This window comes from Streptomyces sp. NRRL F-5123, assembly GCF_000721495.1.
Classification (GTDB): Bacteria; Actinomycetota; Actinomycetes; order Streptomycetales; family Streptomycetaceae; genus Actinacidiphila.
Map to the genome: position 1 here is coordinate 1 of NZ_JOHY01000040.1, position 57,671 is coordinate 57,671.

The 57,671-nt window shown below is 71.2% G+C and carries 40 protein-coding genes and 1 pseudogene (1 of these 41 running past the window's edge); 24 read left to right on the forward strand and 17 right to left on the reverse strand.

Going from position 1 to position 57,671, the window contains the following annotated elements; all coding sequences use genetic code 11:
* The first annotated feature begins 471 nt into the window (after nt 1–471).
* From dpdE to dpdD, 8 genes are read left to right on the forward strand one after another with little or no spacing between them, the layout of a single operon-like run.
* Entirely contained in the window at nt 472–3,783 is a 3,312-nt protein-coding gene (dpdE, locus tag IH54_RS0126725; protein WP_031521499.1) for a protein DpdE, read from the forward strand.
* Nucleotides 3,776–6,370, forward strand: a complete 2,595-nt coding sequence (gene dpdF, locus IH54_RS0126730) for a protein DpdF (RefSeq protein WP_031521501.1) — start codon at nt 3,776–3,778, stop codon at nt 6,368–6,370. Before dpdE ends, dpdF begins: the two co-directional genes overlap by 8 nt.
* A complete protein-coding gene (gene dpdG / locus IH54_RS0126735) occupies nt 6,370–7,260 on the forward strand; it encodes a protein DpdG (protein ID WP_031521502.1) in 891 nt (296 codons plus the stop codon). Before dpdF ends, dpdG begins: the two co-directional genes overlap by 1 nt.
* Entirely contained in the window at nt 7,253–10,261 is a 3,009-nt protein-coding gene (gene dpdH, locus IH54_RS0126740) for a protein DpdH (protein WP_031521504.1), read from the forward strand. Before dpdG ends, dpdH begins: the two co-directional genes overlap by 8 nt.
* Nucleotides 10,261–10,947 (forward strand): hypothetical protein, encoded by a 687-nt coding sequence (locus IH54_RS0126745; protein WP_031521506.1) that lies wholly within the window; start codon nt 10,261–10,263, stop codon nt 10,945–10,947. The genes dpdH and IH54_RS0126745 overlap by 1 nt, the downstream gene beginning before the upstream one ends.
* Nucleotides 10,944–15,455, forward strand: a complete 4,512-nt coding sequence (dpdJ, locus tag IH54_RS0126750) for a protein DpdJ (protein ID WP_052397905.1) — start codon at nt 10,944–10,946, stop codon at nt 15,453–15,455. Before IH54_RS0126745 ends, dpdJ begins: the two co-directional genes overlap by 4 nt.
* Nucleotides 15,452–15,973, forward strand: a complete 522-nt coding sequence (gene dpdK, locus IH54_RS0126755; protein WP_031521510.1) for a phospholipase D-like domain-containing protein DpdK — start codon at nt 15,452–15,454, stop codon at nt 15,971–15,973. The genes dpdJ and dpdK overlap by 4 nt, the downstream gene beginning before the upstream one ends.
* Nucleotides 15,974–16,014: 41 nt before the next feature.
* Nucleotides 16,015–18,057, forward strand: a complete 2,043-nt coding sequence (gene dpdD, locus IH54_RS0126760) for a protein DpdD (protein WP_234343891.1) — start codon at nt 16,015–16,017, stop codon at nt 18,055–18,057.
* 372 nt (nt 18,058–18,429) lie between these two features.
* On the opposite strand, the gene IH54_RS0126765 is transcribed toward dpdD, so the two are convergent.
* Complete coding sequence (locus IH54_RS0126765; RefSeq protein WP_324607820.1) at nt 18,430–18,867, reverse strand: protein phosphatase; 438 nt, start codon at nt 18,865–18,867, stop codon at nt 18,430–18,432.
* 842 nt (nt 18,868–19,709) lie between these two features.
* On the opposite strand from IH54_RS0126765, the gene IH54_RS0126770 reads away from it, so the two are divergent.
* Nucleotides 19,710–20,366, forward strand: coding sequence for a maltokinase N-terminal cap-like domain-containing protein (locus IH54_RS0126770; RefSeq protein ID WP_031521518.1), 657 nt, complete (start codon nt 19,710–19,712; stop codon nt 20,364–20,366).
* A gap of 227 nt (nt 20,367–20,593) precedes the next feature.
* A complete protein-coding gene (locus tag IH54_RS41915; RefSeq protein ID WP_031521519.1) occupies nt 20,594–21,430 on the forward strand; it encodes a hypothetical protein in 837 nt (278 codons plus the stop codon).
* Nucleotides 21,431–21,557: 127 nt separating this feature from the next.
* Here the strand turns inward: IH54_RS41915 and IH54_RS0126780 are convergent, their stop codons facing one another.
* Both IH54_RS0126780 and IH54_RS0126785 read right to left on the reverse strand, forming a co-directional pair.
* A complete protein-coding gene (locus IH54_RS0126780; RefSeq protein WP_031521521.1) occupies nt 21,558–21,938 on the reverse strand; it encodes a nuclear transport factor 2 family protein in 381 nt (126 codons plus the stop codon).
* Nucleotides 21,939–22,053: 115 nt separating this feature from the next.
* Entirely contained in the window at nt 22,054–22,803 is a 750-nt protein-coding gene (locus IH54_RS0126785) for an SDR family NAD(P)-dependent oxidoreductase (RefSeq protein ID WP_031521523.1), read from the reverse strand.
* Nucleotides 22,804–22,944: 141 nt separating this feature from the next.
* Here IH54_RS0126785 and IH54_RS0126790 point away from each other — a divergent pair, with 141 nt between their 5' ends.
* The gene (locus IH54_RS0126790; RefSeq protein WP_031521525.1) at nt 22,945–23,559 is read left to right on the forward strand and encodes a TetR/AcrR family transcriptional regulator; all 615 of its coding nucleotides are present in this window, start codon (nt 22,945–22,947) and stop codon (nt 23,557–23,559) included.
* Nucleotides 23,560–24,028: 469 nt separating this feature from the next.
* Here the strand turns inward: IH54_RS0126790 and IH54_RS0126800 are convergent, their stop codons facing one another.
* Together IH54_RS0126800 and IH54_RS0126805 are read right to left on the reverse strand one after the other, a co-directional pair.
* Nucleotides 24,029–25,489: an SWIM zinc finger family protein gene (locus tag IH54_RS0126800; protein WP_043182355.1), complete on the reverse strand. Its 1,461-nt coding sequence runs from the start codon at nt 25,487–25,489 to the stop codon at nt 24,029–24,031.
* Entirely contained in the window at nt 25,486–28,560 is a 3,075-nt protein-coding gene (locus IH54_RS0126805) for a DEAD/DEAH box helicase (RefSeq protein WP_420711802.1), read from the reverse strand. Before IH54_RS0126805 ends, IH54_RS0126800 begins: the two co-directional genes overlap by 4 nt.
* A gap of 378 nt (nt 28,561–28,938) precedes the next feature.
* On the opposite strand from IH54_RS0126805, the gene IH54_RS42530 reads away from it, so the two are divergent.
* From IH54_RS42530 to IH54_RS0126835, 7 genes and pseudogenes are all read left to right on the forward strand, one after another.
* Complete coding sequence (locus tag IH54_RS42530) at nt 28,939–29,511, forward strand: hypothetical protein (RefSeq protein WP_031521534.1); 573 nt, start codon at nt 28,939–28,941, stop codon at nt 29,509–29,511.
* A gap of 156 nt (nt 29,512–29,667) precedes the next feature.
* Entirely contained in the window at nt 29,668–30,387 is a 720-nt protein-coding gene (locus IH54_RS0126815; RefSeq protein ID WP_052397908.1) for a GNAT family N-acetyltransferase, read from the forward strand.
* A gap of 202 nt (nt 30,388–30,589) precedes the next feature.
* Nucleotides 30,590–30,814, forward strand: a pseudogene (locus IH54_RS47110) (NmrA family transcriptional regulator); the annotation flags it as partial.
* 144 nt (nt 30,815–30,958) lie between these two features.
* On the forward strand, nt 30,959–31,537 hold the full coding sequence (locus IH54_RS0126820; RefSeq protein ID WP_031521538.1) for a hypothetical protein: 579 nt from the start codon (nt 30,959–30,961) through the stop codon (nt 31,535–31,537).
* Nucleotides 31,538–31,869: 332 nt separating this feature from the next.
* On the forward strand, nt 31,870–32,262 hold the full coding sequence (locus IH54_RS40235) for an effector-associated constant component EACC1 (protein ID WP_052397909.1): 393 nt from the start codon (nt 31,870–31,872) through the stop codon (nt 32,260–32,262).
* The gene (locus IH54_RS41930) at nt 32,259–34,913 is read left to right on the forward strand and encodes an ATP-binding protein (RefSeq protein WP_052397910.1); all 2,655 of its coding nucleotides are present in this window, start codon (nt 32,259–32,261) and stop codon (nt 34,911–34,913) included. Before IH54_RS40235 ends, IH54_RS41930 begins: the two co-directional genes overlap by 4 nt.
* Before the next feature lie 160 nt (nt 34,914–35,073).
* Nucleotides 35,074–35,904, forward strand: coding sequence for an RNA methyltransferase (locus IH54_RS0126835; RefSeq protein WP_043182357.1), 831 nt, complete (start codon nt 35,074–35,076; stop codon nt 35,902–35,904).
* A gap of 58 nt (nt 35,905–35,962) precedes the next feature.
* Here IH54_RS0126835 and IH54_RS0126840 read toward each other — a convergent pair whose 3' ends face one another.
* Nucleotides 35,963–36,814 carry a LysR family transcriptional regulator gene (locus tag IH54_RS0126840; RefSeq protein ID WP_234343895.1) on the reverse strand — a complete coding sequence of 284 codons (852 nt, stop codon included), beginning with the start codon at nt 36,812–36,814 and terminating at the stop codon, nt 35,963–35,965.
* 110 nt (nt 36,815–36,924) lie between these two features.
* Between IH54_RS0126840 and IH54_RS0126845 the strand changes: the two genes are divergently transcribed.
* Nucleotides 36,925–37,284: a DoxX family protein gene (locus IH54_RS0126845; RefSeq protein WP_031521547.1), complete on the forward strand. Its 360-nt coding sequence runs from the start codon at nt 36,925–36,927 to the stop codon at nt 37,282–37,284.
* Between the two features lie 21 nt (nt 37,285–37,305).
* On the opposite strand, the gene IH54_RS0126850 is transcribed toward IH54_RS0126845, so the two are convergent.
* Nucleotides 37,306–38,568: a hypothetical protein gene (locus IH54_RS0126850; RefSeq protein ID WP_031521550.1), complete on the reverse strand. Its 1,263-nt coding sequence runs from the start codon at nt 38,566–38,568 to the stop codon at nt 37,306–37,308.
* Between the two features lie 74 nt (nt 38,569–38,642).
* Nucleotides 38,643–39,467 (reverse strand): helix-turn-helix domain-containing protein, encoded by an 825-nt coding sequence (locus IH54_RS0126855; protein WP_031521552.1) that lies wholly within the window; start codon nt 39,465–39,467, stop codon nt 38,643–38,645.
* 226 nt (nt 39,468–39,693) lie between these two features.
* Here IH54_RS0126855 and IH54_RS0126860 point away from each other — a divergent pair, with 226 nt between their 5' ends.
* Nucleotides 39,694–40,056, forward strand: a complete 363-nt coding sequence (locus tag IH54_RS0126860; protein WP_031521554.1) for a VOC family protein — start codon at nt 39,694–39,696, stop codon at nt 40,054–40,056.
* 60 nt (nt 40,057–40,116) lie between these two features.
* Here the strand turns inward: IH54_RS0126860 and IH54_RS0126865 are convergent, their stop codons facing one another.
* A complete protein-coding gene (locus IH54_RS0126865; RefSeq protein ID WP_031521556.1) occupies nt 40,117–40,665 on the reverse strand; it encodes an EF-hand domain-containing protein in 549 nt (182 codons plus the stop codon).
* Nucleotides 40,666–40,929: 264 nt separating this feature from the next.
* On the opposite strand from IH54_RS0126865, the gene IH54_RS0126870 reads away from it, so the two are divergent.
* Entirely contained in the window at nt 40,930–42,108 is a 1,179-nt protein-coding gene (locus tag IH54_RS0126870) for a damage-control phosphatase ARMT1 family protein (protein ID WP_031521558.1), read from the forward strand.
* Between the two features lie 408 nt (nt 42,109–42,516).
* Entirely contained in the window at nt 42,517–43,479 is a 963-nt protein-coding gene (locus IH54_RS0126875) for a hypothetical protein (protein ID WP_052397915.1), read from the forward strand.
* On the opposite strand, the gene IH54_RS0126880 is transcribed toward IH54_RS0126875, so the two are convergent.
* The 5 genes from IH54_RS0126880 to IH54_RS0126900 all read right to left on the reverse strand — a co-directional run bounded on the left by IH54_RS0126880 (nt 43,461) and on the right by IH54_RS0126900 (nt 49,672).
* Nucleotides 43,461–44,480, reverse strand: a complete 1,020-nt coding sequence (locus IH54_RS0126880) for a hypothetical protein (protein WP_031521562.1) — start codon at nt 44,478–44,480, stop codon at nt 43,461–43,463. The two genes, IH54_RS0126875 and IH54_RS0126880, sit on opposite strands and share 19 nt — an antisense overlap.
* Nucleotides 44,481–44,488: 8 nt before the next feature.
* On the reverse strand, nt 44,489–44,929 hold the full coding sequence (locus tag IH54_RS0126885; protein ID WP_063762378.1) for a peptidase inhibitor family I36 protein: 441 nt from the start codon (nt 44,927–44,929) through the stop codon (nt 44,489–44,491).
* Between the two features lie 139 nt (nt 44,930–45,068).
* Complete coding sequence (locus IH54_RS0126890; protein WP_234343897.1) at nt 45,069–46,388, reverse strand: low temperature requirement protein A; 1,320 nt, start codon at nt 46,386–46,388, stop codon at nt 45,069–45,071.
* 237 nt (nt 46,389–46,625) lie between these two features.
* Nucleotides 46,626–48,557, reverse strand: a complete 1,932-nt coding sequence (gene htpG, locus IH54_RS0126895; RefSeq protein ID WP_031521569.1) for a molecular chaperone HtpG — start codon at nt 48,555–48,557, stop codon at nt 46,626–46,628.
* 173 nt (nt 48,558–48,730) lie between these two features.
* Nucleotides 48,731–49,672, reverse strand: a complete 942-nt coding sequence (locus IH54_RS0126900) for a DUF5996 family protein (RefSeq protein ID WP_031521571.1) — start codon at nt 49,670–49,672, stop codon at nt 48,731–48,733.
* A gap of 289 nt (nt 49,673–49,961) precedes the next feature.
* Between IH54_RS0126900 and IH54_RS0126905 the strand changes: the two genes are divergently transcribed.
* Complete coding sequence (locus IH54_RS0126905; RefSeq protein ID WP_031521573.1) at nt 49,962–51,602, forward strand: TROVE domain-containing protein; 1,641 nt, start codon at nt 49,962–49,964, stop codon at nt 51,600–51,602.
* Nucleotides 51,603–51,710: 108 nt separating this feature from the next.
* Here the strand turns inward: IH54_RS0126905 and IH54_RS43640 are convergent, their stop codons facing one another.
* Nucleotides 51,711–53,564, reverse strand: coding sequence for a discoidin domain-containing protein (locus IH54_RS43640; RefSeq protein ID WP_199923469.1), 1,854 nt, complete (start codon nt 53,562–53,564; stop codon nt 51,711–51,713).
* Nucleotides 53,565–54,151: 587 nt separating this feature from the next.
* On the opposite strand from IH54_RS43640, the gene IH54_RS0126920 reads away from it, so the two are divergent.
* Nucleotides 54,152–55,351, forward strand: coding sequence for a L,D-transpeptidase (locus IH54_RS0126920; protein ID WP_234343901.1), 1,200 nt, complete (start codon nt 54,152–54,154; stop codon nt 55,349–55,351).
* A gap of 155 nt (nt 55,352–55,506) precedes the next feature.
* Here the strand turns inward: IH54_RS0126920 and IH54_RS0126925 are convergent, their stop codons facing one another.
* Together IH54_RS0126925 and IH54_RS0126930 are read right to left on the reverse strand one after the other, a co-directional pair.
* Nucleotides 55,507–56,118, reverse strand: a complete 612-nt coding sequence (locus tag IH54_RS0126925; protein WP_052397911.1) for a hypothetical protein — start codon at nt 56,116–56,118, stop codon at nt 55,507–55,509.
* An 80-nt stretch (nt 56,119–56,198) separates the two neighbouring features.
* Nucleotides 56,199–57,671, reverse strand: the 3' portion of a protein-coding gene (locus tag IH54_RS0126930; protein ID WP_031521582.1) for an FtsX-like permease family protein. Its footprint extends 942 nt past the window's final position; the window shows 1,473 of its 2,415 coding nt (coding positions 943–2,415); its start codon lies off the right edge, out of view; it ends in the stop codon at nt 56,199–56,201.

Here is a 57,671-nt window from a genome sequence, read left to right on the forward strand (position 1 = left end):
ACCCCTGAACGCCTTCCAGATCGCCTTCGAAGGCCGGCTCACCCCGGCCAACAACTGAACCCCAACAACCAAGATCAGCCGTTAACTGGACACACCCCCTCGACTCGGCGAGGACTCCAATAGGAGTGCTGGTGGCAGCAGGGCAAGTAGCAGGATCAAGATCCCCGAGAGAGTCGCTTCGTGAGGACTGCAGGGTGTCCGGATCGAGGGTTCGGGTTACGAAACGATGTGATCGTCTTTATCGTGATCTCACCTGCTCTATCCAGATGATGGAGTGGAGCGAAGCGTGATCGGATGCGGTCGGCCGGCGGCCGGACCATGTTGGGGGGGCGACTCGTGAGCGGCGGGATGCAGGGAACTGGGGAGCCACGGTCCGCGACTACCCAAGATCGTTTGTCTCGTGGGGGCACCGTCAGTCGTGAGGTTTACGCTTCGACCAGCCAGATGTGAGCAGCGTGTGAAGGAAGTGCGATGTCGGGGCTGCGGGTGGGGGATTTCGTCTACTTCTCCGGTTCACCGGGGGTCGGGCGTGTAGGGGCAGATGAAGGAGACAACGTTCGGGTCGATTTCTTCGAGTCGATTGCGGAACCGGTTGCGCTGCAGCAACGCATCGCTGCGCGGTCATGCACGCCGGTGTCCTTGCCTGAAGAGACGCGGGTCTACCGGCGGGATCCCAGCACAGGCGTATGGATCGTGGGACGGGTGCGGGGAAGCGCCCCGGGCATGTACTATGTGCAGTTTCCCAATCACCCAGACGTGCATCTGCCGGTCAAAGCTGCAGAATTGCACGTGCGTTGGGACAAACCGGTACGCAATCCGGTGGCAACGCTGGGGGCAGGAGGAAACGAATCCGGCTACTTCCACGACGCCCGCCTGCCGATGCTGCACAGCCTGATCGCCCAGCGCAGTGCGAGCGGCAGCATCCCGGCGTTGCTGTCCGCTGCTGTGGAGATCTACCCCCACCAGGTGCAAGCCGCTTTGACGGTCCTATCCGACCCGGTGCAGCGCTACTTGCTGTCCGATGAGGTCGGGCTCGGAAAAACCGTCCAGGCCGGCTACGTCATTCGCCAGACGTTGATCGACGACCCTCGCGCGAGCGTCGTCATTGTCACGCCCCAACCCCTGGTGAGGCAGTGGCGTAGCGAGCTGCTGGAGAAGTTCTTCATCGACGACTTCCCTGATGCGCGCATCACTTTTACTAGCCACGAGACCCCCCTCGAGTGGGAGACCTACCGGGACGTCGATCTCCTCGTCGTGGACGAGGCGCATCTCCTCGTCCACGACATCGTCGAGCCGACGCAATCCCCGTACCGGGAACTGTGCGGCATCGCCCACTCGGCCGTGCGACTGCTGCTACTGTCGGCCACTCCGGTCACCTCTCACTACGTCACCCACCTCGGCCTGTTGCATCTACTGGACAAGGACCTGTATCGGTGGGACGACCGTGCCGCATTCGAGGAGCGCTACCGGCGGCGCAAAGACCTGGCCGATGGCGTGTTCCAACTGGATTCCTACTTTCCCGCGCTACTGCCGATGACCATCAAGAGCCTGCGAGAACTCCTGCCGTTCGACGCACGCTTTGAGGACTTGGCTGCCGACGTACTGGCCCTCCTTACCGATGACGATGAGTTGACGGATGAGGATCAGGCCCCTGAACTGGGCCTGCGTGTTGAGCGCCTGAGGGCTCACCTCGGCGAGACCTACCGCCTGCACCGGCGAGTCATCCGTCACCGTCGCGCCTCCGTGCTGCAGGATGATGAAGGATCGGACCTGGTGCCCTACGAGGTGAGAGGACGCACCCGGCCGCGTCTGCTCGCGGTGGATTTCGAAGAACACCACTTGAGCCAGGCGCTGCTGCTCGAGTGGCGCATGCTCGTCACCGACGACTTGATGGACGCTGGGGGCAGCAACACCCAGTACGCAGCCTTCGCCATGGCATTGGCGGTGCTGGCCTCCCGGGCCGGCGGTCTGGCGGAGGACCTGCTGCGCGCTCTGCGCTGGCGTATCCATCACGACCGATCCGCCGCTGACAGTGCTGGACTCACCGAACAGGAGCGACAACTGCTCGCCGCGCCGCGGACGCTGCCGGCCGAAAGCACCCTGCTGGAGACCTACACCCAGCAGTGCGCCAACTTGCCCGCTGCCACCGCGCGCTCGGCCCTCGCCCAACTGTTGGCGCCAGTGATCCGTCGCGGGACCAAGGTGGTGATCTTTTGTGGTGCAGGTTCTCTCGCCACTCAGGTGGCGACTGCGCTCGGTGACGCCCATGCCTCAACCACGGTGGTGGGCTTGCACACGACGGCAACTAGTGCGGATGCCTGCGAACGTGTGGTGCAGGCATGGCGTGCCCCGCAGGCCGCGGGACTGTGTCAGGTCCTTGTCGCTGACACATCGGCCGAGGACGGACTGAACCTTCAGGTCGCCGACACGGTGGTGCACATGCGGCTGCCTTGGTCCCCCAACCGCCTGGAGCAGCGGATCGGCAGGGTGGATCGCTACCGGGGCGTGGAGTCGTTGCGGCAGAATCGGCCCGCGCAGCAGTTCCGCGTCGGTGACCGCGAAGGTAACGAGATGTTTTCCGGGGCCTGGGCCGCCCTCCTCCACGAGGGGTACGGCCTATTCACCGCATCAGTTTCGACCCTGCAGGACATCATCGCAGAAGGGCTGACCGTGGTGTGGCGAAAGGCGCTGGCCGACGGTCCCGCCGGACTCACTACTCTGGCACCTGACCTGCGCGAGAACCTCCGCGAGGCCAAGCGGGACATCGACAGAATGGACATGTTGGAGTCCATCCATGAGACGTCGGAACAGGCCCGTCAGACCACGAGCGCACTCGATCGCCTCGAACAGGAATGGCGAACGTTGCGGGAAGACTTGGTGCACTACGCTGATGACAGCAGTGGTGGGCTGCGCTTCCGCCACGACATCCGTACTGTTGCCGGTCACCAACGTGACCGGTTCGATGTTGCCTCCTCGCGCCCCCTGATCGACCCCCGACGCCACAAAGCGGCCACCGACAGCATTCACCCTCACATGTCCCAGGGCGTGTTCAACCGGTCAGCCGCCCTGCGTGCGCCGGGGACCCGGCTCTTCCGCGCGGGCAACCCCTTTGTCGATATGCTCGCCAGCATCGTCTTCGCCGACGAACGCGGACAGGCCACGGCCTTCCGACGCTTTGATCCGGCCTGCCGAGGCGCTGACGAGGCATACTTCGGATTGGAATACCTCGTGGAGGCCGACATCGACTCCGCCCTGGAGCGTGTCGATGACGTGCCAGAGGCCAGGCGAGCGCTGCGGCGCCAGGCCGACCGCTTGCTAGCACCGTTCACCCGCAAGATTTGGGTGCCGGCTGGACAGCGCGGGGTCCTCACCAATGCCAAGGCGTGTGCCTGGCTGGAAGCCCCTTATGGCAAACCGGGCGACCAAAACTATAATTTCACAAACCATCAGCAACTGGTCGCCGTGTTCGGAGGCGGGCCGGAGTACAGGCGGGCGGCCGAAGCGGCTCAGGACGTTGCTCACGCCCACCTCGTCCGGGCGACCGATCTGGTGAGCAAGTGCCTCCATGCTCAGGAGCAGGCGCGACAACAACTTGCCGTGGCGGCCGCGCAGGCGCAGGCGCGGCAGGCGGCCGGCCATCTACTAGGCGATACCGAGAGCTACCTGCTGGATGTTGCCGTGGCAGAGGAGTTGACAGAGGGACTGAGCCATCCTTCGGTGCGTGTGGTTGCCGCCACCTGCATCGTGCGCGGTGGGTACCGGGCGGTTAACCACCGTGGCTGATTTGTGGGCGCACGCCCAGGAGTTGTTTTCGGCCTGGCCCGAGGTGCCCGCGACGACGGCGACGGGGACGCTGCGGCGGCTCAGGGACGCTCTGGCCGACCGGGCGGCCGACCGCACGAATGCGGTCGACTGGCGCGACATCGCCGCCCTGACTCGCCAAGTCTTGCTGGAGGCGGCGGTCAGGGGCAACCATGCCGGCCTAGAAGTGCCGTTGGATGCGGCTCTGCCTAACCGCGAGCAGTGGGGCCAGATGGCGTGCAGGACACTACCCGCGGGACGCGGACTGCGTGTCTTCGCGCGGGAGTGGCACCCGCGCGCTCTGACACCCCAAGCGCTGGAGAGCGCACGGGAGGACCTGAAGCAGATCCACCTCGGAGAGGACTCACCGCACCGGCGTCACCTCGTCTTCCAGCCGGCCGACCCCTATTGGACCGAGGCCCTCGGCTACCAGGAATACGTCTCCGTCGGACAGCAGCAAGCCGCACGGGCCATCGCGCTGGCGCCCGCGGGCAGCACAACTATCGTGTGCCTGCCGACCGGCCACGGCAAAACCGCAGTCGCCCAAGCCGCAACGCTGCTGGCAGGCGCCCGCGCGGGAGTGTCCATCGTGGTCGTCCCCACAGTCATTCTCGCCTTGGACATGGAGGCTAGGACGCAGGCCGCCCTTGCGCGCCACGGCAGGCAGAGCCCAACCGGCCGCTATGCCTACACCGGCGGCATGCCGCAGGAGGTCAAACGACAGATCTGCGACGACGTCCGAACCGGTCGCCAACGCGTGCTGTTTACTTCCCCCGAAGCGGTAGTGACGGCGCTGAAGAAGCCCCTGGAGGACGCAGCCGAAGCCGGACTGCTGCAGTACTTCGTCATCGACGAGGCGCACCTGGTAGAACAGTGGGGCACCGGCTTTCGGCCCGAGTTCCAAACTATGGCCAGCCACCGGCGTACCTGGCTGCGCAAGGCCCCCAACGGCCACGCGCCAGTGACCGTGGCGATGAGTGCCACGCTCACCCACCAGCAGGTCGGCCTTCTGGAGCAGTTGTTCGCCGAGGAAGGGCAGACCCAAGTCGTATGGGCCTCCCAACTCCGGCACGAGCCCAGCTACTACGTCGACACCTGCCCAGACGGCCAGAGTCGAGACCAAGCCGTCATCGAGGCAGTCGCCATGCTGCCGCGACCCCTGGTTCTGTACACCACCCGCGTCAAGGACGCCGTCGATTGGGTTGAACGGCTCCGCCAGGCCGGCTTCCGCCGCGTCACCCAGGTCACCGGAAAGTCCACTGACGACCAGCGGCGGCAGGCTCTCGAAGGCTGGGCGGGAGCGACCCCGGCCGGGCCTGAGGCTACTCGCTTCGACGTGGTGGTGGGCACCTCGGCCTTCGGTCTGGGCGTCGACCTCGCCGACGTGCGAACCGTGGTCCACGCCTGCCTCCCGGAAACCACAGACCGCTATTACCAGGAGGTCGGCCGCGCCGGGCGTGACGGGAATCCCTGCGTCGCCTACATGGCCACCGCCCCCGAGGACGAGGAACTGGCCGAGAGCATCAACCGCAGCCCGCAATTGACCGCCCAGCGCGCCTGGGCCCGGTGGCGGGCCATGTGGCTGGGGCGCACTGCCACCGAAAGCGGTGCCCACCGGCTCAGCCTCGAAGCCCTGCCTGCCGACATGCCCGAAGGTTTCGGCCGGCACCGCAGTTGGAATGAGCGCATCCTCAACTTCATGGTGAGAGCCGGCCTCATCAAGGTGACCATTCCCGAACCCCCACATCGCGGCGTGCAGGAAACTGACGCGGCTTGGCAAGGACGTCTCGACGTGTTCTACACGTCCCTGGGAAAAGAATTCGACATCTCCCTCGTGGACGGGCAAACCAACGACCGTGCCTACTTCCTGCAGCGTTTCGACGGCGTTCGCCAACTGATCATCAATGATCAGCGTGACGCCGCTGGCAGACTGCGAAGAATCCTGCGCAGCGACCGCTGCTGGGGCGAGGCACTGGCCGATCACTACCGCGTGCCCTACCGCCAAGGTGTCCTGACCACAGGAGTCACCTGCCGCGGATGCCCGCCCTGCAGAAAGCAGGGCCCACCGCGGACCGCCCCCGAGGGCTACTACCGGCTCGCGGTCGAGCCCTGGCCCGCGGTGCCGTCGTGGCCGAACCGACCCGAGGACCCCCTGAAACAGTTTCGGGGTGACCTGCCTTGCCTTTCCATCTACTGGGAAACTGATGAGGAGTTCACCGACCTGATTCCCGAACTGCTTGAGCACCTGGCCGTGCGGGGGATGTCGGTGGTCGGCGGCCCGGGGGTTGCCCGCCTCGCCACCCGACGAATTCAACGCGACGTGCGCCCCCACCCCGTCATCGTCGACAGGGACGAGGACCTCCTGGGGCGCTACACAAACCCGATGGTCTGGCTGCTGGATACTTCCAACTCCCACATGGGAGAGGATCTGGCGATGCGCTTCGATTCCCAGGATGTAACGTACCTGGTGCACCCGCGGTCTTTGGCGCACCCAGATCGCCCCGACATCCCACTTGTTGCAATCCACCGCGCCCACTTGTGGGTGCGTACTGCCTTGGAGTCATTCTAGTGGCCCTGCTGCTCGCGGAATCTTCGATACCGCCCTTTATGTGGGCCGTCGTTCGTCTCCTTGCCACAGAGCGAAAGCCGCTGCCGACCGATCGCGCGCGGGTGCTTTTGGCTCCCCCCTCCCTTACCGAGGGCAAGGAGAACAAGACCTTCGACCAAGCCTTGCGCAGCCTTCGCGAGTTGCAGTTGATCACCGACGACGAAGCCCGGCTCTCGCTCGCTGGACACGCCTGCGACCTCGACGGCACGGACTTCCCATCCTTCAGCAGCGCTCTGCGCCAGGCCGTCCTGGCCGAGGAGCTCAATGCCGGACTGGCCGACGACGCAGGACAGACCGGTTCGCGCGACCTCACCCGCATCCTCGTTTGGTTTCTGTCCCGCGACCCTCTCGATGAGCCGACCACCTGGGAGATCGTCCAACGCGAGCAGTCCATCGACCTGAATTCTGATGCAGGCACTGCGTTGCAAAACGACACGCGATGGAATCGCTTCGTACACTGGGCGCCGGCCCTGGGCCTGGCTGCGGCCCCTTTGCTGTCCAGCAGCGGAAAGGGCCCCCTGCTGCCGGACTGCACAGAAGCCGTCAAGCAGACGGTACAAGGGCTGTGGCCTGTCGGGGAAAAAGTCAACGCTGTGGACGCAGCACGAGCCCTGCGCACTGCCCTGCCGGTCCTGCCCGGCGGTGACTACGCCAACGCCATGGGCATCTCCGACCCGGGCGCCCAGTCAGCCGGGCCCACCTTGTCCTACGCCCTGCTGCGCGGCGAAGACGAAGGCTGGCTCATTCTGCAGCAGGACGCCGACGCCCAGCGCGTCTTGACCCTTCATGACCCCGACCGCCCGTCGCACTACGTGTCCGACATCGTCATTTCGGAGGACCAGCATGGCTGACTTCCGCGGCTTCCTCTGCTGGACGCCCGAAACAGCGGCCGCGACGATCAACACCGAGGCGGTCAGCCCCTCTCGTGCGGTCTTCCTGGCCACGCATGCGCCGCTGCGCATTCGCAGGGCCGGCCTGGACGGACGTGCCATCGTCTCCGACGGCCCCCTCATTGACGAGAACACCGTCCTGAAGGACTTTCTGTCGCTCCAGTCTGACACCGGCGCGCTGCTGTTGCCGATCGTCGGTGACTCCGGGACAGGAAAGTCACACCTGGTGCGCTGGGTGCGCGAGAACCTGCCCCCCTCGGACAAGTACGAGATCATTTACTTGGAGAAGGCCAAGACCAGCCTGCGCGCTGTGATCGACGCCCTCCTCGCCGATGCGGACAGCGGGGCGCTGACTCAATTGCGGGCCGACATAGACCGGTTCACTGACAGCGTGGACGCGGCCACGTTGAGCAGGCGACTGGTCAACGCTCTGAGCGAGGCCCTGGCCGCCACGACAGCCCGGGACGTACCTCAGCACGCCCGGCCGCTTGCCGGCCCCCGCGGCCTGACGGTCGTCCTGCAAGACCCCCACGTGAGCGCCTTCATGCTCGAAGAGGGCAAGTTCATTCCGCGACTGGCGAAACAATTGCTGCAGGACCGCGCAGAGGGCGAAATGGACCGCCCCATGGCGTTCACCATGGATGACCTCCCCACCGACCTGCTGGATCTCCATCGCGCCGCCCAGATCACGATCAAGCTGATCAATGTGATCTCGGGCAGCACACAACTGCAGCAGGCCGCCGTCGACCTGCTGAACCAGCATCTGGAAGCGGCCGTCAAACGGGTGGCGAGCCTAGGAGCGGGCCGCCTGCAGGACGCCATGTTGCAGGTGCGGCAAGAGTTCGCCCGCAAGGGCAAAGAGATCATCCTGCTCATCGAGGATTTCGCGCTGATCCAAGGCGTACAGAGAGACCTCCTCGATGCAGTCATCGAGGCCGCCAACCGCTACGGCAGCACCACTCTGGCGCCGATCCGCACCCTTATGGCTGTCACCACGGGCTACTTCAGCGACCTTCCGGAGACCGCACTTACCCGTGTGCGGGCCACCGCCGGCTACGTCTACAACCTCAATGTCCCCTTCACCAGGGACGACCGGGGCGAATCCGAGATCACCTCGTTCGTCGGACGGTATCTCAACGCCGCCCGAGTCGGACGGGACGCCCTGGAAAGGGAGGGTGAGCGGCAGGTCCTCAATCCCTGTGAGACCTGCGACCTGGTCTCCCGGTGCCATGAGCAGTTCGGGGTCACCTCCGAGGGCTTCGGCCTGTATCCGTTCAATCCATCCGCGCTGGTCCGCACCATCCACTCGACGGCGCCGCGCAACGACCCCTACGCGTTCGTGCCGCGCACCGTGCTCGGCAGCGTGATCCGTCCCGTGTTGGTCGACCATGCCGGCGCACTCGCAGAAGGCATCTTCCCCGACGCCCGATTCCGCACGCAGTTCCCCACTGCGGACATCGACGAACCGCTCTCCACCGACGTGCAGGAAGTCGTAGAGGCAGAGGACCATCTCGACGCCGACCGCCGGAAGATCGTCCTTGAGTTCTGGGGCGGAGCCCCCGACCACGCCGGCGCGCTGCCGTCCGCAGTCGCAGAAGCCTTTGCCCTGGAAGCTCGTACCTTCTCCGGGGCAAGCGCCACTCATCGGAAGCCGCGCGGGGTCCCAACAACGGAACCCCCCACCACAGACGAACTCCCGCCATCCCTGCAGGCCAAGGTCAGGGCAGTGGACGACTGGCTCACGCGAGAACACGTCCTGCAGCAGGCCGTGGCCCTCGATATCCGCACCGTCATTGCAACCGCCGTGGCGCAGCGTCACCGCTGGGTCAATCCGCTGATGCGGGAACAGACACAGACGACGATCCGCGCAGCCTGGCCCTCCAATGCCCGTGTGGTCTCGATCGAAGGCGCATCGGAGAACATCCAAGGTGCTGGCACAGCCCCGATCAAGTTCAAAAGAACGGCACGCAACAGCCGTTACCTGCGCAGCGTGCTGCTGCTGAAGAACGGCCACCCCGCCCAGCGGGCGGAGCACGTACGCCGGCTAAGCACAGACGCCGACCACTACACCGCGTCGCTCACCGCCGCCCTGCAGAGAAACCTGCAGATCACCGATGACGACTTGGTCCTCGGGCTGCGGGCAGCCCTGATCGGCGCCGCTCTGGCCGGGCTGGCATGGCCCGGTATTGACGAGGCCGAACTACTGACGGTCGCATTCGCCGACGGACGCTCCTGGGCGCGCCAGGACGCCGCGGACCGCGAAGGTGCATGGAGTCGGACCTTGGAAGCCCACCTCCATTACCGACTCCCCCTCGTCGAACGGCTCCGCGACGCCCTCGGCGTGGCCCAGGGCGACGGAAAGCCGCGGCTGATCGACGCAGCCAGGGCGCTGCCGCTATTGCGCCGAGCAGCAGCACTGTGGGACTGGCAGGTGACGGCATCGGAAGTACCAGAGTGGGTGAAGCCAGCCGTCACGAACTTCGCAAACTGGACGAGCTTGGTGCATGCACAGAATGCATCCTTGCGCCGGAAGTTGGACGACGTACGCCGACATCATCCGCGGGGCACGACCGGGGCGCAGGTCCTGGCCGCCGTACGCGAAGCGCTCCTGGCGGCAGAAAACGCCAGCATTCCAGTTCCGTTGGCCACGCGGACGGATATCACTGAACGTCTGGCGCGAGCGCAGAATGTCGACTGGAAGGTCCTCACCCAACTCGAGGACGAACTCCTGCGGGCGGAGGAACCCGAGGCCTCTAACGCGGCCCGCATCATATCGGCCGTGCGTGACCGAGGGGTCACCACTCAGGTGGTTAGCGGCCTGCTGCAGGCCAGCGATGCATGGTTGACCAGCGCTTTGGCGCACGCCGCATCCCGCACCAACTCTCATGGCGATGAGGCGGCCCGTGGCGTCCAGGAGCTTTTGACCGAATGGCGGTCGCTGAGCACACCGAAGGAGGACTGATGAGCGCGCCCTTGTCCGTGCTGCAGAAGGCAGAGCGGCTGCAGGCTGAGGCACGCCGACTCAACGAGGGAGAGAAAGGTGAGGAGGAGGCAAGGCGCATCAGCGAACGCATCAGCGTCCTGCGCAACGAGTTGATGGCCCTGCAGCGAGGCCTGCGCATCGCCCGCTCCCTGATGGCTCAGCCGGGGGCGGGAGACGTTGACCTCTCCGGGCTCGACACGGGTCTAGCAGCGTTCACCCGCCAGTGCGAAGGCGGACTGCCTCCCAACCCTGCCTTCACCAGAGCTTCGACAGCGGTACGAAAGGTCTCCGATCGCATTTCCCACGACACTCTGGAGTCGTGGCGGCAGTGGACGCAAGCCCAATTGGCGGCCTTGCAGATGGCGCGGCAGGCAATGCTCTCCCTGCAAGATCAGACGCGGGCCAAAGCACTGCTCCAGGACCTCACCAAAACTGCTCGCGCCGATGTCGAGGCAGCCGGGATCACCCTGTTCGCGAACGCTCACGCTGAACTTGCTGAGTTGCTCGACAGCGCGCCACCGCCGCCGGAAGGACTGCAGACGCTCCTTGACCGTCTGGCCTCCGGCACTTTTTTGCTGCTCTGCGACATCACAGACGAGGAGATCGCGCTGCTGCGTCGTGTCGATCTCGATGCCGATCTGGAAGTCCGCAGGAGGCGCACGTGATCACACCGGCACATGCCCGTTTCTACAACCACGTCCTCAACGCGCTCGAGGACCGTGAGTTGCCCCTTGTCTCCTGGGGGATCACCGACGGCGCGCTGACCGAGAGCGAAGTCCTTGAGGTCATCGATCTCTGCCTGCCCGACGCTCCGCAGGAGGCGGGAGACATATCGGGCGAAGACCTACTGTATGAATTCCGCGATCGTGCGTGGCTGTTCAAGGTGCCTGACACTTCGCCCCCGCAATATCGCACGCGACTCGCCGAGACCGTTCGTCTCGCAGCACAGTTGCGGCAACTATTCCCCTGGCAGGTCCGCGACGATTCCACTCCGTGGTGGCAGACGGGCAAACGGCTTGTCGCCGACTACCGCCTGCACACCGCACCACGCCGCTACCCTCAGCGCAACATCCCTGCGGCGACCGCGCTGAAGGAACTCGCCTGCCTGCCAGGCTGGGACCGCCTGCAGCACCTCGTGGCACAAGCGCAGATCGGCTCCCGTGACCTCGCCCGGTTCCAGATCGATGCCGCCGCGTCGGTGACCAATGCCCTTAAGCGCCCTCATTCCAGCGGTGTGATTGTGGGGGCCGGCACCGGCAGCGGCAAGACGTTGTCTTTTTACCTGCCGGCCTTCGCCGCCATGGCCGAGCGTGCCCGCCCGAACAGCTTCCGGCTGCACACTCTGGCGCTGTATCCGCGGAAGGAACTCCTGCGTGACCAATTGCGCGAGGCGCTGAGCACCGCCAGTGCCCTGGAGTCCACCCTGCAAAGCTGCGGGCGTCGTCCGCTTCGCCTTGGAGCGCTCTACGGAGACACGCCGTACGACCCCCAGGACACGAGACTTGAGCCCGGTGCCAACAGCCGCGCGGCCTGGAAGCGAACCCAGCAAGGCGCCATCTGCCCCTATCTGACGTGCCCGCAATGCGAGCGCGGTGAACTTCTCTGGCACGACGCGGACCGCCGCAGCAACAAGGAACGACTGGCCTGCCTCGCCTGCCAGAGCGTCATCCCGGAGGGCCGCCTGGCTCTCACCCGCCAATCCCAGCGCCAGCAGCCACCGGACCTGCTGTTCACCACCACCGAGATGCTCAACCTCTACAGCGCCGCCGGAGGCATCGGCCGACTGCTGGGCTGGCAGGCAGGCGCCGTCCCCTCACTGGTCCTTCTCGACGAGGTCCACACCTACGCTGGGCTCCACGGGGCGCAGACGGCCCTATTGCTGCGCCGATGGCAGCAGGCCGTCCGCAAACCGGTCACCTTCGTCGGGTTGAGCGCCACACTGCGCGACGCCAGCGCTTTCTTCGCCCGGCTGGTGGGTCTGCGCGACAACGACGTTGAGTACATCCAGCCAGACGACAACAGCATGGACGAGGAGGGCCGCGAATACGCCCTCGCACTGCGCGGCGATCCGATCGCGGGTAGCAGCCTGCTGTCCACATCCATCCAAACGGCCATGCTCTTCGGGCGCATGCTCGACCCCGAGGAGGACGCTGCCCTGTACGGATCCACCGGATTCCTCTTCACCGACGACCTTGACGTCACCAACCGGTTCTACGACGACCTGCGGGATGCCGAGGGAAGGCAAGACCGCTACGGCAGGCCAAATGGCCGCCATCCCGCCCTCGCTGCCCTCCGAGCTCCGGCCAGTCCCCAGCATCACGCCCGCTATCGCGACGGCCAGTCATGGGACCTCATGGAGAAGATCGGCCACGTGCTCGCCCCTGGCGCGGGCAGCCACGTCCTGCGCGTGGCGCGCACGTCGTCGCAGGACGTCGGGGTCGATCTGCACGCAGACCTGACAGTGGCGACCGCCTCTCTCGAGGTCGGATTCAACGACCCGCGCGTCGGACTGGTCCTCCAGCACAAGGCACCCCACGATGCAGCTGCCTTCATCCAGCGACGCGGCCGCGCCGGTCGTCAGCGCGCCATGCGCCCGATCACGGTCATCACCCTCTCCGACTACGGCCGAGACAGGCTTGCCTACCAGGCTTACGAGACGCTGTTCCAGCCGGAAGTGGCCGCCCGCCATCTGCCGGTCAACAACCGCTTCGTGATCAAAATCCAGGGAGCGCAGTCTCTGCTCGACTGGGCCGGACGAAAACTACGATCCCGCCAGATCTGGAACGATCCCAGGCAACTACTGACCGCGCCACGAAAGGGCAGCAAGACTCAGGACAACGGTTCTCGCGAGCAGTTGGCGCACTTGCTGGAGAGTCTGCTGACCACGGCCACCCTTCAGGACGATCTCGCACGTCACCTCAGAACCGCACTGCAATTGAGCGCCGATGAGGTGCAGGCCCTGCTGTGGGAGGAGCCGCGGTCGCTCCTGCTCAGCGTGGTACCCACCGCGACTCGCCGGCTGAAGAACAACTGGCAGACACTCCAGGAGAAGGACCCCGGCGCCGATCCCGGGAGCATGTTGCCAGAGTTCGTGACCCGCGCCCTGTTCGACGCACTCAACGTACCTGAGGTCGCACTGACGCTCCCCTTCGCTGCACGTCAGGCTGCCGGAGGCCCAGAGCAAGAGAGCACCGACGAACTGCTGCCGATCGCCAGGGCTCTTAGAGAAGCCGTACCCGGCCGGGTCAGCCGCCGTTACGGCCATCAACGGGACGACCACCGAACTTGGCTTCCCATCCCCCCGCTCGGCCAGGACACCCTAGAACTGGACGAAGCCCTCGTCCCGGACCCGACACGCGAAGGCCGATGGTTCCCCCGAGGGTACGAAGCGGGCCTGGTCGTACTGCGCCCCCACCGCCTGCATCTCAGCCGGCCGCCCAGACAAGTAGCCGACCGGTCACAAGGCTTTCCGTTGTGGGGCTCTCAGATCGTTGTCCACGCCAGTACCTCGCCCCTGCCCGGGGACGTTCCCCGCCCTTCCTCATGGCAGGACCGCATCACTGCCGTCGGCTTCTCCCTGCACGCGGCAGGCAACCCCATCGAAGTGCGCCGGATGACTACCGGAGCACGCTTCGAGGTCAGCTACGACTCGGGCACCACAGATGCTCGAACGGTGCACTACACCTGCAACGGGGAACCGGCCGCCCTCGGATTCCAACTCAGTGTTGATGCCGCCTCCTTCACCGTTGCCCCGCTGGACACCACCCGCCCCGAGATCGCCCAGTACCTCGCCGCACCCCAATGGCGGACCCTGGCCTTCTTCCAGGCCGTAAACGATGATCCCGCACTGGCAGAGGTGACGAACCAGTTCCAGCGCGGTTGGCTAGCCCTGGTCTACCTGACATCGTTCTCCCTGCGAGGCATAGGCGACGACAGTCCCGATCCGTCTTCGATCCGTGCCGCACTGGCAGGCGGCAGTTGGCGGGAGGACCTGGCGGAAATCCTCGGCGTGCTCTACCGCGACGAGCCAGCCGTCCAGCCCACCCACACCAACGAACGGCTCATCGCCACACTTACTGAACTGAGCGACGTCCGCACCGTCGTGGACGCCTTGGACCGGGCCGGATACCTCCTGGTGGCATCGGACGTCGCCGTCCGCACCACCGACCTGGCACAGCGGGCCTACACCGACACCGTCGCCGCTGCCGTCCTTGCTGCAGCACTGCGTGCCTGCCCGGACGCACAGGACTCCGATTTGATTGTCGACGTAGTTCCTGCAGCCGCGGACGATCATCCGGCCAGCGTATGGCTGAGCGAGACCTCCATCGGCGGTCTGGGAGTGATCGAACAACTCTCTCGCTACTACGCCGAGGACCCACGGCGCTTCTGGCGTCTGGTTGAGACAGCCCTGACTCCCAACGATTATGAGTACGTCGACACCACCATTACCCGACTCTTGCGCCACGTCACCACAGCGCCGACCGGCACGGCGGCACAGGCGATGGCAGATCTGCGGGCCCGCACCTCCGCAGCCGATTCCCGCCAAGCACTCACCGACCTCCGCAAGGCGTGGAGCACACTCGACGGCCCGCCACGCCACAGTGCCGTGGCAGCCCTGTCCACGCGACTCCTCCGGCCGGGCAGCAACCCCACCACGGACGCCAGCGCACTAGCCGTGATCGATGCATGGCAGGCCCTCGAACTCCGACTCGGCGTGGAAGTCGACGCCCGCGTCGTCGCCTATGCCGTCGGCTCCGGACGCCTGCCCACCGGCCCCGGCCTACGGCTTTCGGCCGACCAGGCGTTCAGCCTCCTCTGGCCGCGGGGCCGGGACGCCAGGACCCATCACCTTCGGTACTACCAGCCCTACCTCGATCGCCCACCCGTTCTCGACCGTTTGCTGGCTGCCGCAGCCCACGACGAGCAACTGCCGTGCATCGACGTCACCGAAGACGGCTGGGAAGAGCGCTACCAAACCGCCATAACGCAGCATGCCGCGGTGGAGTTGACCGCTGACACGAACGCCGCGGCGGCGCTGTCCGACGCCATCGTCCGTGTACCTGTACTGACCGTGGACTGGGACGTGCTACGCCTGTACGGAGAGATGCAAGGGATGCGACGCGACGGCGGGCAGTGGCGCGTCCGAGTAGACATCCGGGAGGCTACGCAGTGAACGGCCTTGAGCGCCCCGTACGCACCAGCAGGCATACCGGCGTGCGCGCGGACGCCATTCTGGCCATGGCCCTCGTCGGAGAACTCACCTTTCCCGGACCGGTGATGTGGCTGGTCTCGCCTTGGATCAGCGATGTGAAGATCCTCGACAACAGCCAGGGAACATATGACGCCCTGTTCGACGACAATCCCCCCAGCAGTTGCTCATTGGCCGATCTGCTGGCACGGATCGCGATGGCCGGCACCTCTCTGACCGTGGTCACCCGCCCCGACACGCACAACGCCCGGTTCCTCACACGGCTGAATCGCCTAACCCCCCTCCACACCGTGCGCATCGTCCGGAACCCCACCGTGCACGAGAAGACAATCTGCGGCCGAGACTGGATGCTTACCGGATCCATGAACTTCACGGTGCGCGGCCTCCTGGAGAACGATGAGGCGGTGAGCTACAAGGTGGGAGGCAAAGACGCGGCCCAGGCACGGCTGGAACTCGCCCAGCGATGGAAGGAACATCAGTGATCACCCGGCGCCCGGTCGCCCCCGCTCCAAGCGCCCAAAACTTGGAAGCCTTCCTCCAGCGCTTTTTCGGCCAGGGAAACGACGCCTGGCCCGATATGAATCCCGACCCGGGTACGGGCGAACGAGCCCGGCCCTTCGTCGATCTACTTCGCAGCGGCAGCGACATCCCGATCGTGCTGCCTCGCTATCAACAGGCCCAAGATCGCTACGCGATCTATGTCATCGCCCGCGATGAGGCGCACGCGACTCTCGTCGGCACCATCATCACTGCCTTCGCCGGCGCCACCTACCTCATCGGCGCCGGCGTGCACCCCTGCACCTTGGACACCGACGATCCCATCGAGGCAGCGGTGCAGGAATTCGCCGGAACAACAACGACCACCTTCAAGCTCGAGACACACCCCAACCGCCGCTTCCGCCAGAAATTGACCGACGTGGCCCTGCTCATGCAGCACACGATTGCTCATCGTCCCCCGCGGCTGTGGCGGGCAGTGAAGCCGACGGGACGACTGCTAGCCGAATTCGACGCCGCCCTTGCGGCTGGCGGTCAAGCCGCCTCTCAAACCGTTCTCGATCAACTGGTCGGCCAAGGAGGCATCACCGCCGCTAACCTCGCCCACCTGCACATCAAGCGGCTCAACCGACTCGGCCTCGATCGAGAACTACTTGACTATCCGGGCCTCGGCGACGTGCTGCGGCAAGACCCGCCCGCCCCGGTGAAGGCAGCGGTGCTGGAAGCCGTCTTCTCCTGCGACGTACAAGGCCCCCTGGACCACGGTGATCTGTCTAACGCGCAACAGGCCCTCCAAAAGCGCGGCTTCCTTGCACTGGCCCCTTTCGAAGACGACACGGACTCCTATTCCGTCGAGGCGCTCGTCGTCCTGCTTCTGGCAGCAGTGACGCGTGGCGCCCTTCACAGCAGCCAACACGTACTCACGGCCATCGAGCACATGGCGTCCCACGACGTTCTGCCGCCTGTTCTCAAAGAAGCCGCAACGACGTTTATCAGCACGCAGAGCATTCACCAGGATAAGCCAGTCCTAGCGGCGGCGGATGCGCCTGTTGATTCGCCGAAACCGACAACTCCACCGTCCTTGCCGCAGGACGCTGGCCCAGCCACGGTCCAACCTATACCAACCACATGGGTGGAGTTGATCAAGGCGGTAGCCGACGGGTACACCGACCTGAACGCAATCTTGGAGCACGGCATCTGGACCGCGTGGCCTTCACCCGCCGGAGACGACCAGGAAGTCGCTGCGCTGCTGGAAGACCTACATGACGAGAGCCAAAAGAAGATCTGGCGCTGTGTTGGGGCCTTCATCGAAAGCGTCGGATACGACCAGCCCGCACCGTTCAGCGCACGCGCTCTCATCACCTGTGCGCTGGCCTACGACTGGCTAGGGCCCGGTGATCTGCTGGCCGTGCAGGCACTGACCGAGATAGTATTGCGTTCGAGCCCTTCCACTGTTGTCTACAGACAACTACTGGGGGAACTTTCCGATACATGCGAGCGTTGGGTTGCTCCCGAACGGGCCGTTATTGCTCTGGACTTCGCTGACCGACTGGTTATGGAAGCCTCTCCCGACCCTGACGCCCGCGAATCCTTCGCGTTGGCACTACTCCTGCCGCTCAGTGTGCACCAAGGACGCCTGGACCTTGCGGACATTTCCATGGCCCGGCGCCTGTCCCTGGAACTCGGTATCGAACTGGACTGGCACGAGCAGTCGGACGACGACCTGGCGCAGAATATCGATGCAAGTCTACGGAAGGCCGCTGGCCGCAACGTACTGCTCTACTCGCTGGACCAGGGAGTGTTGGACCGCGTCAGTGAAGCCCTGCAGCAACTTGCGCCCGGAGTCAAAGTCACCTGTGCGCACGACAGTGTCGGCAGTCCACCGCTGCGCTCAAAGGCCCGAGCGGCCGATGTGGTCGTGCTGGCCACCCGATGCGCCAAACATGCCGCAACGGGCTTCATTACCCAGCACGCGAAAACATCCGTCATCGACTACGCGGATGGGAGCGGCTCAGCATCTCTTTTGCGCGCCGCGATAAATGGCTTGCTACGCACTGTGCACGGAGACTGACAGTCGCAAGCCAAAGCCCACCACTGTGCCGTCATCGTTGCGGATCGTAGTCACTCCGGCCCACATCACACCGCGCTTCTTCTCGCCCAGCACGAGGAGAAGCGACGAGGCTGCCGGTCAGCGAGGGCATCCACTGGCCGTTCTCCCAGACAGCAAAGGTGAGGGCATCCGAGATGCTGTGCATTGCGTGGGCGAAGCCTCGGCCTCTGCCGCCCGCTTCCAACAGATACTGGGGCGTAGCCGATGGGCGGAGGCTAATCAGGCACCGTCTCAGACGACCTCCAAGCCCTGGCCCGAGGCCGCGGCGCGTCTCGCAGCGACGGGCTGAAAACGCCGCCGGTGGCCTGCGGAAGGCGATGGTGACGCCGCCTGTCACGAGAGCGACTCCAGCCCGGTCAGGAGATAGGCGGCGTCGAGGCCCGCGGTGAGATACTGCTCGAACACCTCGTTGTTCAAAGCCCAGGACGACCGCTTCCGCCGGATCAGGTCCACGGCAGCGTTCGGGTCGCTGCCCAACTCGATCAGCGCCTGGCCGACGACCAGGCCCGAGCGGTTGTAGCCGGAGTAGCAGCGTACGAGGACGGAACGCCCTTCCCTGATGGCGGCGGCGACGCGGATGGCAAGTTGCTGGACTGCACCGATCTGGTCCGGCACCAACGGGCCGTCGGGGAGCTCTACGACCACATGCTCGATGGCGGCGGGCGGGCCGTGACCGGCGAGGGTGAAGAGGCTCACCACGAGGTCGAACTCACCGCCCACGACAGCCGGCTGCAACTCGCCGGCTCTGTCGGTCCAGTAGTGTCCGCCCATCCACAGGCCGGGGCGTATCTCACTCCACGGCTCGTCGGGCCCAGGGACCTCTCGATCCTTCTGGCGCGTCTTCATCGGCGCTCCCCTCCGACGAGACGAACGACTGCCCGCTGTACGGACGTTCCCGCCGCCGTGACTCGCCGGCGTCACCTCCTCCGCCGCGGGCCAAGAGACGGTAAAGGCGCACGTGGAACCGGGAATTCTTGGGAGCCATATGGGAGCCGAACCGCTCCCCGAGCCCCCGCGACACCACCCCAGACCCATCCAGCCCAATGCCCTGACCTGCAACAACATCAAACGCCCAGGCAGCGGCCCGGGTTCGACGGCATTCGGGACGAAGAGGCCGTGGGTTCAAATCCCGCCACCCCTACTGGTGAACACGCAGGTGAGGGGCGGTCTTCCGAATCGGAAGACCGCCCCTCACGCCGTTTCCGGGGGCTGCTGGAGAATGGACGGGGCTGGGAGCCACGGGATGTCTCAGCACCTGACCCTCTCGCCGCCCCCTGGCCGGTGGCGCCCTCCGGTACGACCGGCTGGCGTCGCGAGGTGACCGTCGACGACGGGCTCACGGGCTTCCTGCCGCCCCCGCTGCCGGACGCGGCCTGGGTGCTGAGCGCGATGTACGAGCACGCCGAGTGCCGCCGTGCCCGGTCCGCCGGCGGAAGCATCACGCCCGAGCCCGTCAAGGGCGCTGACCCCGCGGGGATCGCCCTCGGCGGGGGTCTGGGCCGCGCCCGGCAACCCTGCCCCGGCACGGCCCACGGAACCAGGGAAACCTGCTGGCAGCACCGTTGTGGAAGGCTGAGCGGAACGAGATCCGCGACAGAGGGGCGACCACCGGCATGGCCCTGATCCACCACACCACCCTCACGCCCAGCAAGGTCGAACTGCTCGCCGGCTGGCTGCCCACCCGCCCCTGGTACCGGGGTGGACCGGACGGCCCCGTGCTGGAGAAGTCGGGTGGCTTCCGGCTGGACGACCCGGAGGGCGAGGTCGGCATCGAGTTCATGGTGGTCACCGACACGAGCGGCCCCGAGCGGACGGCCTATCTCGTACCGCTCACTTACCGCGCCGGACCGTTGGAGAGCGCCGAACACGCCCTCGTCGGAACGATGCAGCACGGCGTACTGGGCAAGCGCTGGGCGTACGACGGCTGCCACGACCCCGTGCTCGTCACCGAGTTGCTGGCCCTCATCGAGGGCACCGCACCAGCGATGGCGCAGAGCGTCACCGACACCCTCGACCACGAGGTGACCCGCTCGTACGCGGGCGCCCCGTTCGGCCTGGACGGCATCACGCCCGACCCCACCGACGACCGGGACGGTACCCGTCTTCCCGCGCCCGGCGGCGCAATCCTGCACATTCACCGCGTCCTCGACCCCGTCGACGAGCGTCCGCCGCTGCCCCGCCCGGGAGCCCTCGGCCATGTCGCAACCGGTTGGAAGGGACCGGACGGCACTCGCCCGGCTGCCGTTCTGATGACGTTGCTCGACGCCTGATCCAGGCAGCCAACCCTGGCGCCACGAGGCCGAACGCCGTGCGCAAGCTCCAGGCCCGCGCCACCCTCCTCCGAAACGGGAGGAACGTTCCGCCAGGCAACAAGATGCCCAAGAGCAGTCGATCTTGGGCGAACCGCGTGGTACGTTCTGTCACCAGTGAACTCAATAGGGTGACCCCGGCAGCGCGCCAACGCTCCGGGGTCCGGCACAAGGAGCCAACACTCCCCATGCAGATTCATCGTAGCCGCCATGCGCGCGGCTTCACGGTCCTGCCCAACACGCTGCTGCAGGACCGGCGGCTGTCCTACACCGCCCGCGGCCTGCTCGCCGACCTCCTCTCCCGCCCCGACGGCTGGCGCGAGGACGGCCGCCACATGGCCGACACCAGCGCCCAGGGCCGCCTGGCCGTGGCGAAGGCCCTGCGCGAGCTGACGAAGTTCGGCTACTACCGCGTCGAGCGGGTACGTCGCCCGGACGGCACCTTCGTCAGCGAGACCCACGTGTACGACTCCCCGCAGGCGGGACCGGGTGCCGTACGTCCGGGCTCCGGTCGACCGGCGGTCGACGACCGCGGCGCCCACCCCGTAAAGGACCGTGGGAAAACACCCACCCTCCCCGCGCAGCGGACAGCCCCGCCCGAGCCCCCGGCCCCGGCGCTCGCCGAAGTGGCGGCGGTGCTCCACCGGGTGACCGCAGCGGAACCCCGCCTGCGCCTCGGCGCTGCGGAGGCGCAGGCGCTCGCACCCCTCGCCGCCCCCTGGCTGGAACGCGGCCTCGGCCCCCGCGACCTCTCGTTCGCCTTGCTGGGCGGCCTGCCCGAGCGCGTCCACAGCCCAACGGCGTTCCTGCGCGACCGCCTGACCCGCAAGCTGCCCCCGCCGCCGGAGCCGGTCGCGGCGCCGCCCCGCCGGTACGAGTGCGCGTCCTGCTCGCGCCCGACCCCGTACGAAGGCACCTGCCGCACCTGCGCCGGAGCGGACGCCCCACCGCCCGACGCGCTAACCGAACGCGCCCGTACCGCCGTCCGCGGCCGGGCCCTGGTCCGCGCCACCCTCGTCCGCTGACCGGCGCAAGAGCCTGGCCTGCCCTTCGGCACAGCCCCGTCGCGTCCTCCACAGGGCTGTGGACAACCGCCGCCTCATCTCGTCCGACGCAGGCCGCAGGCCGCAGGCCGCGAGGGCGTTCCGCGTCTCAGGCGGTGAGCAGCGTCAGCACGTCGGCGATCCTCCCTCCGCGGACGGTGATGACGTCGACGCCCCGCGCCAGGGGATTGCCTTCGAGGCCGAACGCCCAGGCGAGCGCCCCGCGGTCGGTGCCGACGTAGGGCGGGCCGTCCTCGGTGAAGGCCGAGCCGGGCGGGGCTTTGTCGAGCAGTGCGCGCGCCTTGTCCTCGATGGCGTCCCAGCCCGTGGTGACGCCTTCGGGGTCGGCGAAGGCGACGTCTTCGGTGTAGATCCTCTCGATCGCCGCCCGGCGTGAGGAGGCGTCGCGGTTGCCGAAGACCTCGTGCAGGTTGGCTGCCAGCAGGTCGGTCACAGTGGGCGGTACGGACGGCGGGGGCGGTGCGGACATGGTGCTCTCCTTCGGAGTTGTCGCCGGGGCGCCGACCGGGTCCGGGGAGCGGGCGGCGCCCGGCGTCTTCCACGCTACGTGGCAGGTCGGGAGGCGGCCTGCCGACGCAGCCGGGTCAGATCTGGCTCGCGCCGCCGTCGACGTAGATCTCCGCGCCGGTCATGTAGCTGCTGGCGTCGGAGGCGAGGAAGAGCACCGTCCCGGCGATCTCCTCCGGGCTGCCGAGCCGGTTCATCGGCACTCCCGCGGCCAGGCCCTTCAGCAGCTGCTCGGCCGCCGTGGGGTCGCCCGCCAGGCCGCTCAGTCCCGGCGTCTCGATCGGGCCGGGGGCGATGCTGTTGACCCGGACCCCGCGGTCCACCAGCTCGGCGGCCCAACTGCGGGTGAACGAGCGGATCGCGGCCTTGGTGGCGGCGTAGACGCTGAACGACGCGGCGCCCTTGGTGTCGATGTTGGAGCTGGTCAGGATGATCGAAGCCCCCGGCCGGAGCAGGGGCAGCGCCTTCTGCACGGTGAACAGGGTGCCCCCGACGTTGGTGTTGAAGGTGTCGGCGTAGTGCTGCCAGGTGATGTCGGGCAGCGCCGCGAACTCGCCGCCGCCGGCGTTGGCGAACACGATGTCCAGGCCCCTGTCCTGCTGCCCGATCACCGCGAACAGGCGGTCGAGGTCGTCGGGGTCCGAGACGTCCGCGCGCACGCCGGTGGCGCGGTCGCCGATCGAGGCCACCGCCTCGTCCAGCGCCCGCTGCCGCCGACCGGTGAGGAAGACGTGTGCGCCTTCCGCGGCGAGCCGCCGGGCGGCGGCCAGTCCGATACCGGAGGTCGCACCGGTCACGAGGGCGGTCCTGCCGTCGAGCTGTCCCATGGTCGTACTCCTCAGTCGTGGCGCGATTTCCGCACCGTTCGGTACCGAATAACCGAGGCACCGCCCGCACTATTTCCGTACCGGTCGGTTAATATTTGAGCGGGACCGGGGCGGCCGGGGGCCGGGAGCGTGGAGGTGGCCATGGCGGAACGCGGCAGGCCGCGGGGCTTCGACGCGGACGCGGCGCTGGAGCGGGCGATGGAGGTCTTCTGGCGCCGGGGGTACGAGGGCGCGTCCCTGAGCGACCTCACCGAGGCCATGGGCATCAACCGGACGAGCATGTACGCGGCCTTCGGCAACAAGGAGGCACTGTTCCGCCGGGCCGTCGACCACTACGCCGAGGCGGAGATGGCCTACGCCCGGGAGGCCCTCGCCGAGCCGACCGCCTACACAGTCGTCGAGGCGTTCCTGCGGGCCAACGCCGACGCGCTCACCCGCCCCGACCGGCCCCCCGGGTGCCTGTCCGTGCAGGGCGGCCTCGCCCAGGGCGGCGACGGCGGCCGCATCGCCGCCTTCCTCGCCGGCAGGCGCATGGCCGGCGAGCAGGCACTGGCCGACCGCCTCACCCGAGCGGCTGCCGAGGGCGACCTGCCCGACGGCACCGACCCGGTCGCCCTGGCCCGGTACGTCATGGTCGTCAGCGAGGGCAACGCCGTCCACGCGGCCGCCGGCGCGGGCCGGGACGCGCTGCACGCCACCGTCGACGTCGCCCTGCGCGCGGTGCCGCTCCCGGACCGGGCCGGACCCCTCACATAGGCCCACCGGCAGCGCGCGCCCGCCCACCGCAACGCGGCGGAAGCGATCCGCACCGTCCTCCCGGCGGAGGACGCCCGCACCGGGCCCAGGGCGTCCCGCAACTTTGATCGCCCCTTTGGCCAATCGCGTCGTCGTGGTCAGTGATCACGGCATGCCGTGTCCCGACATGCCGTGGTCAGTGATCACGGCATGTCGGGACACGGCATCACCCTGACCGTCGGCGAGTACATGACCCTGACACCGACGGTCCTGTACGGCCCCCGCGTCCGATGGCTGGTTCTCAAGTCGACGTCGGCGCGTTGCACGGGTGGTCCCTTCGCGGGAATGCCCCCGCTGCCGTCAGTCCGGCCGAGCGGCCACTGACTCGACGACCTCAAGGCGCCGGAAGGGGCGTCGGCCGTCGTGTCGTCCTCGGGCACGCCGCTGCTCCGGGTACAGCGGGGGCCGAGGGCTGCCCGTCCGCCGGCTCTCACCGCTGGAGGATGGCCGCCAGCACGACCGCGGGGTCCGCGTCCGGTGGGCCGGCCGGCCACCAGGCGCCCCGCTCCTTCGCGTACGGATACCACAGGCCCTCCCGGCCGAGCCGGAGTTGGGCGCCGCTGCCCTCGACCGTCCAGCGGTTGCGCCAGGCGCGCAGTCGGGGTGGTGCGCCGGGCCAGTCCGCGCGCAGGGCTTCGCGGGCGCGTTCCATGTGCCCGGCGGGCGGGGTCCAGGGTGCCTCCAGTACGTCCAGGGCCGCGGCTCCGCCGTAACGCCAGGCGCGGGTGGCGGCGGCCAACTCCGAAGGTGTGTGCCCGCAGTTCGCCGCGATACGGGTGAAGACCTCCATGGTGGGGTGGGTCGCGGTGAGGCGGACGGCGTCCTGCCACTCGGTGAGCGGGGCGGGCGGCACGGTGGCGGCGTGGCGGGGAACGTCCAGAGCCGCCACGAGCAGGTGGTGGGCGCGCAACGCGGTGTCGGTGGCGAGCAGTTCGAGTCCGGCCGGGTCCACGCCGGGCCCGGGAGCGGATGTTCCCGCCAGGGCGGGGCCGCGGGCCGCCCGCTCGGGCGGCGACGGCGCGGCGGGCAGCGGCGGCAGCCCGGCCCGGGCGGCGAACGCCGCCGCGGCGGGCTCGCCGGTGCGGGGCCGCGGCACGGACGTGTACGAACCCGACGCCGGGAGCGGGGCGGAACCGACGACAGGGACAGCGGCACGGTCCGCGGCCCTGGCACCACCACCCGTTCCCGTACCGCCACGCGTCCCCCCACCGCCACCCGTCCCCGCGCCGCCACCCGTCCCCGCGCCGTCCCCCGTCCCCCCACCGCCGCCCGCACCCGCTTCCGCGGCCGCGCGGACGAGGTTCCGGCGGGCGAGTTCGTCGGTCAGCTCGTGCTCGCCGCGGCCCCGCAGGAGCAGCAGGACGAAGGGGTCCCGGTCCAGCAGCCGGGCGACCTGGTAGCAGAGGGCCGCCGCGTGCTTGCAGGGGACGCCCCAGTCGGGGCAGTTGCACGCCGGGTCCAGGTCCTGCGGCCCCGGCAGCAGGGCCACACCCGCTGCCGCGGCGTCGTCGGCGAGTCCGGGCGGCATCTCGCCGTCGAGGAGCGCGGCGATGTGCGCGGCCCGCTCGGCGATCACGTCGAGGAGGTGGTCCCACTGCCGGTCGGTGAGCTGCCGCACCCGGACCCGGGAACGGTACGGGGACGGGCGGCTGCCCTGCACCACGGCCGTCGCCGATCCCGTGTCGACGGTGACCCGTCCGACCGCACCGCGCCGCGCGTACGTACGGCCCCGGCCCAGGCGGCCGGCGTCCAGCGACGACTCCTCCAGTGCCGCCAGCCACGCCCGGCCCCACCAGGACTCCGCGAACGGGGCGCGGCTGCCCTTCGCCGGAGGGAGCGCGTCGAAGGCACGGGCCCGCCCAGAGGCTCGCCTCCCGGTCGGCCCCGTCATCGCCGCGCCCCGCGCAGCGCGACCAGGTCGGCGAGTTCGGCGTCGCTCAGCTCGCTGAACGCCGCCTCGCCCGACCCGAGCACGGCGTCGGCCAGCTCCCGCTTCCCGCGGAGCATCTCGGCGACCTTCTCCTCCACCGTCCCCTCGGCGATCAGCTTGTGCACCTGGACGGGCTGCGTCTGCCCGATCCGGTAGGCGCGGTCGGTCGCCTGGTCCTCCACCGCCGGATTCCACCAGCGGTCGTAGTGGACGACGTGGCCGGCGCGGGTGAGGTTCAGGCCGGTCCCGGCCGCCTTCAGGGACAGCAGGAAGACCCGCTTCTCGCCGGCCTGGAACGCGTCGACCATCTCCTCCCGGCGTCCGACCGTGGTCCCGCCGTGCAGGAACAGGCTCTCCACGCCGCGGGCCGCCAGGTGGCGCTCGATGAGCCGGCCCATCGCCACGTACTGGGTGAAGACCAGCGCGGACCCGTCCTCGGCGAGGACGGTGTCCAGGAGTTCGTCCAGCAGCTCCAGCTTCCCCGAACGCCCCGGCAGCTTCGCGGCGTCCGGCTCCTTCAGGTACTGCGCGGGGTGGTTGCACACCTGCTTCAGACCGGTGAGGAGCTTCATCACCAGCCCGCGCCGCGCCATGCCTTCCGATCCCTCGATCTCCGCCATGAGCTCGCGGACCAGCGCCTCGTAGAGGGAGACCTGCTCCTTCGTCAGCGACACCGGCTGGTCGGTCTCGGTCTTGGGCGGCAGTTCGGGCGCGATGCCGGGGTCGGACTTGCGCCGCCGGAGCAGGAACGGCCGGACGAGTGCGGCGAGTTGGCGGGCCGCCTGCTCGTCCCGGTCGCCCTCGACGGCCTTGGCGTAGCGGTCCCGGAAGCCGGACAGCGTGCCGAGCAGCCCCGGGGTGGTCCAGTCGAGCAGCGCCCACAGCTCGGAGAGGTTGTTCTCCACCGGGGTGCCGGTCAGGGCGACGCGGCCGCGCGAGGGGATCGTGCGCAGCGCCTTCGCGGTGTGCGCGTGCGGGTTCTTGACGTGCTGGGCCTCGTCGGCGACGAGCAGCCCCCAGGGCCGCTCCCCCAGCCGGGCGGCGTCGCGGCGCATCGTCCCGTAGGTGGTCAGGACGAAGCCGTCGCCCTCCACCGCCGAGAGGTCGCGGCCCGGGCCGTGGAAGCGGTGGACAGGGGTGGCCGGTGCGAAGCGGCGGATCTCGCGCTCCCAGTTGCCCAGCAGGGAGGCGGGGCAGACCACCAGCGTCGGGCCGGCCGTTGCCTTGCGCTCCTGGCGGCGCAGGTGGAGGGCGATCAGCGTCACGGTCTTGCCCAGGCCCATGTCGTCCGCGAGGCAGCCGCCCAGACCGAGTGACGTCATCCGGTGCAGCCAGTTCAGGCCGCGCAGCTGGTAGTCGCGCAGGGTCGCCGCGAGTGCCCTCGGCGGGTCCCGGGGCTCACGGGCCGCGCGGGCCTCGGGGTCCGCGATCCGGGCGCGCAGCTCCTCCAGTACGCCCCCCGCGGTGACCTCGACGCGTTCGCCGTCGACCTCGACGCTGCCGGTCAGCGCGGCTCCCAGGGCGTCGACGGCGGTCAGCGAGGGCGCCCCGGACGAGGCCGACCGCCGCAGGCGGCGCACCAGCTCCGGGTCGACGACCACCCACTGGTCGCGCAGCCGCACCACCGGCTGGTGGGCCCGGACCAGGCGTTCCAGCTCCTCCTCGGTCAGTTCCTGATCCCCGAGCGCGACCCGCCAGCGGAAGTCCAGCAACCCGCCCGAGGACAGGAACGACGCTGCCGACGACGTCGTACTCCTGCGGGCCGGCTCCAGGACGCCGGACGCGGTCAGCCCGCGCACCAGCTCCTTGGGCCAGTGCACGGCCACCCCGGCACCGGCGAGGGCCTCGGCGGCATCGCCGAGCAGCGCCACGGCCTCGTCGTCGGACAGCTCCAGCCCCGTCGGCGCGGCGCCCTCCAGCAGCCGCGCGGCGGGAGGCCACACGCGTGCGGCCCGGCGCAGCGTCAGCAGCGTGTCCACGCGGGCCCGCGGGCCGAACAGCTCGGGCGCGGCGGCCGATCCCGTCCACAGGTCGGCGGCGTCGGTGACCACCGTGGGATCGGCCAGGCTGCGCAGCTGGACGACGGCGCGGAAGGAGCCCCGGCGGGTCCTGTCCGCCCCGTCCCCGTCCCCGTCCCCGTCCTCGTCCCCGTCGGCCTCCTCCGGTTCCTCGGCCTCCCCGTACGGCCAGGGTTCCCCGTCGCCCCACGTCACCTCGTCGTCCGCCTGCTCCCCGAACGGTGCCGCCGTGCCCGGCAGCTCCAGGCGGAGCGACACCTGGAGCCCCGCGTCGCGCCCGGCGGCCACCTCGGCCGCCCAGGCCCGCTGCTCGGGCACGGCCTGCGGCGCGCGGTCCGCGAACGCGGGGCCGCCGGTCAGGTGGCGCGAGGCGGGCGTACGGGTCAGCGAGTCGGCGACGGCGTCCAGGAAGGCCCGCAGCAGGGGCTCGGCCGCCGGCAGTGCGAGCGGGGAGAGGCCGGGGACAGGAACGGCACGGGCCTGCGGCGGCATGCCGGCCGCGAGCGCACGCAGCCGCTCCAGGTCACCGGCGTCGTAGGGCCCGACCCGCCAGGCGTCGAAGCCCTCCGCCGACACCCCGGGCAGGACCCGGCCCCGGGCCAGCAGGCTCAACCCGAGCGTGGCCGCCGCGCCCCAGAACGCCGTCGCGGCCGACGCCCGCCCGCTGCCGTCGGCCCCCAGCGCGCGGCAACGGGTCAGCAGTGGCAGCGCCTGCTCCACCGGCAGTACGGCGGCCGGCACTCCCGCCCTGCGCACGGACGACCCGTGCGGGCGGACCACCGTGAGCTCCTCCGTGCCCCCTCCGAGGTCCGGGGGGTCGCCGCCGGGTGTCCAGAAAGCCATCCGCCCCAGCCTCGGCGGATCCGCCGGCAGGAACACCGCCTCGCCGGACGCCACCTCCGGCAGCAGCGCGAGCAGCCGGTTCCGGTCGGGGAGACCCGCCCCCGGTACGGCCGCAGCACGGGTGGCCGTGCCCGCCTCCGTCGGCGTAGACGCCCTCGCCACCGCACCCACCCACTCCCGGAACCTGTTCCCTCTGCGCGTCCGGAGCCCCGTATCCCTCCGGCGCACCAAGGCTAGCCAGCAGCGAGCACGCTGGGTGAGCGGAGCAGCGCCTGTCACCCTGTCCGGCCACGAACCTGCCGTCGTCCCCGGCCGCCGCGGCGGCCGGACTCGCCGGGACCGGGGCGGCAGCAGTACCGCTCTCATCGCCGGATCGGCCGCTGCGGTGATCGTCGCGGGCGGTGGCGTCCTGTTCGCGCCGCGCCGCCGCACGGCAGTGGCCGACGCCCCGGCGGGGGGCGACGCGTACGACACGCCGGCCCGGGAACCGTTCCCCCGGATCCTGCGTGACCTGACTACATGTTGTCGGCTGGTGGCAAGGGGGACCCGGTGAGTGCACGGACGATGGCGGGTGTGGCGCTGACGGCCTGCGTGGCGCTGGCAGTGGGCGCGTGCGGCCCGGAGAAGTCCGAGGAGTCCAGGGACGACGCGGGCGCGACGTCTTCGCAGCCTCCGGCGTCCACGACAAAAGCCCCGGCGCCATCGGCCACGCCGTCCGCGTCCCCCCGCACCGAGAAGCCGTCGCCCTCGCCGACCGGCAGCACGTCCGCGCCCAGGACGACGGCCGGCGCGATCCAGCGGTACGAGGTCTTCCTCCACGCGGTCGGCCACGAGGACATCGACACGGTCTGCGACGTGGCGGGCCCCGCCGCGAAGCAGGCGGAGGACGAGGGTCTCGGCCCGTGCACCTCGACCTTCCTCGTCACCTTCAAGATGATCTCCCCCGCGCAGAAGAAGGCCCTGCAGACGGCGACGGTCGACCCGCGCCGCGTCGTCGTGCGCTCGCCCGCCGAGGTCGAGATACCGGCCGGAGCGATCAAGGCGTCCATGACCTTCAGCGAGGACGAACTCGGCGACTCCACCCTGGAGTACCTCAAGAACGACTGGTACATCACCGACTGAACCGCCCCCGCACCGATCCGGGCGTCGGGGACCGGGGACGCCGGGCCGGCGAGCGGTGCCGTCGTCAGCAGGACCTGGGCGGGCCCGGCGGAGAGCGGTGTCCCGCCGAGTGGAAAACGGGATGACGCCGTTCGGGCCGGGGTCCGACCATGGTTCATGCTGTTGGATCACTGGCCCCTGACGGGTCTGCGGGTGAACACTCCTCGCCTGGAGTTGCGGCTGCCCTCCGAGGAGGAGCTCGGCGAACTGGCGGACGTGGCCGCTGGGGGCGTGCACGCGCCGGACCGGATGCCGTTCGTCGTGCCCTGGACGGATCTGCCGCCCGCGGAGAGGGCGCGCTCGGTGGTCCAGCACCATTGGCTGCGACGCGGAAACTGGACGCCCGGCGACTGGGCGCTGAACCTCTGCGTCTTCGAGGACGGCCGCGTCGTCGGCCTGCAGACCCTCGCCGCCCGGGACTTCGCCGTGCTGCGGCAGGTGAGCACGGCCTCCTGGCTCGGGCTGCGGCACCAACGGCAGGGGATCGGAACGGAAATGCGCGCCGCGGCGCTCCACCTGGCCTTCGCCGGACTGGGCGCGGTGGACGCGCTGTCGGGCGCCCTGGAGGACAACCCCAGCTCCTTCGCCGTGTCCGGGAAGCTCGGGTACAAGAGCGACGGTGCCGAGCACGTGAACGTCCGTGGGCGGCGCGCGACGATACGGCGCCTGAGGCTGCCACGGGCGGGTTGGGAGGCGCACCGGTCCGTCTCCGTCACCATCGCGGGGCTCGCGCCCTGCCTGCCGCTCTTCGGCCTGCCGGGAGAGGTGGCTTCGGGAGCCGTTTCCGGGCGGGCGGACGTGATCAGCGAAGATGTGCGTCCCGAGGGGATCGCGTGACGACGGCGCGACTGCCTGGGGCCGCGGCCCCAGGGACCCGCCGTGGGGAGGGGACGGAACGGTGCTGCGGCGATCATCGCGTTGACGGCCGCCGAGGGCCGGACGGCCGACGCGGTCGAGCTGCCCGGGTGCCTGGTCGCCGCCCATCCCGAGAAGCCCTGGACTGCCGCGCCCTGGTTCGGCCGGGGCTGGCCGACTCCCTGCCGCCGCGCTGGGCTCGCCGGTGGGATTCCACGAACTCACCCGCGACGAGGCCAAGGCCGCCATGACCCGGAGCATGCCGGCGGAGCTCGCCGACGACGCCCTGGACGTCCTCGGATCCCCGAGCCCGGCCGAGCCACGTGTCAGCCCGGACGTCCGGCGAATCCTCGGCCGCACCCCGCACGCTCTCGCCCACCGGGCCGCCCGCAACGTCGCCGCGCTCCGCCGAGGCCGGGTGGCGCCGCCGGAACTGTCCACGCCCGGCTCGAACAGCTACGGCACGACGCGGAGGGACCCGGAAGGCACAGCACCTCGACGACGGCGGCGGCGAGGCCTGGCCACGCCTCGTCCCGTACCCGAAGATTCTCGCGTGGCAGATACGGCACCGACCGAAGAAGAGACACCCGACGGGCTGCTGGGCTGGTGTCTGGTGGCCAACGTGGCGCGGGAAACCACACGCGGCGAGGGCGGCCTCGACATCCAGTACGGCACGAAGCACTTCCCCGTCGGCGCCCTGCTGTGGATCCCACCCACCCGCTGGGACCCCGGCGAGGGGCGCTGGCCTGCGGTCGGCCGGCACAGGGGCAACGGCCGCCGGTACGTCAACATGGTCGTGCACGCGGACGACCTGGAGAACTTCCGGGTCAAAGGCGTCTACAGCGAAGGCCTCGTCCGCAGCCTCAACGGCCACCTCCACGACCCCGCCGCCCCGCGGACCCTGCAGGACCCGTGGACGCGCGAGCGGGCCCAGAGCTGGGCGGACCACCGCAACGACACACGCCAGAGCATCCGCATCGACGGCGAACGCCACCCACGGATCCGCGTTCCCAACCCTCCCCCGGCAGAACTCCAGGTCGGCGGCGAGATCCTGCACCTCGCCCACTACGGCACCAGCGGCCCCCACTACAGCCGCATGCCACCTCCCGTGGAATGGGTCCCCGAGACCTGAGCCGGGCGTTCGAACCTGCGGGCCGGAGAGGCCGTCCGGCACGGTCGGCGCCCCGCAAGGACTCCGGCAGCTCGGCGACCGTGACGCGGAGGCACACGTAGCTCGGTGATCAGCGGCTGTGCCGGCAGCAGGCAGGTGGACGCCTGGGCGGACTCCCCGGCGGCAGGGCGGCCGTCCGGCGCGGTCGGGCTGCCGTCGAAGCGGGGGAGCCTGCGCGGCCGGGCGTCACGCCCGGCCCGGAGTGCTCCTCCTGGCCGGGGCGGAGGTGCGATGATGACCGAACGGGCAGGCACGCGGACGTGTGCACGACGGGGAACGGGCGGGGTACGTCGATGACCGAGGTACGGATCAGCGTGGGGAGCCCCGCGGGTGCCGCTTCGCTGGCCGGGTGGCTGCGGCGCGACCCGGAGGCGGCCCGCTCCGGTGTGGTGGCCGCGCCGGCCGGCGCCTCCGGGCAGCCAGCGGGCGCGATGGGCGCCATGGACGTGGTCACCGCCGTCATCGGCAATCCGGTCGACCTGCTGGGCCTGCTGGTCGCCGTCGCCGCCTGGCGGCGGCCACGCGACACGCGGCCTCCCACCGTACGGGTCACCGAGGCGGACGGGACGGTGCTCGAAGGCACCGCCGAGGACGTGATCGGCGTTCTCCGGGCTCGGCGCGAAAACGGCGGCGCGCCCGTTCAGGCCCCGGAGGGCGGGCAGGCGTCCGAGCACGGTGGCGCATGACGGCGCGGCTGTCGGACCGGGGGGCCTCCCGGGCCGTACTCATCGGCGTCGACACGTACGGCGCGCAGACCGGACTCGCCCCGCTGCCCGCCGTGCGGCGGAACCTCTCCGCGCTGCGCGCCGCGCTGTGCGACCAACAGGTGTGGGGCCTGGCGGAGCAGCACTGCCAGGTGCTCGGCCCGCGGGCCGGCCTCGGCGCCGTGATGGAGGCCGTCGACGGTGCCGTGCAGGAGGCCACCGACACCCTGCTGGTGTACTACGCGGGCCACGGCCTGCTGCACCCGGACCGGCCGACCGACCTGCACCTCGCCCTGCACGACTCCAACGAGCACCAGATGTGGCGCTCGCTGGCGTACGCCCACATCCGCGACGAGGTGCGGGCCGCTCACCGGCAGCGGGGGCTGAAGTGCGCCGTCGTCCTGGACTGCTGCTTCAGCGGCGCCGCGGTCGAAGGCGGTATGGGTCCGCACGAGACGCTGCTGCAGAAGGCGTCCGACATCGACGGCGTCTGCGTGCTCACCTCCAGCGCGGCCACCGAATTCGCCTACTGCCCGCCCGACGAGGAGCTGTCGGCCTTCACCGGGGCGCTGTTACGCCTGCTGGGCACCGGAGTGCCCGGCGGCGGCCCCGTGCTCGACTTCGGGACGGTGCACGGCTGGCTGCGACGCGAGCTGGGCGCCCGCGAACAGCCCCAGCACCCGCAGCTCGGCGCGCACAACTCGGGTGAGCGCATCGCCGTCTTCCGCAACCCCGCGCACCTGCCCCGGGTTTCGCCGGGCGAGGTGCACGGTTCCGACGTCCCCGGGACGCCCGAGCGGCTGTTCGGCCGGGAGCGCGAGCTGTGGCAGCTGACCGCCGAGGCGGCTCTCGGGCCGGGCGTGCTACTCGTGCACGGACCGCCGGGCGTGGGCAAGTCGGTCCTGGCGGCCGAGCTGTACCGGCGGCTCGTGGAGACGCCGCCCTTCATCCCCGCCGCCGGCCCCGGCGTGTCCGGGGCCGACTCCTCGCATGCCGCCTCCGGGATTCCCGTAGTGCTGCTCGACGACGTCACGGACACCGCGCAGGTCGCTCGCGCGACGGGACGAGCGCCGTCCACGCTGTTCCTGGTCACCAGTCGCTCCTCGCTCGCCGATGTCACCGCCCGCCGCTTCCCGCTCGCGCCGCTCCGGCGCGACGACGCGGTGGCCATGCTGCAGGACCTCAGCGGTCTCACCGGGCACGAGTCCGAACTGGACGAGATCGCCGAGCTGTTGAGCTGCTTCCCGCTCGCCCTGCGCCCGGTCGCGGCGCGGCTGCGCCGCACGCCGCCGGATCTGCTGCTGGACGCGATGCGGGAGTCCGAAAGGCCGTTGCAGCACCTGCACTCCGACGACGACCGGGTGCGTACCGCGTTCGCGGTGTCCTACGACGCGCTCACCGCGTCCCAGAAGCAGGTGCTGCACGACTGCGCCGGCCATCCCGGGCCCGACTTCGACCGCCACTCCGCGGCCGCCATGAGCCAGATGCCGCCCGGCATCTGCGGGCTCATGCTGGAGGAACTGGTCGACGCGGGCCTGCTGCAGCGCACGGGCGGGCGCTACGCCTTCCACGGCCTCTACCGCAGCTACTCGCGCACCGGGCCAGACAGTACGGAGGCGCTGCGCCGCACCTGGCTCTACCTGCACCTGCGGCGCGCTCTGCGGGACAGCCGCGAGGACCGCGCCGATCGTACGGCCTGGCCGAGCGCCGCGATGGCCGAGCTGCGTGCGGCTTCCCGTGCCGCGCGCGAGGCGGCCTGGCCCCAGGCGGTCGAGCTGAGCTGCGAGATCGCCGACGCCCTGCGCGAGGAGCGGCGGCTCGCGGAGGCGAAGGAGGAGGCGGACGCCGCGTACCGGCACGCGATCGGCCTCCGCGACGGCCCGGCCATCGCACGGGCCCGGGGGTGCCTGACGCTGCTGGGCGGCCAGACCGGCCCCGTCCAGCAACTGCAGGACCTCGATGTCCCGGCCGTACGCACGGAGTTGACCGAGGAACTCGACCGGGCCGCGCGCGCGGTCAGCACGTCGCCGGAGTCCGCTTCCGAGCGCGGGCGTCAGCTGATGTCCCTGGCCGAGCGGGCGCTGGGCGCGGGCCTGGCCGAAGAGGCCATGCGGTTCCAGTCCGCGGCCGGCACGTGCCTGTCGGAAGCGGGCGAGGACCGGCTCGTCGCCGAGTGCCTGGCCGGGCAGGCCGCCCTGCACATGTACGTCGGCCAGTACCCACAGGCGTCGGAGAACGCCCGGCACGCAGCGGGACTCCTCGACGACCAGGCCGACGGGGAGGGGGCCGCGCACGCGTACGCGTGCGCGGCGGAGGCGCAGCGCAAGCTCGGACATCTCGACGACGCCGCCGAACACGCCGGACGGGCCCTCGACCGCTTCGCCGCCGCCGGTGATCCCGCCGCTCTCAGCTACGCCCACCGCCTCATGGCCAAGATCGTCTGGGCGCAGGGGCAGCACGCCAGGGCGCGTGGGCTGATGCGCAAGGCCCAGGAGCTGGACGGCAGTTCCACCGCCGACGCGGGCCCCTCCACACGTGCCATCGCCTACCCGTCCCGTTCTCCGCGCACCTCCGAGCCGGGGCCGCCCGAGCACGCAGGGCCGGTGCTGCTGGAACGGCGGGGGCCGGCGTGACCCCGCGTCCGCGGAGGCGGGGGTCCACCGCCCGGTGACGGCGCTCCGGCGGGCCCTGCGCACGGTGGGCGCCGTACCGGGAGTCCCCGTGGCGCCCGTGTAGCGTTTCCCCTGACCCGGCCCGCGCGGGGCGGCCGTCCGGAAGGGTAGGGGCACAGTGGTGGCGGTGCAGCGGATCACGACGCGCAACGCTCGTTTCCAGCAGTTGCAGACGCTGCTCGGCAACCGGACCAAGCGGGGGCGTGCGGGGGAATTCCTCGTCCAGGGGGTGCGGCCGATCTCGATGGCCGTCGAGCACGGGTGGACGGTACGCGCGCTGCTCTACGACGCCGGGCGGCCGCTTTCCCGATGGGCCGAGGAGCTGCTACGCGGCACCGAGACCGAACGGGTCGCGATGGCACCGGAGTTGCTCGCGGAGCTGAGCGAGAAGGCCGACGGCGGCGCGGAGATCCTCGCGGTGGTGGGGATGGCCCCGGACGACCTGTCGCGGATCAGGGTCCACGACGGCTTCCTCGGCGTGCTCTTCGACCGGCCGACGCAGCCCGGGAACATCGGGAGCATCGTGCGCTCGGCCGACGCCTTCGGCGCCGACGGCCTCATCGTGACGGGTCACGCGGCGGACCCGTACGACCCCAAGTCGGTGCGGGCGTCGACCGGTTCGTTCTTCGCGCTGCCCGTGGTGCGCAGCCCGTCGCACCACGAGGTGATGGAGTGGCTCGCGGGCGAGCGCGCCCAGGGGCGGCCGGTGACGGTCGTCGGGACGGACGAACACGGCGACGCCGACATCGCGGAGACCGACCTCACCGGGCCGGTCCTGCTGCTCGTCGGCAACGAGACCGCAGGTCTCAGCAACGCGTGGCGGGGCCTGTGCGACCACGTGGCCTCCATCCCCATGACCGGCTCCGCCAGCTCCCTCAACGCCTCGAACGCCGCCTCCGTCGTCCTCTACGAGGCGCACCGCCAGCGCAGGGCCGCCCGGCACCGGGGGTGACCCGTCCGCGGGCGGACGGCTCGCCGGGGGTGAACGGCACGCAGGCGGACGGCAGTTCTCAGTGGCGGTACGCCGCGGTCGCCGCGTCGGCGAAGGAGCGGACCAACGGGTTGGCGTCGCCGGTGTTCCACGCGGCCACCACCCGGCTCGGTGGCATGCCGGCCAGCGGCACCACCGCCAGCTCCGCGGACAGGTCGTGGCCGAGCGGGGCCAGGCCCACCGTGCCGTTCCACAGCACGGCCTGGAGGCATTCGTGGACGGCCCGCACCACCGGGCCCTCGCGTGGGCGGCCGCCGTTCCAGTACGACTGCCAGACGGGGTCGGTGCCCGGCGGGAACCGGAACCAGGGGCGGTCGTCGAGGTCCGCCACGCGCAGCCGTTCGCGGCCGGCGAGCGGGTCGTCGGCACGCAGCACCACGCCGACTGGATCGGTCCGCAGTGTGCGTACGGTCAGGGCGGTCTCGTCGAACGGCGCCCGGGTCAGGGCGACATCGACGAGACCGGCGCGCAGCCCGCACGTCGGGTCGGTCAGGTCGGCGTCGCGGACGCGGATCTCGACGCCGGGGTGGCCGCGGCGGTAGGCGGCGGCGAGCCGGGCCGCCCCCGGGTCGGTGCCGTCGCCCAGGATGCCGACGGTGAGGACCGCGCGGCCGGCCGCGGCGCTCGTCCGTTCCCGGACGCGGTCGGCGTGGGCGAGCAGGGCCCGCGCCTCGTCGAGCAGCACCGCGCCCACCGGGGTGAGGGAGACACCCGCGGGCGAGCGGGTCAGGAGCAGGGCCCCGACCTCGTCCTCCAGCTGCCTGATCGCCCGGCTCAGCGGCGGCTGGCTCATGTGCAGCCGGTGGGCGGCCCGCCCGAAGTGGAGTTCCTCGGCGACCGCCACGAAGTAGTACAGGGTCCGTAGCTCCACGCCGTGACGATACCCGTGGGGTATCGGCGGCGCGGAACAGGTCTTGGACACCGGCGGGGCCCTGGCGGTGCACTCGTCATCACACCGACCGACCTCCCCGAACGGGAACCATGGACATCGCCTACTGGACCGTCGCGAGCCTGCTCGCCCTCTTCTACGTCTACGCGGGGACGCTGAAGCTCACCCGCAGCCGCGAGCGGCTCCGCCCGATGATGGCCTGGGTCGACCGCATGCCGCTGCCCGCGGTGCGGGCCCTGGGAGCGGTCGAGCTGCTCGGCGCGGCCGGCCTCGTCCTGCCCCCGCTGACCGGCGTCGCCCCCGTGCTCGCACCGGCCGCCGCGGCCGGCTTGCTCCTCCTGCAGGCCGGCGCGATCCCCGTCCACCTGACCGGCGAGGACCGCCGCATCACCCTCAACATCGGGCTCGTCGCCGTCACGGCCGTCACCCTGTGGCTGGCCGTCGCGCGGTGAGCGCAGGCCCCGCGCCGCAGGTCAGGAGGTGTAGCGGGCCGTGCTGTAGTCCCCCTCGGCGGTGCGCTTCACCGCCTCGTCGCTCCACGAGTTGGGGGTGGCCAGCCGCCAGGCCCTGCGCAGGACCGCGTGCTCCGCGCGGTTCATGGTGACGTACCACTGGCCGAAACGGCACCAGCCCATGGGCTCGTCGCTCTCCGTCGCGACCGCGCGCACCAGGTCGGCCACCACCGGGCGCAGCGCGTCCTCCTGCTCGGCCCGCGCCTCCAGGTACTGGTTCATCCGGTAGGTGGCCTGGTCGCCGTGCTGGAACATCGCGTACGCGGAGTCCTCCATGTGCAGCCCGTGCTCGCCCCGGACGGCCCTGCCGCTGCGGGTGACCTGCTCCTGGGAGTGCGCGGCGACACCGGCGTTGAGCCGGTTGAGCAGGTCGGCCTTCTCGCGCGAGGCCTCGGCGATCTGGCCGCCGCCGGCCATGCCGCCCATCGCGCGGTAGGCCTCGTGCAGGTCGTAGTCGCCGGTGTAGAGGTAGGTCCGCCACCTCGGGTCGCCCTTGAGCGCGGCGAGGGCCGCGCCGCCGCCCGCCACCCCCACGGTGATCGGCACGTACTGCTCGCCCCTGGGCCCCTCCTGGACGATGCCCAGGTCCAGGACGCTCTGCGGCGGCTTGTCGATCCGTACGCCGACGAGTCCCTGCCCCGGCCTCCAGTGGCCGACGAAGCCGTCCAGGTCCTCGCTCTCCAGCCAGCGCAGCACCGCCGCGGGGTCGCCCGGCGCCTGGCCGCTCCCTGTGCCGTAACTCTTGTCGACGGAGCCGGGCTTGATGGACTTCTCCAGGATGGTGTGGGGCTTGGGCTTGGCGCCCTCCTCGATGCGCTTGACCGAATACCTGCCCGTCTCGCGCACGGCGATGGTGTAGTGGGACTTCTTGCACACCGCCGAGATGGGCGCCCAGTGCCTCTCCCACAGGATCTCCCGCAGCGCGCCCGCGCGGCGGCCGGGGGTGACCGTCCCCGCCGTCCGCGGCGCCCCGGGGACGTACGCGGCGGCCTCGAACTTCCGCGCCGCGGCGGCCGCGGCCGCCTGCCCGCCGGTGTCCTCCCCGCCCAGCACGCGCTGCACGGGCGCCCCCCGCCGACCCCCCTCGATCATGCGCGTCACCGCGGTGTTGCCGACGCTGCGCTGGAGCCCCGCGGCCTCGGGTGAAGCCCCGCCGCCCTGCCGTAACGCCCCGGCAGCCCTGCGAGAGAGCCCGCCCTGCTCCGGCTGGTCCTTCGCGTGCATGCTGCGTCCCCTCACCCGTCGATCTTCCTTCGTACCCGATTCACCGCCGGGCGGGAAGTGCCTGTCCGGCCCCGTTACGGCCGAGCGGGGGCCGGGGGCCGGTCGGCGGTCAGCAGGCGGCGCAGGGAGGTGGGGGTGCGGCCGAGGTGGTGGTGGAGGGTGCGGGTCAGGTGGGACTGGTCGGCGAAGCCGAGGTCGGCGGCGAGGGCGGCGAGGCTGGGCTCGCCCTGCTCCAGGCGGTCGAGGGCGCGGGCGACGCGGACGCGGTTGCGGTAGCGGGTGAGGGAGACGCCCAGCTCGCGGGGGAAGGCCCGGCTCAGGCGGTAGGGGGAGACGTCGAGCAACTGGGCGAGGGGGAGGAGGCCGTCGGCGGCGGGGTGGGCCGCGGTGATCGCCTCGCGGGCCGCCGCGACGAGCGCCGCGTCGCCGCCAGGAGGGCGTGCGGGGGCGGCGACGGTCCGGGCCACCGTCGCGGCGAGCAGGCCGAGCAGCTCCTCCGCCAGCGCGTAGTCGACGTCGCCGCTGCGTGCGCTCGCCAGCAGGCGGCGGTGGGCGAGGTCGAGGGGCGCGTCGGCGTAGACGGTCGGGGCGGGCGGGCGCGTGGCCTCGCCGGCCATGGCGCGCCAGAGGGCCGGGGTCACGCTCACGGACGTGCAGTCGTCGCCGCCCGCGGGGTGGGCGAAGTGCTCCTCCTCGCCGGGCACGCCGACGTAGGCCGTCGTCGCGTCGAGGTCGGCGGCGGTGCCGGACGCGCGCCGCCGGAAGCGGCCGCGGCGGACGAGCACCACCCGGTAGTCGTCGTGCACTTCGGGCGCCGACCAGCGCGTGTGGTCGTCCCGGCAGGACACAGCGGTGACGCTGAAGTCGGGCCGGACGGCGAGGGTGGTGGCCGAGCGCACACCTGAACGCTAGTCCGGGGGTCTGACAACGACCCGCCCGCAAGGATGTCCAAGACCGTGCGGGGAGGGTTTCGGCAGGCTGATCCGCGTGCCTCCCGTCCGGCGTCCGGGCCGGGGCCCGGAGTCGGGGCCCGGAGTCGGGGCCCGGAGTCGGGGCCCGGCTCCGGGGCCGCCTCGCCACCGGGGAGCGGGGCACGCCACCTGTCACCGTACGAAGGGTCACCCCATGTCCGTCAGCACGCTCTCCACCACGATCGTCGTCGACTGCGCCGACCCGGCGGCCCTCGCCGCCTTCTACGGCAAGGCCACCGGCTGGGACGTCACCTCCAGCGACGCGGAGTACGCGGCCCTCGGCAACGGCGGTCCGGTGCAGATCGCCTTCCAGCGCGTCGAGGGCCACCGGGCACCGGACTGGCCGTCCGCCCCGGCCCGCACGCACCTCGACCTCACCGTCCGCGACGTCGGGAGCACCGTCGCGGAGCTGCTCGCCGCGGGGGCGGGCAAGCCCGCGTTCCAGCCCGGCGAGGACAGCTGGGTGGTGCTCACCGATCCCGAGGGGCACCCCTTCTGCCTCGCCGCCGGCGAGTGACACCTCGGGCGTGACGGGCCCGGCCCCTTCCGGGGGGACCGGGCCCGTCATGCCGCGGGGTCAGGAGTGCTGGGGCGGGATGAGGCCGCAGAGGTGGGTGCCGGGGTCGGAGGGGGTGTCGCTGATCCAGAACTGGCGCCACAGGGCGGCGAATTCGGACCGGTCGAGGTGGCCGTCGCCATCGAGGTCGAGCAGGTCGAAGACGCCCGTCAGGTTCTCCGGGCGGCCGTTCCACGTCTCGACGAGCCGGTGGTGCTCCTCGCGGGTGATGCGGCCGTCGCCGTCGGCGTCCACCGCGTCGAAGACGGTGTCGGCTGTCGCCGTCACCTCGGCGAGCATCGTGGGGAGGCGGTCGACGACGAGAAGCATCTCGGCCAGGTCCACCGCTCCGTCCCCGTCGGCGTCGGCGATCCCGGCGATCAGTCCCCACCAGCCCAGGAGCACACCCTCGACGCGGGCGCGCAGGCCGGCGTCCCGGCCGACCGCGGGCAGCGCGCTCCAGCGGTCCGCCAGCGCCCTGAAGTCCTCCTCCCGCAGATAGCCGTCGCCGTCCGCGTCGAACGCCGCGAACATCCCCCTGAACTTGCGTTCCTGAAACACGCTGGCCACAAGCGCCTCCCTCTCCGACGCCGAACCCGGCCCCGCGCCCCGCGGAGCCGTACGCAAAACGGTAGGGGCGGGCGTACCCGCGCATCCACGGGCACATATGCGCGAGCGCACGGCGGTGAGCCCGGGGCCGGACGGCGACACGCCCGCGCCCTGGCGGTGGGACGTGGACGATCCGGGCGGGAGCTGATCAACTCGGCGGGGGCGGATGCCCCGGGGCCGGATGCCCCGCGCCGGTACGAGGCGCCGTGGAAGGAGAGGGCAGACATGACGTCCGTGCCGCCGGAGGACGAGGCTCCCGTCGTCACCGGGGAGATTGCCGGGTCCTTCGCGTGGGGGGTGCTGCACGAGCGGCACCCGGCGCTGATCGCGCGGGTGCGGGGGGCCACGCCGTATCCGCCGCGGCAGCAGCGGGCATTGGACGCGCTGCTGGCGGAGACCGGCACGGGCGGGGTCGTGGCGCCGCTGGACGCGGCCGAGCCCGGCGCGGACACGTGGGCGCGGTGGGGCGAGGGTTACGTGGGGCGGCGGTGGGCGGAGGTGCCGTTCCTGTGGGCCGAGAGCTTCTTCTACCGCAAACTCCTCGCGGCGCTGGGGTACTTCACGCCGGGGGCCTGGCAAGGCGTCGATCCCTTCGCACCGTTCAAGCGGGCCGAACTCGCCGCGGGGAAGGTCGACGAGGAGCTTGCGGCGGTGCAGCGGCTGCCGCACCTTCTCCCGGAGGAGCGGGACATGGCCGTCCTCCTCTCCTCGTTGTGGGGCAACCGCGCCGACCTGGGCTTCCGGATCTCCGCCGGGGACGGCGGAGCGGGGGAGCGGGTGACGGGGCTGGTCGCCGACGACAGCGCCGCGTTCTGGGAGGTGCTGGACGGCGGGCCGCCCGGCACGGTCTGCCTCGTCGCCGACAACGCCGGGCCCGAGCTGCTGCCGGACCTGGTGCTGGCCGACCACCTGCTCCGTACCGGGCGGGCCGCGGACGTCGTGCTGCACCTCAAGCCGTATCCGTACTTCGTCTCCGACGCGACGGTGCGGGACGTGCTCGACTGCCTGGACCGGATGGCCGCGGGGCCGGGCGACGAGATGGGGCGGCGGCTGCGGGACGCGATCGCCGGGGGGCGGCTCGTACTGCGCGCGCACCCGTTCTCCTGCGCGCCGCTGCCGTACGCGGACATGCCCGCGGACCTGCGCGCCGACTTCGCCGCCGCCACGCTCACGGTCATGAAGGGCGACCTGAACTACCGGCGCCTGGTCCAGGACCGGCTCTGGCCCGCGACGACGCCCTTCGCCGAGGTCACGGCCTACTTCCCGGGGCCGGTGGCGGCCCTGCGCACGCTGAAGTCTGACGTCGTCACCGGACTGGCCCGGCGGACGGCGGACGGTCTCGACGCGGCGGACGGGGCATGGCGGACGAGCGGGACGCACGCACTGGTCCAGGTCAGGGCGTAACCGCGCGCGTACCGGGCGAAACCGGGCCACGGTGGCGTAGCTCACGAAAATCCGACAAACGGAACTGCCGCATCCGCTTGCTCGTCCCTCCCCACGAACGGCGAATCCCGCAATGGGCGAATCCCGCGAAGCGCGAGGGAAGGACGGGCGGAGTCCGGCATGGGCGAGGCGAGGAGCGGAGACCGGCACCCGGCGGACACGGGGTGGCCGGGCGACGCGCGACCGGAGCGCGCGGGCGCGGACGGTACGGGGAGCGCGCCCGGCCCGGGTGACGTGACCTCGCGGGCCACCGCGGTCCGACCCGGCCCCGTGCCCGAACCGGCCGCCACCGCCTTCCGGCCCGCAGCCGCACCGGCATCAGCACCCGTGCCCGTGCCCGCAGCCGCACCGGCATCAGCACTCGCACCCGTGCCCGCAGACGCACCCGCACCCGCACCCGCACCCGCCGAGCGCAGGCGCGGGCTCGACCTCAGCGTGCCGCAGGTGGCGGGGAGCGCGGTGGCCGCGGTCGTCGCCGCCAAGCTCGCCTCGAACCTCGGCGTCTACGGCACCATCGTGGGCGCGGGCGTGGTCAGCGCGCTGGGCACCTGCGGCGGCTCCGTCCTGCAGTACGTCTTCCGGCACACCGGCCGCCGCGTCCAGGAGGCCGCCGTCCAGGCGGGACCCGTCGCCCGCCGGGCGCTGACCAGGACCGACGGGCTGCAGCGCGCGACCGGGGCGGCACCCGGGAAGGGCCTGGACGGTCTGGACGGCCTGGACGGTACGGACCCGGGCCCGTACGCAGCGGCCGGGCACTCCCCGGACCGTACGCGTACGCTCCCCGCGCCCGGCACCACCGGCGCGGGCGATTCCTCCGGCGCCCACGACGGCTACGGCGCGGCCACTTCCTACCGGGCCGGGCGGCAGCGCAGGTGGCGGCGGCCCGTGGTCGCCGTCGCGCTCGCATTCGGGCTCACGATGGCCGGGATCACCGGCTACGAGGCCATCGCAGGCGAGAACCTGAGCGGCCACGGCGGCACCACCATAGGCAACGCCTTCACCGGCCACGGCACGGGCCACTCCGGCGACTCCGGCGACGGCAGGAGCAGCGACTCCCCGTCCTCCCCGACGCCCTCGGCCCCCGCCGACCGGCACCCCGGCAGCGGCGAACCGTCCGGCCCGGCCCCCACCACCACCGCCCCCGGGCGCGGCGACGGCGGCGGCGATCCGCAGGCCACCCCCGACCCCGCACCCTCGACCGCAGCCCCCACCACTCCCCCGGCGACGCCCGACCCGACCCCCACCGCGGGGAGCGGGACCGGGGACGGCGGAGGCGCCGGCGGCGGGGCCACCACCACCGCCCCCGCGGCGCCTCAGCCGGGCGGCGGCTGAGCGAGCACGGCCCGGACCCTCGCCGTCGTCGCGTCCAGGCCCGACCGGACCGCGGCGAGGGCGGCGGTGTTGCGGGCGATCGCCGCCGTCTGGAGCGCGCTGTCGGCGGCGTGCCAGGCGGTCACGACGTGCGCCTGCTGCTTGCACGCCACGTCCGCGGTGGCGGTGGCCAGTTCGCGTGCCGAGGGGGTCGCGGACTGCCAGTCGGCGTCGTTGTCCGCCTCGACGGGGTCGGCGTAGCGGTAGCCGCGGGCGGCCATGCAGGCGGACCAGCCCGCGAAGGCGCGCTTCACGCCCGGGTCGCTACGGGACTGCTGCCAGGCGTCGATCTGCAGCGTGTTCGGCAGCTCGGCGCGGGTCAGCGCGTCGTCCGTGCCGGTCAGGGCGCGGTTGGCCTGCGCGGTGCAGCCGCCCTCGGGCACGGGCCGGCCGCCGATGCGGGGGTGCGGCACCGGCTTACCCGCGGGGTCGAGGCCGAGGCTGACCAGCGAGCGGTCGGCGGCGCTGCGGTGGTCGGGGCGCGCGGCCTGCTCGGCCTGCTGCGCGGCCCGGTCGCGCCGGTCGACGCGGACGTACGACGGGGTGAGCGCCGTGTGGTAGCCGTAGCCGCGGGCGGCCGCGGGGTCGGCGAGCATGTAGCGCCGGGCGGTGAGCGAGGTGACGTCCGCGTCGTCCGCGGTGAAGGCGGGCGGCAGCGGGTCGGGGCTGAAGCCGAAGCCGGCGAGGCAGCGGTTGGCGAGGATCTGCCGGGCGGTCAGGTAGTCGCGCAGCTGGCGCCCGGAGGGCAGGTACGCGGCGAGCGGGATGTCCGGGGCGGCGCCGGTCGCCCCCGGGCCCGCGGACGGGGCCTGCGCCGCGTGGGCGGCCCCGTCCGTACTCCCCGTGCGGCCAGGGCCTTCCGGCGGGGTGCAGCCCGCGGTGGCGGCGAGTGCGACGGCGGCCACGGCACCCGCCGCGGCCGCCGCGAGCCCGGCGCGCGGCCGGGCGTGGGTGGTCGGCACAGCGGGCCTTACTGCGTCCAGAGGTAGGACGCGTTCTGGTTGTAGGTGTTCACCAGCTGCTTCTTCTGGAGCGTGCCGACATAGTCGGAGGCACCCATGAAATTGCTGTTGTAGAACACGTACACGGACTTCGTGACGTTGCGGTTCCATGCGGAAGCCGCATTGTTCTTGACGTACTGGCCGTATCCGGGGACACCGCGCGTCAGGAACGTGTAACCGGCGAGGTTCTTGATATTGCCGTCCTCGTAGCGGCTGTCGAAAAGCGACCCCGCCTGGTAGGAGTTGTAGTACAGGCAGAACTCGCCCGTCCTCGCCTGGCCGGAGACGCCGGCGTCGCAGACGCCGTCGCGGTCCGCCGCCGTGGCCGTGGCGATGCCCATGACCGCGGCCAGGGCGCTCGCCGACAGCACCGCCGCGGCCCCACCCAGAACCTTCCTTGCCTTGCTCATCGAACGTCCTCTCGGATGACGGAAATCGACTGATGACTTCCGCTGCCGAGGAAGATACTCCGGATATCCTGGAATGGCCGCCACGACCCACCCCGGAATGACAATGCATAAAGTTTGACATTCATTTGACATTCACGCGTCAGGAATTCCGCGATGCCGCGACGTCCGCGAGCATCCGCCGCTGGTGCCGGTGCCCCACCGTCTCGTACCCGACCACCGTCACGAACGGCGCGAGCGTGAGGACCAGCAGGCACACGGGCACGGAGACGCCCGCTGCGGCGAGCAGTGCCGCGGCCAGCAGCACGAGCAGCGTGAGGCCGATGAGCAGCAGGTGGAAGGGGTCGGGCGCGGACAGCAGCAGGGTGTGCAGCAGATAGACCGTCAGCAGGTAGAGGCCGACGGGCAGCGCGAGGGCGAGCACGACGGCGAGGTCGCCGATGTGCGAGTGCTCCTCCAGGCTCAGGCCCGCGACGTGCAGGCCCGCGCCCGCGCCCGCGATGCCGAGGAAGACGGCCATGTGGCCGTAGCCGAAGAGATACCCGCGCGACCTGCGGTGGACGAGGATGTCGCCGAACGGCACGGCGAAATACACCCACCACATACCGAACGTCAGGCCTACGCCCGCGATGACGATCGCGACGGCGTTCCACGTCCACATCGTGCCGTCCCGGCCGCCGAGAAGTTCACCCGAAGAGGCGACGGTGCCGACGACGCCCTCCCCCAGGGTGATGATCGCGAAGAGGCCGTAGCGCTCGGCGACATGGTGCGGATGCCACGGCGTGCCGCCCGCGCCGCCCTGACCGAACACCGGCAGCAGCAGTTCGAGGACCGCCAGGACGGCGAAGACCGTGAAGGCGGCGGCCGGCGGCATCCGCACGAAGCCGACGACCACCCAGCCTGCCTGCACGGCCACCGTCCAGCGGATGCTGGCCATGCCGACGTCGTGGAAGTCCGGCGCCGCGCGCGCCGCCCGCCACCACTGGGCGAGCATCGCGACGCGCATCACGACGTAGCCGATCACCATCGCCCGCAGCTCCAGATGTCCGCCCTCCTTGACGGAGTGGAACATCGCGGGCAGTCCGAGGGCGAAGACGACGACGCCGATCATCTGGAGCATCGTCAGGACGCGGTAGAGCCAGTCGTCGGTGCCGAAGGCCGAGGAGAACCAGCTGAAGCTGATCCAGGCGACGGAGATCGCGAACATGGCGAGGACGAAGGCCACGACGCCCTTGCCGTAGACGCCCTCGGCGAGCATGTCGGCGAACTGCCCGGCCGCGGTGCCGACGGCGACGACGAACGTGAGGTCGAAGAGCAGCTCCAGGGGGGTGGAGACGCGCCCGCCCTCCTCGGGGTCGCGGCCGCTCATCGGCACGAGGCCGTGGGCGAGCGCGCCGCTCCCGCCGTCCGCGCCGTCCGTGCCGTTCCCGCCGCCGCCCGTGCCGTTCTCGGACTCGCTCATACGCAGCATCATGCCGTGGGGCCGGACTGCTGCGCGTTCACCAGCCTCTTCCGCCTCCCCGCACCGGAACGGCCACCCTCCCCGCGGCCCCTCCGGACAGTCTCGGCCGTGGCACCGCAGCCGCATGCGGGGCTGAACCGAACGGGGTACAGGGTGGGGCCCGGCGCCGGGCCCCGCCCGCCGGGGGTGCGCGGCGGGCAGAGCGCGGCGGGGGTGCGCGGCGGCCGGGGACGCGGGCTAGAGGCCGGCCTCCAGGCGGCCGGTCACGAGGGAGACGAAGCGGGCCGGGTCGGACAGCTCGCCGCCCTCGGCCAGCAGAGCGAGGGAGTGGACGAGTTCGGCGGTCTCGCCGAGCGCGGGGTCGTCGGGGCGGTCGGCGCGGGCCTTGTTGAGCCCGGCGATGAGGGGGTGCCCCGGGTTGACCTCCAGGATCCGCTTGACCTGCGGGACCTCCTGGCCCATGGCCCGGTAGATGTTCTCCAGGGCGGGCGTGATCGCGTCGGCGTCCGAGACGATGCACGCGGCCGAGACCGTCAGCCGGGAGGACAGCCGGACCTCCTTGACCTTCTCGCTCAGCGCCCCGGTCATCCACGCCAGCAGGTCGGCGTACTCCTCCTGCTGCTTCTCCCGCTCGCCCTCCGCCTTCTCGGCGTCCTCCGTGCCGCCGAGGTCGACCTCGCCCTTGGCGACCGAGCGCAGCTGCTTGCCGTCGAAGCCGGGCACGACGTCGACCCACACCTCGTCGACCGGGTCGGTCAGCAGCAGCACCTCAACGCCCTTGGCGCGGAAGGCCTCCATGTGCGGCGAATTCTCCACCGCCTGCCGGGACTCGCCGGTCAGGTAGTAGATGTGCTCCTGGCCTTCCTTCATCCGGCTCACGTAGTCGGCCAGCGTCGTCGGCGCGTCCTTGTCGTGGGTGGTGGCGAAGGTGGACGCGGCGAGGATGGCGTCCCGCTCCCCGCCGTCGCCGAGCAGGCCCTCCTTGAGGACGCGGCCGAACTCTCGCCAGAACGTGGCGTAGCGCTCCGGCTCGGCGGTCATCATCTCCTTGACCGTCGACAGCACCTTCTTGGCCAGGCGGCGGTGCATGAGCTGGATCTGCCGGTCCTGCTGCAGGATCTCGCGGGAGACGTTGAGCGACAGGTCCTGCGCGTCGACGACGCCCTTGACGAAGCGCAGGTACGACGGGAGCAGCGCCTCGCAGTCGTCCATGATGAACACGCGCTTGACGTAGAGCTGGACCCCGCGCCGGTAGCCCTGCATGAACAGGTCCTGCGGAGCGTGCGAGGGGATGAACAGCAGGGCCTGGTATTCGAAAGTGCCCTCGGCCTGGAGGCGGATCGTCTCCAGCGGGTCGATCCAGTCGTGGCTGATGTGCTTGTACAGCTCGTGGTACTCGGCGTCGGTGACCTCGTCGCGGGAGCGGGCCCACAGCGCCTTCATCGAGTTGAGCGTCTGCGGCTCGGGGGCCGCGGCCTCCCCCTCGTCCGCGCCCTCGTCCCCGGGCGCGGCGGGCGTGTCCGCGGCCATCCGGATCGGCCAGGTGATGAAGTCCGAGTAGCGCTTGACGATCTCCCGGATCTTCCAGGGGGAGGTGTAGTCGTGCAGCTGGTCCTCGGTGTCCTCGGGCTTGAGCCGCAGCACGATCGAGGTGCCCTGGGGCGCGTCGGGGACGTCCTCCACCGTGTACGTGCCCTCGCCGCCGGACGTCCAGCGGGTGCCCTGGGTCTCGCCCGCCCGCCGCGTCAGCAGCGTGACGTCGTCGGCGACCATGAAGCTGGAGTAGAAGCCGACGCCGAACTGCCCGATGAGTCGCTCGCCCGAGGCGGCGTCACCGGACTGCTGCATCTCCTTGAGGAAGGCCGCCGTCCCGGACTTGGCGATCGTGCCGATGAGCTGCACGACCTCCTCGCGCGACATCCCGATGCCGTTGTCGCGGACGGTGAGCGTACGGGCCTGCGGGTCCGTCTCGATCGTGATGTGCAGGTCGGACACGTCGGCCCCGAGCGTGTCGTCGCGCAGCGCCTCCAGCCGCAGCTTGTCCAGCGCGTCGGACGCGTTGGACAACAGCTCCCGCAAGAAGACGTCCTTGTTGGAGTAGATCGAGTGGATCATCATCTGCAGAAGCTGGCGCGCTTCCACCTGGAACTCGAACGTCTCGGCAGACATGGCGGCTGGCCCTTCTCCGGTCACCTATGGGTGGGTTGTGCTGACTCCCAGAACCATAGATCAACCGGAGCAGCCCGCGGGGCGCTCCGCCCTCAGCCTGTGGATAACTTCCGGCCACCCGGCCGGGCCCGCAGGTCAGGCCGCCCGCCGCAGGTCAGGCCACCGGCCGCAGGTCAGGCCGCCAGCCGCGGGTCGGTGACGCCGCCGGGGCATTCGCGGCACTCCGGCCGCCGCTCCCAGCCCGCCAGTTCCGCCCCCGCGTGGTACGCGCTGTCGTAGAAGGCCAGCACCGTCGCCCACGGGTCGGGCGTCGCGCGGGCGTCGTCGTACATCAGCAGCGCGATGTGGCTGCCGCGCGCCTCCGACCAGGTCGCCTCCGCCGGTTCCAGCGGCCGCGCGGCCAGCCCCGGCGGCTCGGGCGCGGTGTAGGAGTAGAAGGCCGGTGCGGGCACGGTGTCGTCCCCGAACCAGAACCCGGCGCTGATCACCTCGCGCGAGTACGCCTCCCGCGTGACCGGGTCCGCCGCCGCCGGCTGCCCGATCTCGCGCTCGGAGAACCGCGTCACCGCGATGTCGAAGGTGTGCCAGAAGTGGTGGACGGGGCTGGTCTTCCCCGAGTAGCCCGCGGAGAAGGCCTCCAGTACGAGGTTCACCTGGCTGAGGACGCGCCAGTAGCGCCCGACCGCCGCCGGGTCGTACGTCCGGTGCTCGTGGTCCTCGGCGAACGGCCGCCGGGCGTCCGGGAGATCGTACGGGTACGGGTGCTCGGGCACCGCGTCGATGTCCAGCGCGACGAGGGCCCCGAGGACGTCCCGGTAGAAGTCCGCGACCGACCGGCCGGCGAGCGGGAAGGACACCTCGCGGCCGGCGAGCGTCCGCACGAGCAGGCGGTGCGCGACGAAGTCGAAGTCGATGCAGAAGGCATCGCCGCCGTGGACCGGGCCCATCGGGCGTGTCGTGATGCCGCGCCCGGTGAGGTGGAAGGGCACGTTCCACCAGTGGTTGCGGCGGGGGCTGCCGGCGAGGCGGATCTTGCCCACGATCTGCACGAAGCGGTGCAGCGTCTCCTTCGAGTCGCGCCACTCGTCGAGCGCGAGCGCCGGGAACAACTCCACGTCACCCTCCTCCGTCAGGGCCCGCGGGCCGTCCCGCCCACCCTGGCCCGCGCTCCACCGTCCCGCCACCCGGCAGGCCCGCCCGGGTGAGCCGGACACGCTCGCCGTGGCGCAATTGCGCCCCCGCTGCGAAACCGGGTGCCGCCGCGGGGAGGGGGCGGGTAGCGTCAGGCCCGGCCTCCCGGTGCGCAGGTTGCGGTTACTTCCTTGTCGAATTTGCCCCCATGGGGCGAATGGGTCCCTCGTGGCCCAGAAACCGTCGCCGACTCGATCTCGGGAGGCCTTCCTCATGGCTCGCTTCAACACCCGCCGCACCGCCGCGGCAGCGGTCCGCTCGCCGGTGCGGACGACCGGGGAGAGGGCCGCGACGTACGAGGGCGCCTCCGGGTACGTACGGGACGCGCGGTCGGAGCTGTTCCTGCTCGCGGTGGGCAACTACGTGGGCCTCGCGACCTTCTACGAGCAGGGGGACGCGCGGGACGAGCGGTACACCGCGCTCGTACGGGAGTTGGCGGTCACCGATCCGGCGTGGACGGCGGCGCTGCTGGGCTGGCTGCGGCAGGAAGCCCACATGCGGACCGCATCGCTGGTGGGTGCGGCCGAGTACGTGCACGCGCGGCTCGCGGCGGGAGCGGACGCCGCCGCGGCGGAAGGCTCCGCCGCGCACCGGGCCGTCGTCGCGAGCGTGCTGCAACGCGCGGACGAGCCGGGCGAGTTGCTGGCGTACTGGACCTCGCGGTACGGGCGGCCCGTGCCGCAGCCCGTCAAGCGCGGCGTCGCGGACGCGGTGCGGCGGCTCTGGACCGAGCGGGCGCTGCTGCGCTACGACGCGGACGGCGCCGCCTTCCGCTTCGGCGACGTCCTGGAGCTGACGCACCCGCGTCCGGCCGCGCCGTGGCAGGGCGACCTCTTCCGGTACGCCCTCGACCGGCGGCACGGGCGCAGCACCGAGATCCCCGAGACCCTGCGCACGGTACGGGCGAGGGCCGAACTGCTGGCCGAACCCGTCGCGCGGCGACGCGAGTTGGTGGCATCCGGGACCGAGGAGGCCAGGGAGCGGCTCGCCGCGGCCGCCATGTCCTGGGAGGCGCTCGCGGGCTGGCTGCAGGGCCCGATGGACGCGGCCGCGTGGGAGGCGGCGATCCCCGGCATGGGGGTCTTCGCCCTCGTGCGCAACCTGCGGAATTTCGACGAGGCCGGGGTCGGTGACGCGGCGGCCGAGGAGGTCGCCCGCCGGCTGTCGGACCCGGCGGAGGTCGCGCGCTCCCGCATGCTGCCCTACCGTTTCTGGGCCGCGTACAAGCACACCGCGTCGCTGCGCTGGGCGGCCGCGCTGGAGCGGGCGCTGAACCTCTCGCTCGCCAACGTGCCTGCACTGCGAGGCCGTTCGCTCATCCTGGTGGACCGCTCCCCCTCGATGTTCCCCGGCTACCCGTTCTCGACCGCGAACCGCTCCGACATCCCGCTCGCCGAGCAGGCGGCGGTGTTCGGCGCGGCGCTCGCGGTGCGGGCGCAGGCACCCACGCTCGTGGAGTTCGGGATCGCCAGCAGGGAGCTGCCGGTGCCGAGGGGCGGCAGCGTGCTGCGGCTCGTGGAGTCCTTCGGGCGGCACGACGGGACGGACATCCCGTCCGCGGTGAAGCAGCACTTCGACGGCCACGACCGGATCGTGGTGGTGACCGACGAGCAGACCCGCAAGGGCTGGCTCCCCTCCAACGGGGCCTCGCACGGCGGTATGCCGCCCACCGAGATAGACGCCCTCGTCCCCGCCGACGTGCCCGTCTACATGTGGAACATGGCCGGTTACGCCCCCGGCGCCACCCCGTCCGGCGGCGGCCGGCGGCACTCCTTCGGCGGGCTGACCGACCAGGCGTACGGGATGATCGCGCTGCTGGAGTCCGGACGGGACGCCCACTGGCCCTGGGCCTGACCCCTCGGCTCCGCTGCCCTGCCCGGGACGCGCGGCGGCCGCTCCGGTACGCGGGGAGGCGTACCGGAGCGGCCGGAATGGCGTCCGCCGTGCGGTGGGGACCCGGGATCAGGTGCCGTAGACCTGGAACTCCCAGAGCGAGTAGCCGTATTGCGTGGTGCGCGCGGTTCCGTACATCCGGACGTAGCGGCCGGTGCCGCTGACGTTCAGCGTCTGGGTGCCGCCGGTGCCCGCCGTCGTGCTGTAGATGCTCGTCCAGTTGGTGCCGTCGTTGGACGTCTGGATCTGGAACGACTTGGCCGCCGCCGTCTCCCAGTTGAGCACGACCTGGCTGACGGTGCGGCTCGCGCCGAGGTCGACCTGGAGCCACTGCGGGTCGGTGAAGCCGCTGGACCAGCGGGTGCCGGTGTTGCCGTCCACGGCCATGGGGGCGGTGAAGCTGCTGTTCTCGCTGGACGACGCGGTCGCGGTCTTCCCCTGCGAGAGCAGGGTGGCCTGGCCGGGGCCGCCCGGGTCGCCGCCGCCGGAGGACTGGGTGCCGAACAGGGCCAGTTCGTACAGCGAGTTGCCGTAACTCGAGGCTCTGGCGGTGGAGTAGACCCGGACGTATCTGGCCGTCGCGTTCAGGTTGGTGTCCTGGATGTCGGCCGGCGAGTTGTTGTTGCTGTAGACGGTGGTCCAGTTGCTGCCGTCGGTGGACGTCTGCAACTGGTAGGCGGACGACGCCGCCGCCTCCCAGGTCAGGGTCGCGTGGTTGAGGCTGTAGTTCTGGCCGAGGTCGACCTGCAGCCACTGCGGGTCGGAGAAGCCGCTCGACCAGCGGGTGGTGACGTCGCCGTCGGTGGCGTTGGAGGCCGGGAACTGCGCGCTCTCGTTGGACGACGACGTGGTCGGCCTGCCCTTGGCGATGTTCGTGCCGTGGTCGGGGGTCTTGTTGTAGACGGCCACGTAGTCGACGTTCATCTGGCCGCCGGAGACCGTGGCGGCGTTGGGGCCGCCGCCGAAGGCCGCGGGGAAGCCGCCGCCGATCGCCAGGTCGAAGATGATGTAGAAGCTGTGGTCGACCGCATTGGCCCAGGTCGCGGCGTCTACCTGGCCGGAGTTGACCGTGAAGTAGTTGGCGCCGTCGAGGTAGTAGCGGATCTGCTCGGGGGAGGTCGAGCGGTCGATCTCGACGGCGTAGGTGTGGTAGCCGGTCTGGCAGCCGGAGCAGGCGCGCTCGCCGCTGCCGATGCCGGTGGTCTCGTTGCAGGGGCCGCCGGAGCCGACACCGCAGTGCAGGGTGCCGAAGACGGAGCTGCGGCCGTTGATGTCCTCCATGATGTCGACCTCGCCGGAGCCCGGCCAGGTCACCCCGACGCGCAGCGGCGCGCCGAGCATCCAGAACGCGGGCCAGTAGCCCGCTCCGTTGGCGGTCGAGACGTTCGGCTGCTGGATCGACGCCTGCATCCGGACGACGCCGCCGGGCGGTGCCCCGAAGCCGTCCGCCTGCGTCTCGACGCGTCCGGACGTCCAGCCGGTGGCCGGGTCGCTGCCGTCGTGCAGGGCACGCAGCACCAGGTGGCCGTTGCCGTCGGTGTAGACGTTGGACGTGCTGTTGGTCATCGTCTCGATCTCACCGGTGCCGAACGTCCAGCCCGCGCCCGCGTCGTAGCGCCAGGTGTCGGTGTTCAGGCCGGTGTTGGCGGCGCCGTTGAAGTCGTCGCTCCAGGTGGTCGTGAAACCGGACGGAGCGGCGGGGACCGCCGAGGGGGCGACGGCCGCGGCCTGCACGGCGGGCTTCGCGGCAGCGGGCTTCGATGCGGTCGGCGCGGCCGAGGCCGGGCCGGATCCCGTGAAGGTGACCGCCGCCGTCGCGGCGGCGGCGAGCAGCCCCACGCCGACGCGGCGGAAGAGCCGTTGCGGGGTCTTGCTCGTCCTGCGCCGAATGCCCGAGATGTCTCTCATGTCTGTCGTCGACATGCGGAACGTACTCCTTCTCCTGTGGGGGGCGGCAGCGCAACTGGCGTGACGCGCTGCCGGGTTGGGGAGTTCTGAGAGCGCTCTCAGCGAGAGTCCCGTCCCGCATCCGGCGTGTCAAGATAACCGGCAACGTTTACGGAACGAACCCGCCGCCCCGAACGTCCATACGATCGAGGCAACCGAACGGGCCGGGTCGGCGGTTCAACGGTCAGGGGCGCCGGCACCGCCGGGCCGCAGGCGGCGTCAGCGGTACGTGCGGCAGCTCACCCGTGAACCGACGCTTCGGACGCGGCGGTGATGGAAAGAGTCGGGAAGGCGGTCCGGGCGGGGGCAGGAGCCGCCCTGGTCAGGTCGCGCACAGGAACGTGACGTATCAGTCATGCAACAGCCGCAACCACGGACCGGGAATGCGGTCTCCTAGAGTGCGACCTTTGCGGAAATGGGGAGACACGAAAGTGATGACGGAGAAGACGGCGGCAGACACCGCCACCGGGGCGGAGGCGGCCGCGCCTGACGGCTGGGCAACCCGGGCGATATCGGGCACTTCGCGGATATTCGGCGCCCGCGGGCGGCGCGTCCGGCACGGCATGACGGCACTCGCGCTCGGCGCGGTCCTGCTCGGCGCGGCGGCCTGCGGCGGCAACGCGGACGCGCACTCCGACTCGTCGGACGGCAAGAACGGCTCCGCCGCCCAGGGCCAGACCGCGGACAACGCCTCGCAGGCCAAGCTCACCGTGACCCCGGCGAACGGCGCGACCGGCGTCGACACGTCCGGCGCGCTCAGGGTCGCGGCCGCGCAGGGCAAGCTCACCAAGGTCGCGGTGACGGCGAAGGACGGCACCGCGGTCGACGGGACGATCTCCGCGGACGGCGCCACCTGGACGCCGAAGAGCAACCTGCGCACCGGCACGCAGTACGCGGTCGCCGCGACCGCGACGGACGCCAAGGGCAAGCAGGCCACCACCCAGTCGTCCTTCACCACCTTGACCCCCAGCGCCTCGGCGGCCAACTTCGGCAACTTCAACGTCGCCGCGAACGCCACGTACGGCGTCGGCATGGAGGTGTCGATCCACTTCAGCAAGGCGGTCACCAACCAGGCCGACGTGCGGCACGCGATCACCGTCACCGCCGAGCCGAACGTGCCCGTCGAGGGCCACTGGTTCAGCGCGCAGCGCCTGGACTTCCGGCCCGACGCCTACTGGGCGCCCGGCACCAAGGTCACGCTGCACCTGAAGCTGGACGGCGTGAAGATGTCCAAGACGACCTACGGCAAGCAGTACAAGGACGTCAGCTTCACGATCGGCCGCTCGCAGACCTCGGTCGCCGACAACAAGGCGAAGACGCTGACCGTCTACCGCGACGGCAAGGTGCTGCGCACCCTGCCCGCGAGCCTCGGCGACGCGCAGCACACCACCTACAACGGCAAGATGGTGATCGAGGAGAAGTCCAAGGTGGTGGACATGGACTCGCAGACCGTGGGTCTGGGCAACGCCTACCACATCAAGGACGTCCCGCACGGCATGCGGCTCTCCGACTCCGGCACCTTCGCGCACGGCAACTACTGGCGCCCGGTGTCCACCTTCGGGCACGAGAACACCAGCCACGGCTGCGTCGGCCTGCACGACGTCAAGGGCGGCAACGACCCGAGCACCCCGGCCGCGTGGTTCTACAACAACTCGCTGATCGGCGACGTCGTGACGGTCGTCAACTCGCCGGACAAGACCATCCAGCCCGACAACGGTCTCAACGGCTGGAACATGTCCTGGGCGAACTGGGTCGAGCACTGAGCAACCCCCGGGTCCCCTGACCCTTGAGGCCCCTCCGGCCTCCCCCCTTGCCGCAACCCCGCAGGCCCCGCCCCGCGCCCACCGCGCCGGACGGGGCCTGCGGGGTTCCGCGTGGGGGCGTACGGGCAGGGATACGCGCACGGGGGCGTCCCCGGCTACGGCGCCGGTATCGGCTCCTCCGCGGCCGGGAAGCCGAGGGCGTCGAGCAAGTCGCAGAACAGCTCCTCCGCGAAGGGCTCCGGCTTTGAACGCAGCAGCGCCTCGATCGCTGCGACCTCCACACCCGAGCCGAAGCCGGCCTCCACCGCCCAGGCGAGCGCGTCCCGCGCGTCTTGGGGAACATCGGCGTCGAACTCGGCGACCTTGCGGGCGATCGCCTCCGCGCACTGGGCCGAGGAGTACCAGTGGATCGGGTCGGCCTCCAGATCGTCCGGCGGCTCGACGCGCAGCGCCGCCGCGCTCTCCATGCCCACAGTCGCCGCCCATTCCCGGCCGCTCGGGGTCAGCCCGCGGATGTAGACGACGTCGCTGTCGTACACGTACCCCAGGCACGCCGGGGCGGCGGACCCCTCGACGATCTCGCGCAGTGTCTCCTCGTCCCAGTAGTCCCCGCCGACGGCGGCCGTCCGCCACCCGCCGGACCGCGGCCACCACTCGCCGCGCTCGGCCAGCTCCTCCAAGACCTCCTCCTGCAGCGTGTCGAAGACCTCCGCCTCCGCCAACGGCCGCTCGCTGCGGCAGAAGACCAGCGTCCCCGAGAAACCCATGTGCCCCACCCCTGAGATCGTTCCGTCCTCCCGACGGTAGGGGTGGGGTCTGACACAGGCCCTGACCGGCAGCGGAACGGCTACGGACGGGCACGGTTCCGGGTCAGGTGGAGGAGGACGGGGACGGTTGTCGCCGCCGTCGCGGCTGCCGCGCACACCGCGGTGGTGAGGGCCAGTTCGGGCCAGGGGAGGGTCAGGGGGTGGGGGGCGGCGAGGCGGGTCAGGGCGGCGTGGAGGGTGGCGAGGTCGAGGGCTGCCGTCAGGAGGCCGAGGGTGGCGCCGACCGCGACGGGGAGGAGGGATTCCGCCGCGGTCAGGCGGAGGAGTTGGAGTCGGGTCGCGCCGGAGTGGCGGAGCAGGGTCAGCTCGCGGGTGCGGGCGGCGGTGGACATCGCCTGGGCGGTCGCGAGGGCGAGGGTGGCGTAGAGGAGGGCGATGCCCAAGGTCAGGGCGAGGCCGAGGCGGGTGGCCGCGGTGGCGTGCGGGGCGGTCGACCGTACCCACGCGGGGCCGGTGAGGAGGTCGGCGCCCGGCACCGCGCGGCGCAGTGCCGCCGTGACCGCTGCCGGGGATGCACCCGGGGCGAGGCGGATGCGGACCAGGGCGGGGGCCGCCCCGGGCGGGGCGTTGCGCGGGGTGAGGTAGACGCCGTTGTCGCCGGTGCCCTCCGCCAGGACGGCGGCGATCCGCAGCCGCCGCGGGGTGCCGTCGGCGAGCCATACGGTCACGGACTCGCCCACGGTGTGCCGCTGCCACTCGGCGTTGACGACGATCGAGCCGTCGTCGAGGTCGGCGAGGCGGCCCGCGACGACCGGCAGCCGTACGGTGTCCGGCAGCGTCGCCGGGTCAACGGCCCAACCCTGCGCGCGGATCAGGGCAACCCCGTCCTCAAGAGTGGTGACTGACAAAGCGGTTGCCGCCGAAGCGGTGCGGACGCCGGGCGTTCTGCGGACGCGGGCCAGCTCGGCGGTGTCCAGGCCGCCCGCCGCCGTCAGGACGAGGTCGGCGGTCGTCGCGCGGGCGATCTCCGCGGACTTCGCGGCGTTCACGGTCGCCACCGCGCCGGGCAGCGCGCCCGCGAGCGCCACCATCGCCACGACCGGCGCCGCCACCGCGGCCGTGCGCCGGGCCGCCGCGGCGGCCTGCGCCCGCACGAGCCTGCCGCGCGCGCCCAGCAGCCGCAGCAACGGCCGTACCAGCGCGGGCGAGAGCGCCGCCGCGGCGGCGACCAGCAGCATCGGGCGGGACACGTAGGACTTGCGGTGCAGCAGGTCGGCGGGGTCGGCGAACAGGGAGTACGCGGCCAGGCCGAGGGCCGCCGCCAGCAGCGCGCCGCCCGCGAGGGCGCGGCCCCGGGTCAGGGCGCGGACCTGCGTGTCCGCCTCCCGCAGGGCCTCCGCCGGTGCGGTGCGGCCCGCGCGCCAGGACGCGGCCGCGCTGCCGCACAGCGCGGCGGCGACCTCGGTGGCCATCGCCGTGGGGTACGGCCACACGTGGCCGCGCCCGTCCGCGGCGAACCAGGCGGGCGCCAGGCCGCCGTTGACCATCCAGCG

Excerpts from the sequence above, each read along its gene's own strand:
- IH54_RS0126765 (WP_324607820.1), bottom strand. The coding sequence starts at position 18,867 with ATGGGCGGACACTACTGGACCGACAGAGCCGGCGAGTTGCAGCCGGCT.
- IH54_RS0126785 (WP_031521523.1), bottom strand. The coding sequence starts at position 22,803 with ATGGGACAGCTCGACGGCAGGACCGCCCTCGTGACCGGTGCGACCTCC.
- IH54_RS0126925 (WP_052397911.1), bottom strand. The coding sequence starts at position 56,118 with ATGGGTTTCTCGGGGACGCTGGTCTTCTGCCGCAGCGAGCGGCCGTTG.
- IH54_RS0126845 (WP_031521547.1), top strand. The coding sequence starts at position 36,925 with ATGGACATCGCCTACTGGACCGTCGCGAGCCTGCTCGCCCTCTTCTAC.
- IH54_RS0126905 (WP_031521573.1), top strand. The coding sequence starts at position 49,962 with ATGGCTCGCTTCAACACCCGCCGCACCGCCGCGGCAGCGGTCCGCTCG.
- IH54_RS0126770 (WP_031521518.1), top strand. The coding sequence starts at position 19,710 with ATGGCCCTGATCCACCACACCACCCTCACGCCCAGCAAGGTCGAACTG.
- IH54_RS0126885 (WP_063762378.1), bottom strand. The coding sequence starts at position 44,929 with ATGAGCAAGGCAAGGAAGGTTCTGGGTGGGGCCGCGGCGGTGCTGTCG.
- IH54_RS0126890 (WP_234343897.1), bottom strand. The coding sequence starts at position 46,388 with ATGAGCGAGTCCGAGAACGGCACGGGCGGCGGCGGGAACGGCACGGAC.
- IH54_RS0126780 (WP_031521521.1), bottom strand. The coding sequence starts at position 21,938 with ATGTCCGCACCGCCCCCGCCGTCCGTACCGCCCACTGTGACCGACCTG.
- IH54_RS40235 (WP_052397909.1), top strand. The coding sequence starts at position 31,870 with ATGACCGAGGTACGGATCAGCGTGGGGAGCCCCGCGGGTGCCGCTTCG.
- IH54_RS0126745 (WP_031521506.1), top strand. The coding sequence starts at position 10,261 with ATGAGCGCGCCCTTGTCCGTGCTGCAGAAGGCAGAGCGGCTGCAGGCT.
- IH54_RS0126870 (WP_031521558.1), top strand. The coding sequence starts at position 40,930 with ATGACGTCCGTGCCGCCGGAGGACGAGGCTCCCGTCGTCACCGGGGAG.
- IH54_RS0126790 (WP_031521525.1), top strand. The coding sequence starts at position 22,945 with ATGGCGGAACGCGGCAGGCCGCGGGGCTTCGACGCGGACGCGGCGCTG.
- IH54_RS41930 (WP_052397910.1), top strand. The coding sequence starts at position 32,259 with ATGACGGCGCGGCTGTCGGACCGGGGGGCCTCCCGGGCCGTACTCATC.
- IH54_RS43640 (WP_199923469.1), bottom strand. The coding sequence starts at position 53,564 with ATGTCGACGACAGACATGAGAGACATCTCGGGCATTCGGCGCAGGACG.
- IH54_RS0126800 (WP_043182355.1), bottom strand. The coding sequence starts at position 25,489 with ATGACGGGGCCGACCGGGAGGCGAGCCTCTGGGCGGGCCCGTGCCTTC.
- htpG (WP_031521569.1), bottom strand. The coding sequence starts at position 48,557 with ATGTCTGCCGAGACGTTCGAGTTCCAGGTGGAAGCGCGCCAGCTTCTG.
- IH54_RS0126860 (WP_031521554.1), top strand. The coding sequence starts at position 39,694 with ATGTCCGTCAGCACGCTCTCCACCACGATCGTCGTCGACTGCGCCGAC.
- IH54_RS41915 (WP_031521519.1), top strand. The coding sequence starts at position 20,594 with ATGCAGATTCATCGTAGCCGCCATGCGCGCGGCTTCACGGTCCTGCCC.
- IH54_RS0126920 (WP_234343901.1), top strand. The coding sequence starts at position 54,152 with ATGACGGCACTCGCGCTCGGCGCGGTCCTGCTCGGCGCGGCGGCCTGC.
- dpdE (WP_031521499.1), top strand. The coding sequence starts at position 472 with ATGTCGGGGCTGCGGGTGGGGGATTTCGTCTACTTCTCCGGTTCACCG.
- IH54_RS0126850 (WP_031521550.1), bottom strand. The coding sequence starts at position 38,568 with ATGCACGCGAAGGACCAGCCGGAGCAGGGCGGGCTCTCTCGCAGGGCT.
- IH54_RS0126815 (WP_052397908.1), top strand. The coding sequence starts at position 29,668 with ATGCTGTTGGATCACTGGCCCCTGACGGGTCTGCGGGTGAACACTCCT.
- dpdH (WP_031521504.1), top strand. The coding sequence starts at position 7,253 with ATGGCTGACTTCCGCGGCTTCCTCTGCTGGACGCCCGAAACAGCGGCC.